Raw genomic sequence first — 54,342 nt, 5'->3', positions numbered from 1 at the left:
GTCGCCGGTCCCAGGGGGACCCTCGACCGGGAACTGCACCCGATGATCACCGTGGAGCAGGAAGGCCAGGAACTCCACGTACGGCGCCCCAACGACACCCGCCAGGCGCGGGCGCTCCACGGGCTGACCCGGGCGCTGGTCAACAACATGGTGGTGGGGGTGAGCGAGGGGTTCCGCAAGAAGCTGCTCGTCAACGGCGTCGGGTTCAAGGTCGAGGAGACCGGCGGCGGCTTGCGGCTTCACCTGGGCTATTCCCATCCCATCGATTTCCCGCTTCCCGAGGGGATCACGGCCAAGGTGGAGCGCCAGAAGGAGATCTCGGTGACCCTGGAGGGCACCGACAAGGAACTGCTCGGCCAGACCGCCGCGCGCATCCGCGCCCTGCGGCCGCCCGAACCCTACAAGGGCAAGGGGGTCCAGTACGCCGACGAGACCATCATCCGCAAGGCCGGAAAGGCCGCCGGGAAATAGACGGGCGCGGTGTGCCGCGGGTGCCCGGGGTGAAGTGAAATGGGAAAGACGAATCCAAAGGTATTGGCACGGGAGAAGCGCCGCCGCCGCATCCGCAAGCGCGTCTTCGGGACCGTGAGCCGGCCGCGGCTGGCGGTGTTCCGGAGCGCTCGGCATATCTATGCCCAGCTCATCGACGACGAGGCGGGGCGGACCCTCGCCGCCGCCTCCTCCTTGAGCCGCGAGCTCCGGGAGGGAGCCCGGCCCGAGGGCGGCAAGACCGCCGTGGCCGCCGAGGTGGGGCGCATGCTCGCCCGCGTGGCCAAGGAGAAGGGGATCACCCGGGTTGCCTTCGACCGGGGCGGTTTCCTCTACCACGGGCGGGTCAAGGCCCTGGCCGACGGGGCCAGGGAGGGCGGCCTGGAGTTTTGAGGCGACGGGGGCGGCCCGGGCGCCCGGCGTCCGTGCCGCCGCAAGGTGCCGCGGCCGGACGCCGGCCGGGGATGAGTCCGACACGACAAGGCGCTGCCGGGGGCCGGCGGCCCGAGGTGCCGGGTTAGGAACCAAGGGGGAGTGCGTTGCAGCCCACTCAGAGCCAGAACGAACAGGAATTCATCGAGAAGATCGTCTTCATCAACCGGGTGGCCAAGGTCGTCAAGGGCGGCCGGCGCTTCAGTTTCAGCGCGCTCACGGTGGTTGGAGACGGGGCCGGGCGCGTGGGTTTCGGCCTCGGCAAGGCCAAGGAGGTGCCCGAGGCGCTCCGGAAGGCCGCCGAGAGGGCCCGCAAGCACATGATCCAGGTGCCGCTGGTCGGTTCCACCCTCCCTCACGAGGTGGTGGGGCATTTCGGCGCCGGGCGGGTGCTCTTGAAGCCGGCCTCGCCGGGGACCGGCGTCATCGCGGGGGCGGCGGTCCGTGCCGTCATGGAGGCGGCGGGCGTCCACGACATCCTGACCAAGTGCCTCGGGACCAACAACCCCCACAACGTGATCCGGGCCACCTTCGCGGGGTTGGCCGCCCTCCAGGACGCGGCCGCCGTGGCGGCCCGGCGCGGGCGGCCGGTGGAAGAGGTCGTGGCGGCGTGAGCCCCGGGCCGGCCGCCGGAGAGTGAGGCAGAGATCCTATGAAGACGCTACAGAACCTGAAGCCCCATCCCGGATCCAAGAAGTCGCCCAAGCGGGTCGGCCGGGGCCCCGGCTCCGGCCACGGCAAGACGGCCTGCCGCGGGCAGAAGGGGCAGGGGGCCCGCTCCGGCGGCGGGGTGCCGGCCGGCTTCGAGGGCGGGCAGATGCCCATCTACCGGCGCCTGCCCAAGCGGGGTTTCAAGAACCCGTTCCGGAAGGTCTACGGCATCCTCAACGTGGGGGATCTTGACAAGATCGCGCACGAAGGCGTGATCGACCTCGAGGTGGCGCAGTCCAAGGGGCCCGTTCGGAAGCGGTTCCACCTGCTCAAGATCCTCGGCGAGGGAGAGATCACCCGGGCCGTCACCGTGCGGGCCCACGCCGCCAGCAAGAGCGCCCGGCAGAAGATCGAGGCCGCCGGCGGCACCCTCGAGATCGTCGAGTAGGCGGGGAGGCCGGGGTGCAAGGCGGAATCCAGGGGTTGGGACGAGTCCCGGAGCTTCGGCGCCGGATCCTCTTCACCCTCTTCATGCTGGCCGTCTACCGGGTCGGCGTCCAGGTGCCGACGCCGGGGATCGACGCCACCGCCCTGGCCGCCTTCTTCGAGCGGACCGCGGGCACCCTCTTCGGGATGTTCAACATGTTCTCCGGGGGCGCCATGCAGCGGATGTCCATCCTCGCCCTCGGCATCATGCCCTACATCAGTGCCTCCATCATCCTGCAGCTTCTGACCGTGGCCGTTCCGCACCTCGAGGCCCTCAAGAAGGAGGGGGAGGCGGGCCGGAAGAAGATCAGCCAGTACACCCGGTACGGCACCGTGGCCCTCAGTCTCTTCCAGGGCTTCGGGATCGCCGTGGGGCTCGAGGGCATGACGTCCCCCGCCGGGGTGCCGGTGGTGCTCTATCCCGGCTGGGGGTTCCGGCTCCTCACCGCGCTCACCCTCATGGCCGGTACGGTCTTCCTCATGTGGCTGGGCGAGCAGATCACGGAGCGCGGGATCGGCAACGGCATCTCGCTCATCATCTTCGCCGGCATCGTGGCCCGGATGCCCGCGGCGGTCACCGACACCTTCCAGCTGATGCGGACGGGGGAGCTCCATGGGGCCACCGTGGCCTTCCTGCTCATCATGATGCCGGCCATCGTGGCCTTCATCTGCTTCATGGAGCGGTCCCACCGGCGGATTCCCATCCAGTACGCCCGCCGGGTGGTGGGGCGCCGGGTCTACGGGGGGCAGTCGTCCCACCTGCCCCTCCGCGTGAACACGGCGGGGGTCATCCCCCCGATCTTCGCCTCGTCCATCATGCTGTTTCCGGCCACCATCGCCAACTTCATCCAGGCGCCGTGGCTCCAGCGGATCTCCCAGGCCATCGTGCCCGGGACCTTCGCCTACGAAAGTATCTACGTGGCCCTCATCGTGTTCTTTTGTTACTTCTACACGGCCATCGTCTTCAACCCGGCGGACATCGCCGACAACCTCAAGAACCACGGGGGCTACATACCGGGCATCCGCCCCGGCCGGCGGACGTCGGAATACATCGACCGGGTCCTCACCCGGATCACCCTGGTGGGCGCCGTCTACGTCTCCGCCATCTGCGTGCTGCCGAGCATCCTCATCTCGAAGTTGCACGTTTCTTTCTTCTTCGGCGGCACATCGCTCCTCATCGTGGTGGGGGTGGCCATGGACACCATGGCCCAGGTGGAATCTCACCTGGTGATGCGGAACTACGAGGGTTTCATGCGGGCCGGCGGGCGCCTCCGGGGCCGGAGGGGATGATCCCCCATGGAGCGACCGGTTGCGGCGGGGCGGCGACGGCCGTTCACGGCGGCAAGGGACCTTGCCAGCCGGGAAAATTGGTGTATGCTTTTCGTTTCGGTCCACGGCGCTCCCCCGCGAGGCGGCGGGTGCCCGGCACCCGGGGCGGTGCCGGCGGCATGAAGGCACCGCACCGCCGCATCGTGCTGAAGGCGCCGTGGGAGATCGAGCGCCTCCGGGCGGCCAACCGGGTGGTGGCCGAGGTTCTGGCCGAACTGGCGGCGGCCGTCGGCCCCGGCCAGACTACGGCGGATCTCGACCGGATGACACGGGAGGGGATCGAACGGCGGGGCGGCAAGCCCGCCTTCCTGGGATACCACGGGTATCCGGCCAGCCTCTGCGTGTCCATCAACGAAGAGGTGGTCCACGGCATCCCGTCGCCCCGCCGGCGCATCGCCGACGGCGATCTGGTGAGCATGGACGTGGGGGCCGTGGTGGACGGCTATTACGGCGACGCCGCCCTCTCGGTGATCGTGGGGGAACACCCTGGGTCCACCGCGGCGCGCCTGGTGGAGGTCACCCGGCGGTGCCTCGATGCGGGAATCGCCGAGGCCCGGCCGGGGCGTCACCTCCAGGACATATCCGCCGCCATCCAGGGCGTGGTGGAGGCGGCGGGCTTCAGCGTGGTTCGGAAGTTCGTGGGGCACGGCATCGGCACGGCGTTGCACGAGCCGCCCGAGGTCCCCAACTTCGGGCGCCCCGGCCAGGGGCCGCGGCTTAGGCCCGGAATGGTGCTCGCCATCGAGCCCATGGTCAACGAGGGCGGCCCGGACGTCCGGGTCCTGGAAGACGGCTGGACGGCCGTCACGGCGGACGGGAAACTCTCCGCCCACTTCGAGCACTCGGTGGCCATCACCGAGGACGGGCCGGTGGTGTTGAGCCGGCTGGACTGATTTTCGGGGGCAACAGACCTGCCGGCCCCGGCGGCCGGCGCGAAGGAAGCAACATGGCCAAAGGCGACGCAATCCAGGTCGAGGGGAAGGTGCTCGAGACGCTTCCCAACGCGATGTTCCGCGTGGAGCTCGAGAACGGGCACAAGGTCCTGGCGCACATCTCCGGAAAGATGCGGATGCACTACATCCGGATCCTGCCCGGTGACACGGTGACCGTGGAACTGTCCCCCTACGACCTGAGCCGCGGGCGCATCGTTTACAGGGCCAGGTAGGCCGAACGGGCCGAGGCGAGGCCCGGGGAGGACGACATGAAGGTCAGGGCATCCGTGAAACCTCGGTGCAAGAACTGCCGGGTGATCCGGCGCAAGGGCATCGTGCGGGTGATTTGCACGAATCCCCGGCACAAGCAGCGCCAGGGCTAGGGGGGAGACGTGGCACGCATCGCAGGAGTGGATCTTCCGAGAAACAAGCGCATGGCCATTGCGCTGACCTACATCTACGGCATCGGGCGGACCACCGCCCGGCAGATCTTGGCCAAGGCCGGCGTGGACGAGAACCTGAAGACCGACGAGCTCACCGATGCCGACATCTCCGCCATCCGGAGGGTCATCGACAGCGAGTACAAGGTCGAGGGTGATCTCCGGCGCGAGGTCACCATGAACATCAAGCGGCTCATGGACCTCGGCTGCTACCGGGGCCTCCGGCACCGGCGGGGGCTGCCCGTCCGCGGCCAGCGCACCAAGACCAACGCCCGCACGCGGAAGGGACCGCGACGGGCCGCCATCAAGAAGAAGAGGTAGCCACCGAAGGGCCCGGCGGGCGCCGCCGGGTGCATCCGAGGACAGGGAGGAACCGTTCACATGGCTGCAGCCCCGAGAAAAGGCGGGCGACGCGAAAAGAAGAACATCCCGGAAGGGATCGTGCATATCCGCGCCACCTTCAACAACACCATCGTGACCATCACGGACAAGCAGGGCAACGCCGTCTCCTGGGCGAGCGCCGGGACCCAGGGGTTCAAGGGCTCGCGCAAGGGGACGCCCTTCGCGGCCCAGGTGGCGGCCGAGAACGCCGCCCGCAGGGCCGCCGATCACGGCATGCGTTCGGTGGAGGTCCACATCAAGGGGCCCGGCTCCGGGCGCGAGGCGGCGCTGCGCGCCCTCCAGGCGGCCGGGTTCCAGGTCACGGTGATTCGGGACGTCACACCGATTCCCCACAACGGTTGCCGGCCGCCGAAGCGGCGGCGAGTCTAGGGACCGGCCGCCCGGCCGGGGACCGGCCCCGGCGGGTGCCGCCCACACGGAGGAAAGACCTTGGCGAGATATACTGGACCACGATGCCGCCTTTGCCGGCGGGAGGGAATGAAGCTCTTCCTCAAGGGAGACCGGTGCTTCTCCGACAAGTGCGCCTATGAACGCCGGAGTTATGTCCCCGGGCAGCACGGGCAGGGCCGTCGGATGAAGGAGTCCGACTACGGCATCCGGCTGCGCGAGAAGCAGCGGCTGCGTCGCATCTACGGCATGCAGGAGGGGCAGTTCCGGGGCTACTTCGGGAAGGCCGACCGCCAGAAGGGAGTCACGGGCGCCAACCTCATCGTGCTCCTGGAGCGCCGGCTCGACAACGCGGTCTACCGGCTCGGCCTGGCCGAGTCCCGCGCCCAGGCCCGGCAGCTGGTGCGCCATGGACACATCACCGTCAACGGCCGCAAGGTGGACATCCCGTCCTACCTGGTAAAGGTCGGTGATGCCATCCAGGTGAAGGAGAAGAGCCGCAAGATGCCGGCCATCCTGCAGGCCCTCGAGGCCGTGGCCCGGCGCGGGGTGCCCGAGTGGCTCGACCTCGACGCCGACAAGATGCTGGGCGTCGTCAAGGCGATGCCGGAGAGAACCCACGTCACGATCCCCATCCAGGAACAGTACATCGTCGAGTTCTACTCCAAGTAACCACGGGGGCGAGCGGCAGGCTCCGCACACACCTGACCACGGAAGGGCATCATGGCGGAACAGACACCATACTATCGGAACTGGCGGGAACTCATCCGGCCGAATCGACTCGAGATCGACAAGGAGACCCGGACGTCTTCCTACGGGAAGTTCGTCTGCGAACCCTTGGAGCGCGGCTTCGGCATGACCCTCGGCACCGCCCTGCGGCGTGTCCTGCTTTCGTCCCTCCAGGGGGCGGCCATCGTCTCGGTCAAGATCGATGGAGTGCTCCACGAGTTGACCAGCGTCCCCGGCGTCATCGAGGACGTGACGGACATCGTCCTGAACCTCAAGGGCGTCCGTCTGAAGCTCTTCCAGGACGAGCCCCGGCCCCTCCGCCTCGAGAAGAAGGGCGAGGGCCCCGTGACCGCCGGTGACATCGTGGCGCCGGAGGGAGGGGTCGAGATCCTGAACAAGGATCACCACATCGCCACCCTCGGGCCCGAGGGGGAACTCCGGATGGAGATGGTGGCTCAGTGGGGCAAGGGGTACGAACCGGCCGAGCGCCACAAGGACCCCGATGCCCCCATCGGCACCCTGGCCATCGACGCCCTCTACTCGCCCATCGAGAAGGTGAACTTCGTGGTCTCCCGGGCCCGCGTGGGCCAGATCACCGACTACGACAAGCTCACCTTGGAGGTTTGGACCGACGAGAGCGTGACTCCCGAGGATGCCGTGGCCTACGCCGCCAAGATTTTGAAGGAGCAGCTCACCGTCTTCATCAACTTCGACGAGGCGGAGGAGCCCGCGGAGGCGGAAGGCCCGGCCGAGGAGGTCCCGGAGGAGTACCTCAACCGGACCGTGGACGAGCTGGAGCTCTCCGTCCGGTCCGCCAACTGCCTGAAAAACGCCAACATCAATTACATCGGCGAGCTCATCCAGAAGACCGAGCAGGAGATGCTCAAGACCAAGAACTTCGGCCGGAAGTCCCTCGCCGAGATCCGGACCATGCTGGACGGGATGGGCCTGCGACTCGGGATGAAGGTCGAGGGATGGACGCCCCCGTCTCCCCCCGAGGGCGAGACGGTGGAGGAGGCCGCTGAGGAAGGATCCGCGTCATGAGACACCGAAGGCGAACACGACGGCTGGGCCGCAGCATGGCCCACCGGGAGGCCATGTTGCGGAACATGGTGACTTCCCTCTTGGAACACGGGCGGGTGGTGACCACGGTCACCCGGGCGAAGGAGCTGCGGCGCGTGGCCGACCGGATGGTGACCTTGGCAAAGGACGGCGGGCTCCATGCCCGGCGCCAGGCCCAGGCGGTGGTCCGGGACAAGGACGTGGTGGCCCGGCTCTTCGGCGAATGGCGGCAGCAGATGGCCGACCGCAGCGGCGGCTACACCCGGGTCATCCGTCTCGGCCCCCGGCGGGGGGATGCCGCCATGACCGCCGTGGTGGAGATGGTCACGGAGCCCCTCGAGAAACCGACGAAAAAGAAGGCCCGTTCCAAGAAGGGCGGGGGCGGACAGCGGGCCCGAAAGGCGGCCGTCGAGGCCGCGGCCCCGGTGGAGGGCGAGTCTTCTTCCCCCGAGGCGGCAGCGCCTGCAGAGGAGGCCACGGCGCCCGAGGCAGAAGCTCCGGCAAAGGAGGACACCCCCCCGGAGGAGCCGGCCGAGTAGGTCCTCGGTCCGTGCCCTTGACACGAGGCCCGGATCGAGATATAAAAAATCTACAATCTGTTCTGTAGGGCCATGATCGCCCTCGGAGGCACGACCTCCGGGGGCGTTTTTCGTTCGGATAAATGGCAGGGGGATGTGGTCGTTTCGGGGCCCCCGGGTGTTCACACCCGGGGGCCCCAACCTTTGATGGCGTCGCCCCAAAAGGTTGCCGAGCGACAACGCTTGGCTGCGTTGCTTCGGATGCCCCCGGCATTGCGGCGTAGCTCAAGTGCGCCTCGTTCCTCGACATCCTCGCGCCTTGCATTTGGCGATCTTCGCCGAGTCTCCACACAGAAGACTTTTTCATCCTCGATGGCGTCGCGAGAATCACCAAGCGGAACGCTTGGCGGTGGTGCAGTCCCTCGGCCCCTCGCAGTCCCCGGCCGTGCGCGGCACTCCGTGCGACGATTCGGCCCCTTGGCGCCGCCGGCGGGGGATCAGAAGGGGGGGGCGGCCTCCTCGCCTTCTTTCGCGGCCGCGTCCTTGATCTGTTGCACCGCCTGGTTGTACAGGGCGATGGCCTCGCGGCGGCTGACCATCCCGAGGAACCGGGTGGGGTCGTCGTCGGCCACCACGGGGATCTGGTCGATGTTGCGCAGGGTGAACTTGCGCAGCAGCGTGTTGATGTCCTCGGAGGGCGTGGTGGTGATGATGTCCCGCCGGGCGATGTCCCGCATGACCACCAGGCCGCCGAGGCCCTCGTCGAAGAGGCTGTGGCGGACGTCGTTGATGGAGAAGATGCCCGTCAACCGGCCGAAGCTGTCCACCACCGGGAAGTAGTGCTGGTCCGTGCGCCCGAAGAAGAGCCGGAACTGGTTGAAGCTCATGTCTTCCGGGATGATGGCCACCACCTTGTCGGGGTTGAAGATGTCCCGGACGCGGATGTCCTCCAGGACGTCGGTGAAGAAATCCCCCCGGTGGGCGGGGGACGAGACCCGGTTCTGGACCTGGGCGCGGTAGAGGTTCCAGGGGCGGCAGAGAAAGTAGCTCAGGCTGCAGACGAGGAGGCTCGGCAACAGCAGGTGGTAAGATCCGGTGATCTCGCTTACCACGATCACCGCGGTGACGGGGACCTTGGAGCTCCCGGCGAAGAATCCCGCCATGCCGACGATGACGAAGGGGGCGGGGTCCGGGACGATGCCGGGCAGGAGGTGGTGGAAGACCTGGCCCACCGCGCCGCCCACGCAGCCGCCGATCACCACGGAAGGGCCGAAGACGCCGCCGCTTCCCCCGGAACCGATGGAGAAGGAGGTGGCGAGGATCTTGGCGAGGCCCACCAGGAGGAAGAGGGCGGCCGGTACCTGGTTGTAGAGGCCCTCCTGGATGAACCCGTAGCTGAAGCCGAGGACCTGGGGGACCGCCAGCGCCAGGGTTCCCGTGAGCAGGCCGCCCACGGCGGGCTTGATCCAGGCGGGCCAGGGCAGGCGCTCGAAGAAGTCGTGGGTTCCCCAGAAGACGCGCACGAAGAGGAAGACGGCCACCGCCACGGCGAGGGAGAGCACGGCGTAGGGCCCGAGGGCCAGGGCGTTGGTGAAGCGGAAGTCCTCGGCCCGGAAGAGCGATCCCCACCCGTAGACGGAGCAGAAGAGGGAATAGGCCACGATGGAGGCGATGGCCGCGGGAATGATGACCTCGGCCTCGAATTCCGGCTCCCGGTAGAGGATCTCGGCGGCGAAGAGGGCGCCGGTCATAGGGGCCCGGAAGATGCTCCCGATCCCGGCGCCCATGCCCGCCGCCATGAGGATCCGGACGGCCCGCCGGGAGAGACCGAGCCGCTGGGCGAGCACCGAGCCGAAACCGGCCCCGATCTGGCAGATGGGGCCCTCGCTGCCGCCGGAGCCCCCGGTGCCGAGGGTCAGGAACGAGGCGAAGGTCTTCACCAGCGGCACCCGGAGGGGGATGACGCCTTCCCGGTGGTGGTAGGCGAAGATGGCGGAATCCGTCCCGTGCCCGGCGGCCTCTGGGCTGAGCACCGCCACCAGGAGGCCCGTGAGCAGGCCGCCCGCCGCCGGAAGCAGCCAGAGGCGGAGCTCGGACAGCGGCGTGTGGCTGTGGCCGAACAGCGGCGGGTCGCCGGCCGGGTGCGAGGGCCGGAACCCCGCCCACCAGTCGAGGAAGAAGTGGTGGCCCACGTGCATCAGCCAGTGGAAGACCACGGCGGCGGCCCCGGCCAAGAGGCCCGTGGCGATGCAGTAGAGGAACCACTTGCCCGCGCGTTTGATCGGGCTGGTGGCGATGTCGGACGCAACAGGCATAACCTGTAACTATTACCCGGGCCACGGATATTTCTCAACAACGCGCTCCGGCCGCTTCGGCCTTCCGACCGGTCGCCAGCGCCCTTGACATCGGCGATTCGGGGATCCCGCTTCGTTGACAAGCGAAAGGTCGGTGGATTAAGTTTCCGCTTTACACCATATAGACGGCAGGAGAAGGAACATGGCAAAGATGACCGGCGCGAAAATGGTCGTGGAGGCCTTGAAGCGGGAGGGCGTGGACGTGGTCTTCGGCTTTCCCGGCGGGGCCATCATCGACGTCTACGACGCCCTGGACCGGGAGCCGTCCATCCGGCACGTCCTGGTGCGGCACGAGCAGGGCGCCACCCATGCCGCCGACGGCTACGCCCGGGCCTCCGGGAAGACCGGCGTCTGCCTCGTGACCTCGGGCCCCGGCGCCACCAACACCGTCACCGGCATCGCCACCGCCTACATGGATTCGGTCCCCATGGTGGTCTTGAGCGGCCAGGTGCCCACCAAGCTCATCGGCAACGACGCCTTCCAGGAGGTGGACATCGTCGGGATCACCCGGCCCTGCACCAAGCACAACTACCTGGTGAAGTCCGTGGAGGAGCTGCCCCGGATCCTGAAGGAGGCCTTCTACATCGCCGCCTCCGGCCGGCCGGGCCCCGTCCTGGTGGATCTCCCCAAGGACGTCCAGAACGCCAAGGCCGAGTTCGACTACCCGGACACCCCGAAGCTGCGCTCCTACAACCCGGTGGTGGAGCCCCACAACCGCCAGATCGAGCGGGCCTACCGCATGATCGAAAAGGCCAAGCGCCCCATCATCTACGTGGGGGGCGGCGTGGTCATCGCCAATGCCCACGAGGAACTCCGGGAGCTGGCCGAGGGCATCCACGCCCCGGTCACCATGACGCTCATGGGGCTGGGCGCCTTTCCCGGCACTCACGAGCTGAGCCTCGGCATGTTGGGCATGCACGGGACCTACTGCGCCAACATGGCCATGGCCAACTCCGACCTCATCGTCGCGGTGGGGGCCCGTTTCGACGACCGGGTGACGGGCAAGGTCGACGCCTTTGCGCCCCTGGCCAAGATCATCCACATCGACATCGACCCCACCTCCATCCAGAAAAACGTGAAGGTGGACGTCCCCATCGTGGGGGACTGCCGCCGGGCGCTCCAGAAGCTGGTGGGCGTCATGAAGAAGGCCGGGCGCCCCGTGGAGGCATGGAAGGACCAGCACGCCGCCTGGTGGGAGCAGATCCGCGCCTGGGAGAAGCGCCATCCCCTCACCTACAAGGAGGAGCCCGGCGTCATCAAGCCCCAGTTCGTCATCGAGAAGCTCTACGAGATGACCCGGGGGCGGGCCATCATCACCACGGAGGTGGGCCAGAACCAGATGTGGACCGCCCAGTTCTACAAGTTCGACCGCCCGCGCAGCCTCCTGAGCTCCGGCGGGCTGGGGACCATGGGCTACGGCCTCCCGGCGGCCATCGGGGCCCAGATGGCCTTCCCGGACCGCCTGGTGGTCGACGTGGCCGGGGACGGGAGCATCCAGATGAACATCCAGGAGCTGGCCACGGCCATGGAGCAGCGGCTGCCGGTGAAGGTGGTGATCCTGAACAACCAGCACCTCGGGATGGTGCGGCAGTGGCAGGAGCTCTTCTACGATCGTCGCTACGCGGCCACCGTCTTCGGCGTGACGCCGGACTTCGTCAAGGTCGCCGAGGCATACGGGGCCGTCGGCCTGCGGGCCACCAAGCCCGAGGAGGTGGAGGGTGTCCTCAAGCAGGGCCTCGAGACCGACAACCTGGTCATCATGGAGTTCATGATCGCCAAGGAAGAGGGCGTCTTCCCCATGGTGCCCGCCGGGAAGGCCACCACGGAGATGCTGTTGGTATAACCGCGCCGTCGGCGCCGAGGGCGCGGCCCGCGCATTCGTGCGACGTCATCAAGAGTTGATGACCTCGTAAAGAGTCCTCTGAGTGGATGGCTCAGCAAGAATCGCCAGGTGCAAGGCGCGCGGATGTCGAGGAGTGAGGCGTACTCGAGCTACGCCGCAATGATGAAGGCATCCGAAGCAACGCAGCAGTTGGCGATTCTTGCGACGCCGTCAAGGAGTTGCGATCCATGAAACATACCCTCTCAGTCCTGGTCGAGAACCGACCCGGCGCCCTGTCCCGGATCACCGGGCTCTTCAGCGGCCGGGGGTTCAACATCGAGAGCCTGGCGGTGGCGGCCACCCTCGACCCCACGCTGTCGCACCTCACCCTGGTCACCACGGGGGACGACTTCATCATCGAGCAGATCATCAAGCAGCTCAACCGCCTGGTGGACGTCTACAAGGTGGTGGACGTCTCGGAGGGGGAGTACGTCTCCCGTGAGATGGCCCTCGTCAAGGTCCGGGCCGAGGACGAGACCCGGGCCGAGGTGCTTCGGATGTGCGACATCTTCCGGTGCAAGGTGGTGGATGTCAGCCCCAAGACCTACACCGTGGAGGTCACCGGGCCCCAGTCCAAGATCCAGGCTGTGATCGAGCTGCTCAAGCCCCTCGGCATCAAGGAGATCGCCCGGACGGGGACCATCGCCATGGTGCGCGAGAAGAAGACGGTCTAGGGCGGAGGGCCGTTCCGTCCCCGGCGTGGGGAGGCGATACGGCCGGAAGAGGAAGGCCGGGCACGAGGCGAGAAGACCTCCGGGCATACGGCCCGCTCAGGGGCGCCATGGACGGGGCCCGGAGGGTCCGACGGCGGTCTCCGGTTTTCCCCGCGACGCTATCCATCATGGAAAGGAGAATGTCGGCATGAAGATCTACTACGAGAAGGACGCGCCCCTCGCCCCCCTCGAGGGACGGACGGTGGCGGTCATCGGCTACGGGAGCCAGGGTCACGCCCACGCCCAGAACCTCCGCGACAGCGGCATCCAGGTGGTGGTGGGCCAGCGGCCCGGCTCGCCCAACTACGATCTTGCAGTGGCCCACGGCTTTCAGCCCGTCAGCGCCGCCGAGGCGGCCGCCCAGGCGGACGCCGTCATGGTGCTGGTGCCGGACCACGTCCAGGGGGCCCTCTACCGCGAGGCGATCGCCCCGAACCTCAAGGCCGGCGACATGCTGCTCTTCTCCCACGGTTTCAACATCCACTTCGGCCAGATCGTGCCCCCGGCCGACGTGGACGTGGCCATGGTGGCGCCGAAGGGCCCGGGCCATCTCGTCCGGCGCGAGTACGAGCGGGGAGCGGGGGTCCCCTGCCTCGTGGCCGTCCACCAGGACGCCACCGGCCAGGCCCTGGCCCGCGCCCTCGCCTACGGCAACGGCATCGGCGGCGCCCGGGCGGGGATCCTCGAGACCACCTTCCGGGAAGAGACCGAGACGGACCTCTTCGGCGAGCAGGCGGTGCTGTGCGGCGGGGTGAGCGCCCTCATCAAGGCGGGCTTCGAGACCCTGGTGGCGGCGGGCTACCAGCCCGAGATCGCCTACTTCGAGTGCTGCCACGAGCTCAAGCTGATCGTGGACCTCATCTACGAGGGGGGGCTCTCCCGCATGCGCTACTCCATCAGCGATACGGCCGAGTACGGGGACCTCACCCGAGGCCGCCGCATCATCACCGAGGAGACGAAGCGCGAGATGCGGCGGATCCTCGACGAGATCCAGACCGGCGCCTTCGCCAAGGAGTGGATGCTCGAGAATCAGGTCAACCGGCCGTCCTTCAACGCCCTGCGCCAGCTCGAGAAGGAGCATCCCATCGAGGAGGTGGGCGGCCGCCTGCGCGGCATGATGAGCTGGCTGAAGAAGGAGCAGGCCTGAGGCAGGGCCGGATGCGTCCGGAACGTGTCCCCGTGGCCCGGGAGGGGGTCCCCTTCGTCGGGGCCGCCGCCCTGGCGGCGGTGGTGCTGGCACAGCTCGGGTGGCAGCTCCCGGCCGTGGCCGCCTTGGTGGTCACGGCCTTCGTCCTCTACTTCTTCCGGGACCCGGAACGGGTCGTTCCGGCGGGCCAGGGCCTCGTGGTGGCCCCGGCCGACGGCCGGGTCATCCAGGCCGGCGTGGAGGCCGCCGATCCCGTGGGCGGGGAACCCGCCCGGCGGGTGAGCATCTTCATGAACGTCTTCGACGTCCACGTGAACCGGGCGCCCGTGGCGGGCGAGGTGGAGGCGGTGGTCTACCGGCCCGGCGCCGTCTGGCCCGCCGACCGGCCCCGGGCCTTGCTTCGCAACGAGTGCTGCGCCCTCCGGCTCCGGACGGCCGAGGGGGATCGGGTCACCGCGGTCCAGGTGGCCGGCCTCGTGGCCCAGCGGATCGTCTGCCGGGCGGAGCCGGGCGACCGGCTGGCCCGGGGCGAACGCTTCGGGCTCATCCGGTTCGGCTCCCGGGTGGACGTTTATCTTCCGCCCGGCTATGCCGTAGAGGTGAAGAAGGGACAGCGGGTCACGGCCGGGCAGAGCGTGCTCGCCCGGCGCGCCGCCGGCTAGGACGGGCCGGCGGGCCCGCCCGAGACCGCCCGCGCGAAGGGAGACAGCAATGAGACGCAGCCAGCACCACGGCCACCGGCATCCCGGCGAACGCCTCCGGGGGATCTACCTCCTGCCCAACCTATTGACCTCCGCCAGCCTGTTTTCCGGCTTCTACGCCCTGGTGGCGGCCATCCACGGCGACTTCCGCCTGGCGGCGGTGGCCATCCTGGCGGCGGCGGTCTTCGACGGCCTGGACGGGCGGGTGGCCCGGTTGACGGGGACCACCTCCCGGTTCGGCATCGAGTACGACTCGCTCTCGGATCTCGTGGCCTTCGGGGTGGCGCCGGGGGTGCTCGCCTTCCTGTGGGGGCTCCAGGGCTTCGGCCGGCCGGGGTGGCTCGCCGCCTTCCTCTATGTCGCCACCACCGCGCTTCGCCTGGCCCGGTTCAACGCCATCAGCATCTCCGGGGTCTCGGGGAGCAAGCGCTACTTCCTGGGGTTGCCCTGCCCCGCGGCGGCGGCCATGGTGGCCACCACCGTGCTCATGGCCCAGTACCTCGGGGTCCAGGGGCCGGTCCGGCACTACGCGGTCCTCGCCCTGGTCTACGGGCTCTCCTTCCTGATGGTGAGCACGGTGCGATTCTTCAGCTTCAAGGAGGTCCCCTGGTTCCAGCGGCATCCCTTTTCGGGTATGGTGGCGCTCATCCTGGCCATGGTGGTGGTGGCCGTGGAGCCCAAGGTGACCCTCTTTTTCCTCATGGCGCTCTACGTGGCCTCCGGGCCCGCCGGGGTCGTGGTGCGGACCCTGCGGCCCGGGCACGAGGCGGCCGGGGAGCGGCGACGGTCCTGAAGCGGCCGGCCGGCGACGGCCGGCGGGGAAGACACGAAAATGGCAGGGGACGCAGACAAGATCCTCATCTTCGATACCACCTTGCGGGACGGGGAGCAGTCCCCGGGGGTCTCCCTCAACATGGAGGAGAAGCTCCAGATCGGCCGCCAGCTCGAAAAACTCGGTGTGGACGTCCTGGAGGCCGGCTTCCCCGTGGCCTCTCCCGGGGACTTCGAGGGAGTCCAGCGCCTGGCCAGGGAGTTGCGCGGGGTCCAGGTGGCGGCGCTGGCGCGGGCCGTGGAGAAGGACATCGACACGGCCTGGGAGGCAGTCCGTGACGGGGAAAACCCCCGTATCCACATCTTCATCGCCACCTCCGACATCCACCTCAAGCACAAGCTGCGGATGAACCGGGAGGAGGTGCTGGAACGGGCGGCGGCCGCCGTGCGCCACGCGGCCCGCTATACCGGGAACGTGGAGTTTTCCGCGGAGGACGCCACCCGGAGCGACCTGGACTTTTTGTGCCGGGTCTTCGAGGCGGTCATCGAGGCCGGGGCCACCACGGTGAACTTCCCGGACACGGTGGGGTACGCGGTCCCGTGGGACTTCGCCCGGATGATCCGCCGCGTCGCGGAACACACGCCCAACATCCACAAGGCGGTGCTGAGCGTGCATTGCCACAACGACCTCGGGCTGGCCACGGCCAACGTCCTCTCCGCCGTTGCAAACGGCGCCCGGCAGGTGGAGTGCACCGTGAACGGCATCGGCGAGCGGGCCGGCAACACCGCCATGGAGGAGGTCGTCATGGCGATCCGGACCCGGAAGGACCTCCTCCCCTTCTCGCTCGGCATCGACACGCGCCACATCCTGGCCACGAGCCGAATGGTGAGCCACCTGACGGGCATGGTGGTCCAGCCCAACAAGGCCATCGTGGGCGCCAACGCCTTCGCCCACGAGTCGGGCATCCACCAGGACGGCGTCCTCAAGGAGCGGACCACCTACGAGATCATGGACCCTCGAGACATCGGGCTCACCGGGGGGGCCATCGTCCTCGGCAAGCACTCCGGCCGCCATGCCTTGAAGGCCAAGCTCGAGGAGATGGGCTACCGGCTGGCCGAGGACGACCTCGACCGGGTCTTCGCCCGGTTCAAGAACCTCGCGGACCGGAAGAAGGACGTCTTCGACGAGGACCTCGAGGCCCTGGTGGCCGAGGTGGTCCTCCGCATCCCGGACCGCTACCGCCTGGTCTACCTCCACGTGGCCGGCGGCAGCGGCATCCGCCCCACGGCCACCGTGGGGGTCGAGGTGGACGGGCGCGAGGCCTTCCGGGCCTGCATGGGCGCCGGCCCCATCGACGCCGCCTACAAGGCGGTGGCGGAGCTGACCGGGACGAAGAGCCGCCTCCTGCGTTTCACCGTGAGTTCCATCACCGGCGGCACCGACGCCCAGGGCGAGGTCACGGTCCGGCTCGAGGAGGACGGCCTCGTGGTGAGCGGGCAAGGGGCCGACCCGGACATCATCACCGCCAGCGTCCGGGCCTACCTGAACGCCTTGAACCGGCTGGAATACAAGAAGAAGAACGCCGCGGCGCCGGGTGTCGGCGCCATGTGCCGCACGGAGAAAGGAAGCGGAAGATGAGCCGTCCCATGACCCTGGCAGAGAAGCTGCTCGCCGCCCACGCCGGCCTGGACGAGGTCGTCCCCGGGCAGCTCGTGGAGGTCACCGTGGACGTGGCCCTCGGCAACGACATCACCGCCCCCATCGCCATCAAGACCTTCCGGGAGGCGGGGGTGCCCACGGTCTTCGACCCGGCCAAGATCGCCCTGGTGGCCGATCACTTCGTCCCCAACAAGGACATCAAGAGCGCCGAGCAGGCCAAGCTCGTGCGGGAGTTCGCCGCCGAGCACGGCATCGTCCACCACTACGACGCCGGCCGGATGGGGGTGGAGCACGTCCTGCTCCCCGAACGAGGGATCGTGCTTCCCGGCGACGTGGTCATCGGCGCCGACAGTCACACCTGCACCTACGGAGCCCTCGGGGCCTTCGCCACCGGGGTGGGGAGCACGGATCTCGCCGCCACCATGATGACGGGCACCACGTGGTTCAAGGTGCCCGAGTCCATGAAGTTCGTCTACAAGGGCGAGCGGCGGCGCTGGGTCATGGGAAAGGACCTCATCCTCTACACCATCGGCGACATCGGGGTGGACGGGGCCCTGTACCGGGCCATGGAGTTCGTGGGGCCGGTCATCGACACCCTGCCCATGGCCGACCGGTTCACCATGGCCAACATGGCCATCGAGGCCGGCGGCAAGGTGGGGCTCATCAACCCCGACGTCGTCACCCTCGACTGGGTGAAGGGACGATCCGACCGGCCCTTCACCGCGCTCCGGAGCGACCCCGAGGCCGAGTACGTGGCGGTGCGCGAGTACGACTGCTCCCGGATCGAGCCCCAGGTGGCCTTCCCGCACCTTCCGGAGAACACCCGGCCCATCTCCCAGGTGGGCCGCGTTCCCATCGACCAGGTGGTGGTGGGTTCCTGCACCAACGGCCGCCTCGAGGACCTGGCCGTGGCGGCCGAGGTCCTCGCCGGCCGCAAGGTGGCCCGCAACGTTCGGATGATCGTGCTCCCGGCCACGCCACGGGTCTGGACAGCGGCCATGGAGAAGGGGTATCTTCGCACCTTCATGGAGGCCGGGGCCGTGGTGGGGCCGCCCACCTGCGGGCCCTGCCTCGGCGGGCACATGGGAATCCTCGCCGCCGGGGAGCGGGCCGTGGCCACCACCAACCGGAACTTCGTGGGCCGAATGGGGCATCCCGAAAGCGAGGTGTACCTCGCCAACCCCGCCGTGGCCGCCGCCAGCGCCGTGCTCGGCCGGATCGCCGGGCCGGACGAGTTGTGAGGACGAGATGAAGATCAAGGGACGCGTCTGGAAGTTCGGGGAAAACGTCGATACCGACGTCATCATCCCGGCCCGATACCTCAACACCTCCGATCCGGCGGAGCTGGCCCGGCACTGCATGGAGGACGGCGACCCGGAGTTCGCCGCCAAGGTTCGGCCCGGCGACGTGGTGGTGGCGGGCAAGAACTTCGGGTGCGGCTCTTCCCGGGAGCACGCGCCCATCGCCTTGAAGGCCGCGGGGGTCGGCTGCGTCATCGCTCCCACCTTCGCCCGCATCTTCTACCGGAACAGCTTCAACATGGGGCTTCCCATCTTCGAGTCGGCGGAGGCCGCGGAGGGGCTGAACGAGGGCGACGAGGTGGAGGTGGACGCGGCCACGGGCACCATCCGCAACCTCACCACCGGGTCGGTCTACCGGGCCCAGCCCATCCCGCCCTTCATGCAGGAGCTCATCGCGGACGGGGGCCTCATCCCCCACGTCCTCAAGAAGCGGGCCGCCGGCGCGGGCCGCGGCTGATATCCACCTAGAGGAGAGAGGAATGAAGAGCTACAAGATCGCCGTGATCCCCGGTGACGGCACCGGCCCCGAGGTGGTGGCCGAGGCCGTCAAGGTGCTGGAGGCCGCCGAGGAGCGGTTCGGGTTTCGTCTCGACAAGACCTGGTACGACTACGGCGGTGACCGGTACCTGCGCACGGGGGAGGTGCTCCCGGAGGGGGCGGCCGAGGACCTCAAGCAGTACAAGGCCATCCTCCTGGGGGCCATCGGGCACCCGGACGTCAAGCCCGGGATTCTCGAGAAGGGCATCCTGCTCCACCTGCGCTTCGCCCTGGACCAGTACATCAACCTCCGGCCCGTGGTGCTCTACCCGGGCGTGGACACCCCGCTCAAGGACAAGGGCCCGGAGGACATCGACTTCGTGGTGGTCCGGGAGAACACCGAGGGGCTCTATGCCGGGGCCGGCGGTGTGCTCAAGAAGGGCACCCCCGACGAGGTGGCGGTGCAGGAGTCCATCAACACCCGGAAGGGCGTGGAACGCTGCATCCGCTTCGCCTTCGAGTACTGCCGGCGCCGCAACAAGGGGAAGAAGGTCACCCTCTGCGGCAAGACCAACGTCCTCACCTACGCCTTCGATCTCTGGGAGCGGACCTTCCACGAGGTGGCCAAGGAGTACCCGGACATCCAGACCGACTACGCCCACGTGGACGCCACCTGCATGTGGATGGTGAAGAACCCCGAGTGGTTCGACGTGATCGTGACGGACAACATGTTCGGGGACATCATCACCGACCTCGGCGCCATGATCCAGGGAGGCATGGGGATCGCCGCCGGCGGCAACCTGAACCCGGAGGGTGTCTCCATGTTCGAGCCCATCGGGGGGTCGGCGCCGAAGTACACCGGCAAGAACGTGATCAACCCCATGGCCGCCATCTGCGCGGGTCAGATGATGTTGGACTACCTCGGCGAGGCCGAGGCCGCCCAGGCCGTGGAGGCCGCGGTGCGGCGGGCCGTGAGCGAGAACCTGAAGAGCCTTTCCGCAGGGCGGATGGGGTATTCCACCACCGAGGTGGGGGACCTCGTGGCGGGCTACGTCCGGGGTTGAGACATCCCCCACATCCTGAAACGAAAAGAGGTCGCGCCATGTCTCGGACATTCAACGTGGCGGTGGCCGGGGCCACCGGGGCCGTCGGCCAGACCATGCTCCGGGTCCTCGAGGAGCGGGAGTTCCCCGTGGGGGAGATCCGCCTCCTTGCCTCCGAGCGTTCCGAGGGCAAGCGGCTCGTCTTCCGGGGCCGCGAGGAGACGGTCCACCGCCTGGACCACGATTCCTTCGACGGGATCGACATCGCCCTCTTCTCCTGCGGCGGGGGGCGGAGCCTCACCTATGCCCCGTCGGCGGCCCGGGCCGGCGCCGTGGTGGTGGACAACTCCAGCGCCTGGCGCATGGACCCGGAGGTCCCCCTGGTGGTCCCCGAGGTGAACCCGGACGATGTCGCCGGGTACAAGACCAAGGGCATCATCGCCAACCCCAACTGTTCCACCATCCAGATGGTGGTGGTGCTCAAGCCCCTCCACGACGCGGCCCGGATCCGGCGGGTCGTGGTCGCCACCTACCAGGCGGTCTCCGGGACGGGCCAGAAGGCCATCCGCGAGCTCGAGGCCCAGGTCCGGGCCTGGGCCGAGGGACGGCCGATGCCCGTGGAGGTCTATCCCCACCGGATCGCCTTCAACTGCCTGCCCCACATCGACGTCTTCGAGGCCAACGGCTACACCAAGGAAGAGATGAAGATGGTGAACGAGACCCGGAAGATCATGGGGGCGCCGGATATCCAGGTCTCGGCCACCACCGTGCGGGTCCCCGTCTTCTACGGCCACTCCGAGGCGGTGAACGTGGAGTTCGAGCGGAAGATCACCGCCGGGGAGGCCCGGGAGATCCTCTCCGCGGCCCCCGGGGTCCGGGTGGTGGACGACCCCGCCGAGGCCCGCTATCCACTGGCCATCGACGCCGAGGGGCAGGACCTCACCCTGGTGGGCCGGATCCGGGAAGACATCTCCCAGACCAACGGGCTGGATCTCTGGATCGTGGCCGACAACATCCGCAAGGGCGCCGCCACCAACGCCGTCCAGATCGCGGAGATCCTGGCGCGCGACTACCTCTGACCTGGCTCCGTGGCGGCTTCCAGGGGCATCGGGCCGCCCCGCCTGGAACTTCAGGGGGTCAGGGGCGGGACACGTTCCTCCACGGCGGACGCCCCCGCCGCCCTTCGGGGCGTCCGATAACGGGCCATCTGCAGCGTTGGCAACCCGTCGATATGCCAGAGTATTATCGACATCGTTGCCGCCTTGCCTCCGGCCCGTTCTTGAACGCCCACGGCTCCAGGTCTGAGGGCTGCGGCCCGCCGGGGCCGCCGTTCCTCCCTCCCGCCTTCCCGGGTTCGTCCGCCTTGCGGTCCGCGCGTGGCTGTGCGAGATTAGGGCTGTGCGGGCCGGCGTTGCCGCTCGCCGAATCTCCGGAGGAAGGAGGCAGGTCATGAGCCGTACGGGAACCCAGTACTCGGCGGATTTCGAAAGGGCCCTCGCCGTCGGCCGGCCGCCCAACGTGGTCCGGCTGTTTCCCAACTCCAAGGCCCTCATCGTGAGCGGCAAGGTCATCGACCGCGCCCTGGCGGCCAAGGGACATGCCATGGCCATCGCCGCCAACGGGCGCAACTACTTCGTGGTCCGGGGGGCGCTCCGGGCCGCCCAGCGTGCCAATGCGGCCATCATCATCGAGATCGCCAAGTCCGAGGGCGGCGCCAACGCCTATTGCGCCGTCAACTATTGGAACCTCGCCCGCCTGGTGGACGCCCTCTGCAACGAGATGGGCATCACCGTGCCCGTGGCCGTCCACGCCGATCACTACGGCATAAAGTCCGAGGCCGACCTCGAGGCCGCGCGGGTGGAGATCCCCTCCATGTTCGACGCGGGCATCACCTCCATCGCCATCGATGCCTCGCACCTGCCGGACGACCAGAACCTTTTGGCCAACCTGGCCCTGAACCCCTACGTCCCCAAGTGGGCCGGGCTCGAGACCGAGGTGGGCGAGATCAAGGGCAAGGAAGGCCTCTCCACCGTGGAGGAGGCCCTCTTCCTCATCCAGGGTCTCAACGCCCACGACATCCACCCCGACTGGATCGCCCTGAACAACGGGACCACCCACGGCATCGAGGCCAGCGACGAGGGGATCCAGGTGGACCTGACCGCGGAGATCCACGCGGCCCTCGAGCCCTACCGGGTCTCCGGCGCTCAGCACGGGACCTCGGGGAACAGCTCGGCCCGGCTCCGGGAGATCGCGGCCCGGACCCGGACCACCAAGGCCAACGTCGCCACCGCCCTCCAGATGATCTCCTGGGGGGTCGAGGTCAACGACTACGGAAACGCCATCCTCGACGACCAGGGCCGTTTCCGGAAGGTCGAGGGCGAGGGGGTGACCGAGGCCCTCTGGGCCGAGATGGTGGCCTACGCCGAGGCGCGGGGCTGGAAGAAGGGCGACTACAAGCGGCTCAACCTGCCCTTCGAGAACAAGCTGCTCGGCCAGCCGGCCGAGGTGCGGGAACGGATGGCGCGCCGGGTGGAAGAGTTCGTCCACCGGCTCATCGTGGACGTCTTCAACGGCGCCGACACCGCCCCCCTGGCCATCCAGGCCATCCTGGACGCCGGCTCCTACGACCTCGGACCCAAGGGCCGGCGCATCGAGGACCCGGCCGAGTGGACCGAGGACCGCATCCGGCAACGGGCGGCCGCCATCCAGTCCGACAAGGGCCCGGCGGGCGACTTCGACGACTAGGCGCGGGGGCGATGCGGATCACCGGGGGCGCGGCGTGCGGGCGGCGCCTGTCCGCGCCCCGGGGCCTGTCCGTCCGCCCCACCGCCGACCGGGTCCGGGAAGCGCTCTTCCAGGTGCTCACCATCCGCCTCCACCGGCCCTGGGCCGAGTGCCGGGTGCTGGACCTCTTCGCCGGAAGCGGTGCCCTGGGCATCGAGGCCCTCTCCCGGGGCGCCCGAGAGGCGGTCTTCGTGGACCGGTCCCCGGCGGCCTTGGGCGCCATACGGCGGAACCTCGACCGGTGCGGCATGGCCGACCGGGGCCGCCTCCTCCGGGGGGACCTCGGGGGGCGGGCCGCGGTGCTGGAACGCGCCTGCCGGGAGGCCCCCTTCGACGTGGTCCTGGCGGACCCCCCCTACGGCCGGGGGTTGGCCCTCTCGGCGCTGCAGCGTGTGGCGGCCGCCGGGTGTCTGGCGCCCGGCGGCTGGATGGTGGTGGAAGAGGCCGCCGGGGCCGAATTCCCCGGGGGCCTCGAGGGCGGGGCCGGCGCCGGGCTCGTCCTCGCCGATACCCGGCGTTACGGGCAGACCGGGCTGTGGTTTTACCGGCGGCCGGTGCCCGGGATGGAAAGGAATCCTGCTCCATGACCCCTGTACCCGAGAAGGTGGCGGTCTACCCCGGCACCTTCGATCCCCTCACCAACGGGCACCTCGACGTGATCCGGCGCGGCCTCCGGCTCTTCGACCGGGTGATCGTGGGCGTCGGGGAGAACCCCGTCAAGCGGCCGCTCTTCACCCTGGAGGAGCGGCTCGACATGATCCGCGAGGCCGTGGGAGCCGATCCCCGGGTGGAGGTCGACAGCTTCGGCGGGCTCCTCGTGGATTTCGCCCGGGAGCGCGGGGCCGTGGCCATCCTCCGGGGCCTGAGGGCGGTCTCGGACTTCGAGTACGAGCTCCAGCGCGCCCTCATGAACCGGAAGCTCGACCGCGGCATCGAGACGGTCTTCCTCATGACCGGGTTCCGATGGATCTACATCAGCTCCACCATCGTGAAGGAGGCCGCGCGGTTCGGCGGCTCTCTCGAGGGCCTGGTTCCGCCCTTCGTGGAGACCCGGCTCCGGGCCAAGTACCAGGGGGGCGGAGCGGAAGGGTAGGGGGCGGCGTGCGCGGGCCGGGAAGCGGGGTTCCACGGGCGGCGGAGGCCGCGGGGAAGGAGGCCAGCCATGCCGGAAGCGAAGGATTTTCTGAGCCCTCATTCCATGTTGACGCCGGGCATCGCCGGCGCCATCACCACGGGCGTCGCCCTGCCCGTGGTCAATGCCTTCGACTTGAAATACAAGTGGGTGGCGCTGGCCGTCGGCTTCCTCCTGGCCCTCCTCATCGTGCTCCGGTTCAAGGACGGCGTCTCTCGCCTCGAGCGGGCCATCTACTGCATCCTGAACACGCTCATCATCTTCTCGGTGAGCGTCGGGGCGGGGGTCAACCTGGACTCGCCGCCCCGGGCCAAGGCGGCGCCCATGCCCCCCGCCGTGGAGAAGATCCTGGAACGCTACCGCGTGGAGACCCCGGTCAGCCGACTCAGGGGGTGGTTCGAACCCCGGGCGGCCCATGTGCAGCCCGCCGGGGGCGAGGGGGCGCCGGGGGCGAATGCCACCGTCGGGCTCGCCGGGGGAAGCGGCCAGCCGCCGCTGTCGCCGGAGGAGATCCGGCAGCTCCAGGACTACGTGCGGCAGCAGAAGGCGCTCGAGGAAGAGCAACGGCGATACAACCAGCGCTGGTCCTGGTGACGCGATCGGCGGTGCCTCGTCCGTGGTGGCCCTCCCGGCCAGGCGGCATGCCCGGGTCTCCCCCGGTGCGGCCCGGGCATCGCGGCCCGGCGTGACCCGGATGGACTCCCGCCGGACCACCGACACCCTCAAGGGGGTCGCCGTCGCCGCGGTGGTGGCCAACCACTACCTGATCCTGCACCTGTCCCCGCGGGCGGCGGGGTTCGCCAACGCCTGGATCGCCGTCTTCTTCTTCCTGAGCGGCTACGGGCTGTACCATTCGTTGGCCCGCCGGGGGGGCGGGCGGTGGCGGGACTTCTACGTCCGGCGCCTCACCCGCATCTACCCGTTGCTGTGGGCGGCCGGCCTCGTGGAACTCGTGCTCCGGCGCGGCCACTTCTCGCTCTGGACCTTCACCGGCATCCATGCGTCCGGCCACTACTGGTTCGTTCCCGCCCTGCTGCAGTGCTACCTCGCCGCCCCCGTGCTCTTCCTGGGGCTCCGGCGGACGGCCGCGGGTACCCTGCTGTGCCTGGCCGCGGCGGCGGCCGCGGCGAACCTCGCCTGCCTCGCCTTTCCGGGGACCGCCGGGCGGGCGGCCGCCTTCCTCCACGCCGCGTGGCGGGGCGTGGTCTTCCTCCATGTCCTGGTCTTCGCCGCCGGCATGTGGACGGCGGCCAGGGGGATGGCGGCTCGGCCGCCCTCCGCCGCCGCCCGCGCCGGGTTCTGGATCCTCGCCGCCGGGATCCTGGCGGTCATGGCGGGGCTCAAGGCGCAGGCGGGGGATCCCGTCGCGGCCCGCCTCTTCGACTGGCTCCCCGTGGCCCTGATCCTGGGATGGACGGTCTATGCCCTGCGCTTCTCCGTGGCCAGCCCGGCCTTTGCCGCCCTCGGCGTCGTCTCGTACCCGGTGTACCTCTTCCACATGCCCTACTACCGGGTGGTGGACATGGTGACCGGGGGCCTTCCGGGTGCCGCCTGGGGGGCCTTCGCCTGCCTGGCCGGGCTTCCGCTCCTCTTCATGGCGTGCCGGCGGCTGGAGGCCTGGGGCGGGGACGTGGGCCGGCGGATGCAGGCACGCCTCGCCGCCGGGGGTTGAATTTCATTCCCGCGTGCCTACCTTTCCGCCGAACCCATACATGGTCATACATGCAGCGGCCGAAGATCCGCCCGGCCCCGTCGGCCGGGGCGGTCGTCACGGTGTCTTTGCCACACCGGAAACATCTTCTTCATTTTCCGGAGGTCGAAGGCGTCATGAAGATCGCGCAGGTCGCCCCCCTCTTCGAGAGTGTCCCCCCCAGGCTCTACGGCGGCACGGAACGGGTCGTCTCCTACCTCACGGAGGAGCTGGTCCGGCTCGGGCACGAGGTCACCCTCTACGCCAGCGGCGACTCCCGGACCTCTGCGCGCCTCGTGCCGCTCTGCCGCGAGGCCCTGCGGCTCGACCCGGGCTGCCGGGATCCCCTCGCCCGCCACGTCTGCCTCCTCGAGCGGGTCTTCCAGGACATGCCCGGCTACGACTGCGTCCACTTCCACGTGGACTACCTCCACTTCCCCTACCTGCGGCGGCATCCCCACCCGCACGTCACCACCCTCCACGGGCGGCTCGACCTCCCGGAGCTGGCGGACCTCTACCGGGAGTTCCGCGAGATGCCCGTGTGCGCCATCTCCGAGAGCCAGAAGCGGCCGATCCCGTGGGCCAACTGGGTGGGGACGGTCCACCACGGGCTGCCGCTGGACCTCCACCGGTTCCGGCCGGGCAGCGGGCGGTACCTCGCCTTCCTGGGTCGCATCTCCCCGGAGAAGCGGGTGGATCGCGCCATCGAGATCGCGGTCCGCGCCGGCCTGGAGCTCAAGATCGCGGCCAAGGTGGACAAGGCCGACGAAGTCTACTTCCGGGAGCGGATCCAGCCGCTCCTCCGCCATCCCCTCGTGGACTTCGTGGGCGAGATCGGGGAAGACCGCAAGGGCGAGTTCCTGGGCGACGCCCTGGCCCTTCTCTTCCCCATCGACTGGCCGGAGCCCTTCGGCCTGGTCATGATCGAGGCCATGGCCTGCGGCACCCCAGTGGTGGCCTACCGGTGCGGTTCGGTGCCGGAGGTGGTGGAGGACGGGGTGACCGGGTTCATCGTGGACGGCGTCGACCAGGCGGTGGCCGCGGTGGAGCGCGTGGGCAGGCTCGACCGCCGGCGGATCCGGCGGGTCTTCGAGGAGCGGTTCAGCGCCCGGCGGATGGCCATGGATTACGTCAAGATCTACGAGTCCCTGGCCTGGTCGGCCCGGCGGCCGCGGCTCGCCGCCTGAGGGGGCCGCGCGTGGCGGGAGGCCGGGATGTCATACGGGTGGACGAGCACTACTACGTGCGCGCCACCTCCACCATGGTGGACGACCGGACCCGGGTCCTGAAGCACGGAAACGGGTTCGCGGTCTTCGACCGCTACGGCGACATCCTGAACATCGGGCGGGGGGAGCAGGGGATCTACCACGAGGACACCCGGCATCTTTCCCGCCTGGAGATCCGCCTCAACGACCGGCGCCCCCTCCTCCTCTATTCCACGGTGAAGTCCGACAACACCCTCCTCACCGTGGACCTCGCCAACCCGGACTTCGAGGTCCCGGGGGAGGGCCGGATCCCGCAGGGGGCCGTCCACGTCTTTCGTTCCAAGGTGCTGCACGGGGGCGCCTGCATCGAGCACATCCGGCTCCACAACTACGCCTGTTGCCCCGTGGCCTTCACCCTCGAGGTCTTTTTCGATGCGGACTTTGCCGACATCTTCGAGGTCCGGGGCACGGAGCGGCGGGCCCGGGGACGGGACCTCGCCCCCCGGGTCCGCCGCGATACCGTGATCTTCGGCTACCGGGGCCGGGACGGCGTGGTGCGGCGGACCTGGGTCACCTCGGACCCGGCGCCCACCGAGGCCTGGGCCGGCGGTTTCCGGTACCGGGTACGGCTGCCGGCCCGGGGCGCCACGGATATCTACCTGCGCGTCGCCTGCCAGGCGGACGAGACCCGTGTGCGGGACCTGGCCGCGGCCTACCGGGACATCTACACCGGGCTCCAGCAGGGCGTGGCCGCTTCGTGGCACCGGCAATGCTACGTCTCCACCTCCAACGAGCAGTTCAACGACTGGCTCAACCGGGCCTACGCCGATCTCCGGATGCTCACCACCCCCACCGGCCACGGCCTCTATCCCTATGCCGGGGTGCCCTGGTTCAGCACGGTCTTCGGCCGGGACGGGATCTGGACCGGGCTGGAGTGCCTCTGGCACAACCCGGACCTGGCACGCGGGGTCTTGCGCTACCTGGCGGCCTTCCAGGCGGACGACGAGGACCCGGCCACCGACGCCCAGCCCGGCAAGATCCTCCACGAGGTCCGCCGCGGGGAGATGGCCCGGACCGGGGAGGTCCCCTTCGGCCGCTACTACGGCAGCGTGGACGCCACCCCGCTCTTCGTGGTCCTGGCCGGGGCCTACTTCGGGCGGACGGGGGACCGGGAGTTCCTCCGGGAACTCTGGCCCCACGTGCAGCGGGCCATCGAGTGGATCGACACCTACGGCGACGTGGACGGGGACGGGTTCGTGGAATACGCCCGGCGGACCCCCAGGGGGCTGGTGAACCAGGGGTGGAAGGACTCCGAGGATGCGGTCTTCCACGCGGACGGCACCCTGGCCCGGGGTCCCGTGGCACTCTGCGAGGTCCAGGGCTACGTCTACGAGGCCAAGCGGGCCGCGGCCCGCTTGGCCCGGGCCTTGGAGGCACCCGGCGCCGCCGAACGCTGGGAGGCGGAGGCGCGCCTCCTGCGCGACCGGGTCGAGGCCGCCTTCTGGTGGCCGGAACGGGGGACCTACGTCCTGGCCCTCGACGGGGAGAAACGACCCTGCCGGGTGGCGGCTTCCAACCCGGGGCACCTCCTCTTTTCCGGCCTTCCCGACCGGCGGCGGGCGGCGGAGTTGGCGCAGACCTTCCTGGCCCCGGCCTTCTTCTCCGGGTGGGGCGTGCGGACCCTGGCCGAGACCGAGTGCCGCTACAACCCGATGTCCTACCACAACGGCTCGGTCTGGCCCCACGACAACGCCATCATCGCCGCCGGCCTGGCGCGCTACGGGCACAAGGTGGAGGCCGCCCGGATCCTCGCGGGTCTCTTCGACGCCAGCATCTTCATGGACCTTCACCGGTTGCCGGAGTTGTTCTGCGGGTTCGCCCGGCGACCTGGGGAAGGTCCCACGCACTACCCCGTGGCTTGTCTCCCGCAGGCCTGGGCCAGCGGTGCGGTCTTCCTGCTGCTCCAGGCCGTCTTGGGGCTCGAATTCCGCCCCGGGGCGCGGGAGATCCGGTTTCGGCACCCGCTCCTGCCGGCCTTCCTGGAAGAGGTCAAGCTCGAGAACCTGCGCCTCGGCGAGGCCAGCGTGGACCTGGTCCTCCGGCGCCATGCCCGGAACGTGAGCGTGGACGTGGCCCGAAAGGATGGGCCCGTGGAGATCGTGGTGGCGGCCTGAGGGCGGCCCCCGGGGCGGCTAGAAGAGTTTGTCGAAGATGGAGGTGCAGGCCGTGGCCTCGTCCATGAGGCGCCGCACGGCGGGGTCGAGCTCCCGGTAGGCGCGCAGTTTTTCCGCCGCCGTCCGGCATTCGCCCTTGGCGATGGCGTCTTTGCCCCAGGCGATGGCGAGTTCCTTGAGCGCCGAGCGCACCTTGGGGTGCGTGCCCGGCAGCTGGGCGAGGAGCCATTCGGCGCTCTCGAACCGCTTCTTCGCCACGAGCCGCCGGCAATGGGTCACGACGAGGCCGATCCGCTCCTCTTCCAGGGCCTTCTTCGTGGCGGCGTCGGCGATGTCCGCGGCTTCCTCCAGGGCGTGGGCGGCCAGGATGAAGTTTTCCGCCGAGGCCAGGGTCTCGGCCCGCCGACGGTAGGTCCGGACCAGCCGCGCCGACAGCGCGGGATCCCCCCTGAAGGAGAGGGCCTTCTTGGCGTACTTGAGCCATTCTTCCTCGAAACCGCTGCGGCGGAACTGGTCGGCGAGGAAGAGGTACTTCTCGAAGAGGTCGGGTTTCCCGAGACAGGAGTCCACCACGGCCAGCCGCTGCTCGAAGAGCCGTTCCGCCTGCCGGGTTTGGCCGTCCGCGACCAGGCGGGGGATCGCCAGGCTCAGGTGCTTCCAGGTGAGCCCGGCGAGGTCGCATTTCTCCGTGAAGTGGAGGGCGAAGTCCAGGGTGGCGGCCGCGTGGTCCAACTCTCCGCCCCGGAGGTCGGTCTGGATCTGGTCCTTCACGATCCGGACGATGCGGCCCTCCACCTTGGCGGAGGCCGGGGAGTACTTCACGGCGAGGCCGAAGAGCTCGCCGGCCACCTCGTTCTGGCCCTGGGAGAGCAGCACCCGGCCCAGGTTCAGGAAGGTCTCGCTGAGGTCCTGGCCGATCTCCTGCCGTATCGAGCAGTCGGCCAGCACCTGGTTCAGGTACTCGTGGCAGGTCTGGTAGTCGCCCCGGTCGAAGGCCCGCTTGGTGAGGGCCACCTTCTCGTTGCAGGCGGCGGCCTCGGAGAAGTTCTTCTGGAAGGCGTCGGCGAAGCGGGGCCGGGCCTCGCGGACCCGGGCGAAGAGCCCGGCCTTGAAGGCGGCCGCCCGGTCCCACGACGACCGGAGCAGTGACTTGTACCGGGGGAGCGCCACCTCGTAGAGGACTTCCAGGAAGAGCCGGTCCGGGATGGCGGGGAAGGTCTCCGCCGGGGTCATGAGGTAGGGAAAGGCGCGCTCCCGGTAGTCCGAACCGGCCACGGCGTAGCTGAGGCCCAGGACCCGGGTCCGGGCGGGTCCCTTGGGGACGGATTTCTCGATCCGCCGGACCAGGTTGAGGTCCTTGAGCGGGCGGCGGGCCTGGTCGGCGGCCCGGGTCACGAAGGCGAGGTAGTCCGACCGGTCCAGGAACAGGGGTTCGGCGGCGAAGAGGAGGGCATCGTCGAGGACGGAGGACCAGCCGCGGCCCTGGGCCAGTTCTTCTTCCAGGTAGGAGAGGACCAGGGTGGCGGGGTGGGGGGTCTTGCCCGGGGCGTACTGGGCCAGGAGATCGTAGCGTTCCTCGATCTCGGGGTCCAGGAACTTGGCGCTCTTCGCGTAGACCATGAACTCACCGAGGAAGCGCCGCTTGTCCGCCGGGCCGAAGCTCCATTCCCGCCCGCCGTGGTCCAGGAAGTAGGTTCGACCCAGCCGGCTCTTCTTGAACCGGAAGACCGGGACGTCGTAGCCCAGGACGTTCACGGAGATGGCCAGGCCTCCCCCGGGCTCGGCCCCGGCGGCGGGGCCGGGGCCGCCGAGGGCGACGGCGAGGCACAGGCACAGGCCGGCGGCCAGGGCGGCCGCGGTCGTCTGGACGGTTTTCGGCCGGGGTTGCATGCCGGGCATCCTTGTCGCGGTGCGGGCGGGGCGCACCTCCGCTCCTTCCAGTCCATGCTATCGGCCGGGGATCGAGAAGGGTTAAACCCGGGCGGCGGATCCGGGAGCGGGGCGCGGCGTCAGCGGCCTCGGCGCCGGCGCGCGGCGGCCATGCGCTTGGCCTCCACCAGCTCGCCCGCCGTCATGAGGGGCTCGAGCCTGGCCAGGGCCCGGGCGGCGGCCTCGGCGCCGGCCTCGGCCGCCAGCTGGAACCACATGTAGGCGGTGCTGTAGTCGCTGGGGACCCCCAGCCCCTTGAAGTAGAGGTAGCCCAGGCTGTAGCGGGCCGCGGCGTGGCCCTTGTCCGCGGCGTTCCGGAACCAGTCCGCCGCGGCCCGGTAGTCCCGCCGGACGCCGTCGCCGAGGTAGTAGAGGCGCCCCACCCGGTAGGCGGCCTCCGGGTCGCCGGCCTCCGCGGCCTTTCGCAGCCAGGCCAGGCCCACGGCCACGTTCTTCGGGACCCCCCGGCCCTCCAGGAAGAGAACGCCCAGGGTGCGCCAGGCCCCCACGTGGCCGTTCCGGGCGGCCTTTTTGAGCCAGGCCGCGGCGCGCGCCGGGGCCTTTTCGGCCCCCCCGGCCCCGTCGAGGAGCAGGAGGGCCAGAGCGAACTGCGCCTCCGCGTGGTCGTGCCGCGCGAGTTCCCGGCACAGGGCCGCGGCGCCCGCCTGGCCGTTCCGGCCCGCCTGGAGGGCCCAGCGGGCGGCCGCGTCGGGGTCGGCGGGGCCGCCGAGGCCGTGGGCCAAAAGATCGGCGAGGTGGAGCTGGGCCCCGGCATGACCCTTCCGGGCCGCCGGGGTGAACCACCGCCGGGCGAGGGCGTCGTCCCGGGGCACGCCGAGGCCCTCGTGGTAAACCACGCCGAGGGCGTCCTGGGCGTCGGGATCACCGGCGCGGGCCGCGGCCTCGAGTTCCATGACCTCGGCCGGCGGGGCCTTGGCGGCCTCTTCCGGGGCCGGGCCGCGGAGGAGGCCGCAGCCGGCGAGGAGGAGCAGGGCGGCGAGGACGGCGGCGGCGCGGGCGGCCGCGGGCGGTTTCGGAATGCCGGTTCCCGGGCTCATGCCTTCCGGCGCGAGAAGAGGCCGTGGGCGATCCACCCGACCAGGAACCCCACGGCGAGCAGCAGGACGACCAGGACGGCCCTCGAGACGGCCAGGCTCCAGAACAGGAACCGGATCTCCACCACGGCGGCGTTCTGCACCGCGAAGAGAAGGCCGAGAACGGCCGCCGCGAGACCCCCGAGGGCCTTCCAGCCCAGGGGCGGGCGGAACCGGGCAGAGATCTTTGCCGGGGCGCCGGTCACGGCTGCGCCTCCACGTCGTCGTCCTCCAGCCAGCGGGAGAGGACGTCCACGATCTTCCGGGCCTGGTCGCGGCTCGAGATGTTGAACTTGGCCTGCTGCCGGTATTCCCCGCGGATCTTCCGGTAGCGGCGGATGGTGAACCGGTCGTCGCCGTAGCCGTCCTTGCTTCGCTCCCATTGACGGTAGCGGTAGAGGACGGTGGCCCAGGCCCCCTTGGAGAGGATGGCCTTGTCCAGCTCCTGGACGACGGTGACGCCGTCCTCCTCGTATTCGATGGTGAGGTCTTCCACGTGCGAGCTCATTTCGTGTCCTTTCCCGGCGGTGTCCCCCCGGCCGCCCCCCGGGGGTCGATCTCGGCCCGGAAGCGCGGCAGGCATTCGGGGTGGTGCCTTTTCACGAAGTCTACCAGCTTTTCGCGGACGTCACACCGGAGGTCCCAGGCGGTGGGGGAGTCGGCCGCGCTCATCAGTGCCCGGAGCTCCAGGCACTGCTCCCGGGCGGCGGTCACCTGGAGGACGCAGACCTTGCCGTCCCAGCGGGGATCCGCCTCGAGGACGCGCCGGAGTTCCCCCCGGAGCTCTTCCACGGGGAAGGTGTAGTCCACGTAGAGGAAGACGGTCGCCAGGATGTCCGCCGAGGTGCGGGTCCAGTTCTGGAAGGGCCGTTCCGTGAAGTAGGTGATGGGGACCACGAGGCGCCGGAGGTCCCAGATCCGGACCACCACGTAGGTGAGGGTGATCTCCTCGATCCAGCCCCATTCCCCCTCCACGATGACCACGTCGTCGAGCCGGATGGGCTGGGTGACGGCGATCTGGATGCCCGCCAGCAGCATGGCGATGCTGCGCTGGGCGGCAAACCCCAGGATGATCCCGGCCACGCCCGCCGAGGCGAGAAGACTCACCCCGAGCTGGCGGACGGTGTCGAAGGTCATGAGCACGGCGGCCAGGGAGAGGAGGGCCACCACGAAGATGACGACGTTGCGGAAGACCTTGACCTGGGTGTGCACCGCCCGGGCGCGCAGGTTGTCCCGCACGCCGACGTCGAACCGGGCCAGGATGAGCCCCTCCGCCACGGCCGTGGCCTTGACCAGGGTCCAGGCCACGGCCAGGATGAAGAGGACCCCGTGCAGGTGGCGCAGCTGGCGAAGGGCCTCGGCCGGCAGCGCCAGGAAGGGGAGCGAAAGACCTAGGAAGGCCAGGGGGAAGAGGGCCAGGAGGGGCGCCGGGGCGTGGCGGGCCACCGCCTCGTGGGCCCCGGCCCCGCCCCGCCTCGCCCACGCCCGGAGGAAGCGCAGGGCCAGGAAGGCGGCGGCGAGGCCGGCCAGGATGGCCCCGGCCATCACCGCCAGGGAACAGGCCGCTCCCTGGCAGGCCGTGGAGGCGGGCCCGCCGGCCGCGGCCGCGCCGCCCCCTCCGAAGATGCCGTCCAAGGTGAGCGCCGAGGGGAGTGACGTCGAATCCATGTGCATGCGGGGAGACCTCCGGCGGCTCGCCCGAGGGACGCGGGCGCCGCGCCCCCGGTGGGGGAGATTATACAACAGATCCGTCCCCCCTTCTGCCGCCGGGCGGCGGGGGCTATAGTGCCGGGCCGGGGCCGGCGCCGGGAAAGGGGATCGCATGCAGGCACGCGGGGAGCGAGGAGAAACGACGGGGAGGGCTGCTTCCGGGACCGTCCACCGGCTCTTCGCCGTGGCCCCGCCGGGCCTCGAGGCGGTGACCGCCCGCGAGGTCGAGACCCTCGGCACCCCGGGGCGGGTGCGGCCCGGCGGCGTCGAGTTCCGGGGGGATCTCCGGGGCCTCTACCGGGCCAACCTCCACCTCCGGACGGCCCACCGCGTGCTCGTGCGGGTGGCGGCGTTCGCCGCCCCGGGCCTCGCCGCCGTCGCCCGGGAGACCGCCCGCTACCCCTGGGAGATCTACGTCCCGGCCGGGTGCCCGGTCCGGGTCCGGGTCACCGCGCACCGCTCCCGGCTCTACCACACCGGCGCGGTGGCCGAGCGGGTCTTGCGGGGCATCGCAGACCGGCTGGGGAGGAGCGTGGAACCCGCGTCCGGCCCCTCGGGGGCGGGGGAGGTCCTCCTGGTGGTCCGGGTCGCGGGGTCGCACCTCCAGGTGAGCGTGGACAGCTCCGGGGCGCACCTCCACCGGCGGGGCTGGCGGCGGGCACACGCCGCCGCCTCGCTCCGGGAGACCCTGGCCGCGGGGATGCTTCTTGCGGCCGGCTGGGACGGCACCGCGCCCCTCCTCGATCCCTTCTGCGGGGCGGGCACCATCGCCGTGGAGGCGGCGTTCATCGCCGCAGGCCGGGCCCCGGGGATCGCGCGCTCGTTCGCCTTCGAGGCCTGGCGGAACTTCGACCCGGCGCTGTTCGACGAGCTGCGCGAGCTCGCCCGCCGACAGGAACGGCCGGTGACGGCCGCCATCCGGGGCGCCGACCTCGATCCCCGGGCGGTGCGGGCCGCCCGGGCCAACGCGGCCCGGGCGGGTGTGGCGGAGGCGGTCACCTTCCTCCGGGCCCCCGTCGAGGCCCTGGAACCCGTCGGCGACGCGCCCGGCTGGATCGTGAGCGATCCGCCCTACGGGCGCCGCTCCCGGGTCCCGGGCGGGGCGGAGCGGGCATGGGCCGCGCTGGGCCGCCGCCTCCGGCGGCGTTTCTCCGGCTGGCGGGTGGTGGTGCTCGGGCCGGACCGGCTGGCCCCCGCCCTGGGACTTCCCCTCGAGCCCTTGGCCCTCCTCGACAACGGCGGGCTCAAGGTGCGGCTCCTCCGGGGCCGGGTGCCCGGGCGGTGAGGGGCGGCGGGGGAGATCTTGGCCTTCACGGCCTTTCCCAAGGCCATGTGGCGGCAGATATGAACGATCCCCGCAAGCGCTTGAGCCGCAAGGCCGGGCGGCGCACCGGCGTGGCGGGTATCTTCCCCGATCGGGCTGCCGCCATCGGGCTGGTGGGGGCGGTGCCGGTCGAGCGGAATGACGCATGGGCCTTCCTCGCGATGGTCGCGCCTTGTTCTTGGTGATTCCCGCGACGCCATCAAAAAAAGGGGGCCCATGAGGGCCCCCGGGGGTTCTCGGGGAGGCAAGGGGATCTATTCGCCGACACCGCCCATGACCAGGGGCTTGACGATGGCGAAGGCGAACTCGCAGAGCAGGATGAGGAGCAGGACCCGGGCCGGCCCCTTGGCCTTCACGGCCGCCGCCGTGATGCTGAAGAGGGGGACGAGGCCCAGGATGGCCACCCCCCCGATGCACAGCATGTCCATGGCGGTGAGATGGGAGAGGAACCAGGAGTAGCCGTGGATGGTCATGCCGCCGACACCCTCCCAGAACTTGCTGGCGGGCTCCCCCCAGTGGGCGGCGACCACGTGGACGTCCAGGAAGGGATGGACGCCGAAGAGGTAGAGGACGCCGGGGATCAGCATGGCCGCCAGGCCCACGTAGGTCAGAAGCTCCATGGACTTGGCGAAGGCCAGCCCGCTCGGGTCCACCGTGACGTTGTTGTTCTTTTCCATTTCCATGTCGTCTCTCCTCCCTAGAGCAGCTTCGGGATGACGCCCAGGCCGCCGAGGCCCTTGATCACGTCGATGACACCCGCGGCCAGCAGGATGAACATGACCAGGTAGCGCACGAAGACCGGCTTGGCCCGCTCCGCGATCTTGGCCCCGATCTTGGCCCCGATGTAGATCCCGATGATGGCCGGAATGAGGATGAGGGCCAGCAGCGCCCCCTTGGAGAGGTAGATCCAGCACGCGGCGGCGTCGTTGATGGTGATGATCGCCATGCTGGTGGAGGTCGCCACCTTGATGGGGGCCCCCATGACCATGTTCAGGACGGGAACGTTGGCCCAGCCCGCGCCCAGGCCGAACATCCCGGCCACGAAGCCCACCGCCGCGAAGGCGAGCGCCCCCAGGGGCAGCTTCGTGGTCCGGTACTCGACGACTTTCCCGAGGTTCGGCTCGAACCAGGAGCCGGTGATGTCCAGGGCCGCCGAGAGGGAATCGACCCGGTCGACCTCGGGGAACTCGAGCTTCTTGGCCGTGCTCATCACCACGAAGATCACGAAGAGCACCGCGCCGAGGGCGATGGTGAGGTAGTACTTCCCGGTGGGGAAGGCGTTGGTGATCCAGAGGCCCACGACGCCGCCGATGATGGAGGTGATCGTGGAGACGATGAGCAGGGGCGTCATGAGCTTGATGTTGGCCAGGCCCTTGCGCATCAGGTGGGGGGTGGAGGAAAAGGCGCTCATCATGGCCATGATGAGCCCGGTGCCCCGGATGAAGTCCATGCTGAAGGGGAAGAAGGCGGTGGCGATGGGGACGAACAGGACGCCGCCGCCCACCCCGGAGACCGGGGCGATAAGGCCGATGGTGAAGGTGAAGAAGAACAGGCAGGTCGGCCAGAACCACCAGGCATGCCCGCCTCCGGGGGTGGCGCTCGTGCCGGCCGCCAGGGCGATGCCGCCTACCGAGAGCACGAGCAACGCCGCCAGGATACCGATTTGGAGTCGCAACGTGGGTCGTTTCATGGGTCTCTTCGTGTCCTCCTCTTCGTTGTGGAGTGCCGGGGCGAGACGACTTCGGGCCCTTCGGCGTTCCCCGGCCGGGCCCGGCCCCCTCGGCGGCCCGCGGCCCCGGGTTTGAGGCCAGCTTGCCGGTCCCGGGCCCCGAAAATGAATCCCTCTTCATCCAAATTGGACAGGTTTATAGCACCATTGGGGGGGGTGGTCAAATGGGGCCGCGCACGGAAGAGCCGCCCGAGCGGGCGGGTTGCAACCGCGCCCCGGCGGCGTTTAGATCCCGGTAACCGGCGGCCTTTCGCCGGCCGTGGAAAGGAGCAGGACGCAGGTGAGGGACGCACCGGAGACCGCGCGGGGGCTGGAGGGGGCGCCCCGGCCGTTTCCATCCCGGGCCGAGGCCGGGGCGCGCTGGGACGACTGGCGCTGGCAGATGGCTCACCGCCTCCGGCGTCCCGGGGACCTCGGCCGCCTGCCGGGGGTCTCCCCGGCCGCAGCGGCCGTCCTCCGGGTCTATCCCTTCGCGGTGACCCCGTACTACCTCTCCCTGGCGGACTGGTCCGACCCGGCCGATCCCATCCGCCGCCAGGCTCTCCCCGACCCCCGGGAGATCGCCGTCCGGCATCCCGGCTCGAACCCCGATCCCCTGGCCGAGGCCGAGCACATGCCGGTCCCGGGTCTCATCCACCGCTACCCGGACCGGGTGCTCGTCCTCGCCGCGGCCACTTGCGGCGTCCTCTGCCGCCACTGCAACCGGAAGCGCTTCTGGCGCGGCGGCGGCCGCCACCTCCGGGGGGCCCGGCTCGAGCGCATGGCCGCCTACGTGGCGGCCCACCCGGAGGTACGCGAGGTGATCCTCTCCGGCGGGGATCCGCTCACCCTCTCCGATGCCCGGCTCGAGGCCTACCTCTCCCGGTTCCGGGCCATCCGGCACGTGGAGGTGCTGCGGGTGGGGACGCGGGCCCCCGTGGTGCTCCCCATGCGGATCACCGGGGCGCTCTGCCGCCTGCTCGCCCGCCACCGCCCGCTCTGGCTGAACACCCACTTCAACCACCCCCGGGAGCTGACGGCCGAGGCCGCGCGGGCCTGCGACCGGCTCTCCCGGGCCGGCATCGCCGTCTCGAACCAGACGGTGCTGCTCCGGGGCGTCAACGACCGCCTCGAGGTCCTCCGGGCCCTCTTCCACGGCCTCCAGCGGATGATGGTCCGCCCCTACTATCTCTTCCACTGCGACGCGGCCGCCGGGACGGACCACTTCCGGACCAGTGTCCGCCAGGGGCTGGCCATCATGGAGGGACTCTGGGGGCGGAGCGGGGGGCTCACGCTGCCCGCCTACGTGGTGGATCTCCCCGGCGGGGGCGGCAAGGCCGCGGCCGGGCCGGTGCACCTGGTGGGGTTCGAGGGCGGGGAGGCGGTCTTCCGGACCTTCGAGGGCCGCGTGGTCCGCGTCCGCGAGGCCGGGGGTGACAGGGCGGGCGGAGGGGTATAAGGAAAAAGAAGGAAAGGAGGAGAAACCGATGAACGTCCGCTCCGCCCGGCGCCTGCTCTCGTCGCTCCTGCCGCCCCGGGCCGAGCCCGGCTGGCGCGTCCGCCTCTGGGACGGCACGGAGCTGGCCTCCGAGACCGCCCCGGCCTTCACCCTCCACGTGCGGCACCCCTCGGCCCTCGAACGGGTGGCCGGGGATCCCTCCATGGGCTTCGGCGAGGCCTACGTCGCGGGGCACCTCGATGTGGAGGGCGACCTCGGCGCGCTCCTCGGCCTGGCCTACCGGGAGGACCTCTTCGCGCGGCTTTCCCCCCTCAAGAAGGCGCGCCTGTGCTGGTGGCACCTCCGGGGCCGGAGCGGCCTCCGCCGCGCCCGGCGCGAGATCAGCCACCACTACGACCGGGGCAACGAGTTCTACCGGCTCTGGCTCGACGAGGGGCTCAACTACTCCTGCGCCTACTTCGAGACCCCCGAAACCGACCTCGAGACCGCCCAGCGGGCGAAGAACGCCCTGGTGCTCCGGAAGGCGGGCCTGAGGCCCGGACACCGGCTCCTGGACGTCGGCTGCGGGTGGGGGAGCCTGCTCCTGGCCGCGGCGGAGACGCCGGGCGTCCGCGCCCTGGGGATCACGCTCTCGGAGCGGCAGCTGGAGCTGGCCAGGGAGCGGATCCGGCGGGCCGGGGCGGCCGACCGGGTGGAGGTGCGGCTGGCGGACTACCGGGAGCTGGACCCCGGGCGCGACGGGCCCTTCGACCGGGTGGTCTCGGTGGGGATGTTCGAGCACGTGGGCCGGCGCAACATCCCGGTCTTCTTCGAGCGGGTCCGGCGGCTCTTGAAGCCCCGGGGACTCTTCCTGCTCCACACCATCGGGCGCATCCTGCCCAGGGAGACGGATCCCTGGATCCGGGCCCACATCTTCCCGGGCGGCTACATTCCGGCCCTGGTGGAGATCCTGCCGGCGGCGGAGCGCGCGGGCTTCGACTTCCTGGACCTCGAGAACCTCCGCCGCCACTACCACCGGACCCTCGGGCACTGGATCGAGCGCTTCGAGGCCCGGAGCGGGGAGATCGCCGGGCGGATGGGCGAGGCCTTCGTCCGGATGTGGCGCCTCTACCTCCACGGCTCCCGGGCGGCCTTCGGCGAGGGCGACCTCCACCTCTTCCAGCTGCTCTACAGCCGGGGGCGGCGGGAGGATCTGCCGCTCACCCGGCGGCACTTCTACGAGGCGGCGGAGGGCGGCTTCCCGCCCCACCCGGCCGCCGCTAGCCCTTGAGGCAGGCCATGGGCCGCACCCGCGCCACCTTCCGGGCCAGGCCCGCCGCGTCGGTGGCGTCCACCACGGCGGTCACGTCCTTGTAGGCGCCGGGGGCCTCTTCCGCGGCTCCGCGGTAGCTGGCCGCGCGGACGAGGATGCCCCGGTGGGCGAGCTCGGCCACCACCTTCCGGCCGGTCCAGCGCTTGAGGGCCGCCTTGCGGCTCATGGCGCGCCCCGCCCCGTGGCAGGCCGAGCCCCAGGCGAGCCGCTCCCCGGATTCGAGGCCCACCAGGATGTAGGAGCAGGTGCCCATGGTGCCGCCGATGAGGCAGGGCTGGCCCACGCGGCGGAAGGCGGCGGGGATCTCCGGCCGGCCCGGGCCGAAGGCCCGGGTGGCGCCCTTTCGGTGGACGTAGAGGCGCCGGGGCGTGCCGTCCACCACGTGGGTCTCCACCTTGCAGGTGTTGTGGCTGACATCGTAGAGGGTCCGGACCTCGGCGCGGGGCAGGATCTCCGCGAAGACCTCCCGGACGAGGTGGGTGAGGACCTGGCGGTTGGCGAGGGCGCAGTTGATGCCGCAGGCCATGGCCTTGAAGTAGCGTTCGCCCTCCGGGGAGCGGATGGGGGCGCAGACCAGCTCGCGCTCGCGGATGGGGATGGCGTACTTCTTGGCGGCCCGGCCGAGGACCTGGAGGTAGTCGGTGCCGATCTGGTGCCCGAGGGCCCGGGAGCCGCAGTGGATGGCCACCACCACGTCGTCTTCCCGGAGCCCGAGGGCCTCGGCGGACGGCCGGTGCCAGATCTCGTCCACGTACTGGATCTCGAGGTAGTGGTTGCCCGAGCCGAGGGTGCCCACCTGGCGGTGCTGGCGGCGCTTGGCGGTGTCGGAGACGCAGGCGGGGTCGGCGCCCTCGATGCGCCCCCCTTCTTCCACGTGGGCCAGGTCGTCCGGGGTCCCGTAGCCCCTTTCCACCGCCCAGCGGGCGCCGTCCACGAGGACCTCGTCGAGGCGGTCCGGGGCGAGGCGGATCTTCCCCTCCGAGCCCACGCCGCAGGGGACCACCTCGAAGAGCCGGTCGATGAGGGCCTCGAGGCGGGGTTGCACCTCCGCCCGGGTCAGCCCGGTGAGCAGGGTCCGGACCCCGCAGGAGATGTCGTAGCCGACGCCGCCCACGGAGATGACCCCGCCGGCCTCGGGGTCGAAGGCCGCCACCCCGCCGATGGGGAACCCGTAGCCCCAGTGGGCGTCCGGCATGGCCAGGGCCGCACCCACGAGGCCGGGGAGGCAGGCCACGTTGATGAGTTGCTCCCGGACCTTCTCGTCCATGGCCCGGACGAGGTCCTCGGTGGCGAAGATGCGCGCGGGGACCCGCATCTCGCCCTGCCGTGGGATCTCCCACTGGGTCTCGCCGATCCTTTCCAGGTTGGAGATGTCCATGGCGGGGTCCTCCTCTCTTTGACCTGGATCCGCGGGCGTTCAAGAACAGGCCAGGTGCGAGGCGGCGACGATAATGAACGCCGCCACGGATCCAGGTCTCAGACGTCCACCACACACTGGGCGATCCACCCCGGGCCGGTCTCCCGGACCGCCAGTTCCGTGTAGGTGGCCCCCTTCACCTCCACGCCCGGCTCGTGGCGGGCGGGGTCGAAGGGTTCGCCCCGGGCCGTCCCGGAGAGCCCGAGCCCGCGGATGGAGACCTCGAAGCCGGAGAAGACGAAGCCGCGGATGTCGGCCTCGGCCAGCAGCGTGTTCAGCCAGGCCACGAAGAGTCCCTCGAGGTCGTCCCCGGTGCATCGGACCGGGACGGCCTCCACGGGCCGGACCGCGTCCAGGTTGGTGACCACCAGGGAGAAGAGGGCCCGGGCGGCGTCGGCGAAGGCGGCCTCCAAGGTGGGCCCCCGGCCGCGGATACCGATGTCGGCGCCGTGCTCGAAGGTCTCCATGGCGGTATCCCCTCCGGGGGGCTCAGGGCACGGGCGGCACCCCGGCCCCCTTCCAGCCCTTGCGGCCCCACTCGATCCACCCCCACGAGGACAGCCCCGTGAAGACCACGAAGAGGGCGGCCTGGGCGTAGATCCCGTGGTAGACGTCCACGACGACCCAGCCCACGTTGGCCACGGTGTAGAAGGCAAAGCCCGACCGCCGCTTCTTGATGTTCAGGACCGCGCCGATAATACTGAGACCGGCCAGGGTCCAGGTGACGACGGCGTCGATGAGTTGGGGCGTCTCCATGGTCATGATGGATGCAGGCGTCTCCTGTCGATGGAGTCTCCGTCGAAGATGGGGCCGCACCGCGCCCGGGAAGGGATGGCCCGGGCACCCGTCACCGGGAGGCGGCGCCGCCGTTTCCATGGCCCTACCACCCATAGTCTAGTCATTGGGCTGGCCGGAGGCCAGCCGCGGGAGACATCCATGAGCGCACGGACCATTCGCATCGGAAGGGCCAACGTGGGGCTCATCGGCCTCGAGCGGGCCATGGCCGAGGTGGCGGCCGAGGCCGGTCCCGGGGGGCTGCCGCCCCGGGAGGCGGCCCGGCGGCTCCTCGACCGGCTCACCGCCCGGAACTACGTCCCGGACACCGCCCGCGAAGAGTACCTCGCGGCGCTGGCGGACCTCTGGCGCCGGGAGCACGGGGAGCCGGCGCCCGAACCCGCCTCCGCCCTCACCATCCGCATCCTGGGCAAGGACTGCGTCAGCTGCAACCGGCTCGAGGAGATGGTGCGCCTCGTCCTGGACCGCTGGGGTGTCGCCGCGGACCTCGACCACGTCCGGGACCTGGACGAGATCTGGCGCTACGGGGTCTTCAAGACCCCGGCCCTGGTGGTGGATGGAAAGGTGGTCTGCGCCGGGCGGCTGCCGCCCCAGGCAGAGGTGGAGGGCTGGCTGCGCGAGGCCGTGGCGGCCGCGCGGGGCGGGCCGGCCTCTACTTGACAGGGAGGGGGGCCGGCCAGTAAATGTACTCCACTCCGGCGTGTGGCATGGTCCACGTGCGGCGCGTCGGTCCTGTGGTGGGCGTAGCTCAGTTGGTTAGAGCGTCGGGTTGTGGCCCCGGAGGTCGTGGGTTCGAATCCCACCGCTCACCCCACCGGCATCCGGCGGACCGGCCCATCGGCCGGTCCGTTTTTTTTGTGTGGCGCCGCCGAAGCGGCGCCGGTCGCGGCGGTGCATCGGGCGGCCTCGTCCTCGGCGCTCTCCCCGCCTCCACGAGCAACGTTTCCCCACACCTCCACCTGGGCCGTCTCGGGGCTGGATCCTGTTCCGTTCGGGTCTGGGGGCCGGATGCCCAGGGCCACGCGGGACGGCGAGGCGCCCGTTTCGGCGGGATCAGCCGTCCGCCCGCGGCGGGGCGTCCTCGCGGAGGATCCCCTCCAGGAAGAACTGGCTGATCTGGCGGGCCGCGGTCCCGACGCTGTATTTCTTCTTGGGTGAGAGCACCCAGAACCGCGACATCTCGTCGAGGGCGCCGAAGAAGGCCCGCTTGAAGACGCCGGGGAGGACCTCCTTGCGGAAGATCCCCTCGGCCTAGCCCTCGCGGACGATATGAGAGATGATGTTGAGGTATTCCGCGAACTTCTTGTTGCGGTAGTCCTTCATGAACTTGCTGCTCTGGCGGAGTTCCACCTGGATCACCTCCGCCAGGTCGCGGTTCTCCTCCACGAGGCTCAGGTGGAGCTGGGCGAAGCGCTCGAGCTTTTCCCGGGGGTCGGCGGCGGTGTTGACCTCCTGGCGCACCCGGGCGATGATCTTGCCGATCTCCTCCTCGAAGATGGTGATGAGGATGTCGTACTTATTGTTGAAGTAGAGGTAGATGGTCCCGTCCGCCACGTTGGCTTCCTTGGCGATCTCGGCGATCCGGGAATTGAAGAACCCGTTCCGGGCGAAGATGCGGATGGCCGCCTGGACGATCTTGTCGTGTTTGTCGGAGATCTTCATGCGGGCGGAGGGCGGGGGTGCGCCACATTCAATAAATGTGAATGCAGATTCATTCATTTATATTGTCCTGGCCGCCGCGTCAAGAGAAAATGGAAATTGTCAGCAAAACGGCATGTTGTGGGCTTCCCGAAGCGGTGCCGTTCCTTGACACCTGCTTTCGGGCTGGCTAGGCTGGCGGCCGAGCCAGCCCGGCCGGGGCCGGGCGTGAGCAGGGAGGGGCCATGGATCGGAAGCGCAAGGTGCTCGTCGTGGGATCGGGGGGGCGCGAACACGCCCTCTGCTGGAAGCTCGCCGCCAGCCCGAGGGTCGGGGAGGTCCTCTGCGCCCCGGGCAACGCCGGTATTCAGCGGCATGCCCGCTGCGTCCCGGTTGGGGCCACCGACCTCGACGGCCTCGTGGCCCTGGCCCGGTCGGAGGGCGTGGATCTCACCGTGGTGGGGCCGGAGGCCCCCCTGGCGGCGGGGCTGGTGGACCGCTTCCAGGCCGAGGGCCTCCGGGCCTTCGGCCCGGCCCGGGCGGCGGCCCGGCTCGAGGCCAGCAAGGTCTTCACCAAGGACCTCATGGCCCGGGCGGGGATCCCCTCGGCCGGTTACCGGGTCTTCGAGGACCTGGGGGCGGCGCTCGCCCACATCGCCGGCATCGAGACCTTCCCGGTGGTGCTCAAGGCCGACGGGCTCGCCGCCGGCAAGGGCGTGATCGTGGCCCGCGACCGCGGGGAGGCCGAGGACGCCGCCCGGCTCATCCTCGAGGCGCGCGCCTTCGGGGAGGCCGGCCGCCGCCTCGTGGTGGAGGACTTCCTCGCCGGGGAGGAGGCTTCCTTCATGGCGGTCACCGATGGGCGGACGGTGTTGCCGCTGGCCACGTCGCAGGACCACAAGCCGGTCTTCGACGGCGACCGGGGGCCCAACACGGGCGGCATGGGGGCCTATTCCCCGGCCCCGGTGGTGACGCCGGCGGTCTTCGACGCCGTCATGGAACGGATCATGCGGCCCACGGTGGCCTTCATGGACCGGGAGGGGTGCCCCTACCGGGGCGTCCTCTACGGCGGCCTCATGATCCAGGAGGGCGAGCCCCGGGTGTTGGAGTTCAACTGCCGCTTCGGCGACCCGGAGGCCCAGCCCATCCTCATGAGGCTCCGGTCCGACCTCATGGAGCTGTTCGAGGCCGCGGAGGCGGGGCGGTTGGACGAGGTACGGCTCGAGTGGGATCCCCGGGCCGCCGTCTGCGTGGTGCTGGCCTCCAAGGGCTATCCCGGCGGCTACGAGAAGGGCAAGGTGATCCACGGGCTGGAGGAGGCGGCGGCCATGGAGGACGTCATGGTCTTCCACGCCGGGACGGCCATGGAGGACGGGCGCTACGTCACCGCCGGGGGGCGGGTGCTCGGGGTGACCGCCCTCGGCGACGACATCCAGGAGGCCATCCACCGGGCCTACCAGGCGGTGGAGCGGATCTCCTGGGAGGGCATGCACTACCGCACGGACATCGGGGCCAAGGCCGCCCGCCACCTGGGCGGGTAGGCGGCCGGGGAGGCGATATGGCGGATTCGACACCCGTGGTGGGGATCGTGCTCGGCAGCGGGAGCGACCGGGAGGTCATGGAGGCGGCCCGGTCGGTGCTCGAGGAGTTCGGTGTCCCCTGCGAGATGACCGTGGCCTCGGCCCACCGCTCGCCGGAACGGGCCGCTGCCTACGCCCGCGGGGCGGCCGGCCGGGGCCTCAAGGTGCTCATCGCGGGGGCGGGGATGGCTGCGCACCTCGCCGGGGTGCTCGCAGCCCACACGACGCTTCCCGTGGTGGGGGTGCCGCTGGCCGGCTCCCCGCTCCAGGGCCTCGACGCCCTGCTCTCCACCGTCCAGATGCCCCCCGGCGTCCCGGTGGCCACCGTGGCGCTGGGCGCGGCCGGGGCGCGTAACGCCGCCATCCTCGCCGTCCAGATCCTGGCCTTGTCGGATCCCCGGCTGGCCGAACGCCTCGAGGCGCACAAGGCGGCCATGGCGGCCGCCGTGGAACGGCAGGCCGAAGAGTTGGCCTCCTGACCGTTGACCGCGGCGGATCCGGCGGGCCGCCGCCGGGGGAGCGAGGGCCGCCGGATGGACCGGACAATCCTTGGGACCTCCGTCGAGGCGGCCGCCGGCGTCCTGGCCGGGGGCGGGGTGGTGGCCTACCCCACCGAGACGACCTACGGGCTGGGGGCCCGCCTCGACCGGCCGGCGGCCCTGGACCGCGTCTTCCGCCTCAAGCGCCGCCCCCTGGACAAGCCCCTGCTCGTGCTGGTGGCCTCGCGGGCGGACCTCGAACGCCTCGTCGTCGAGATCCCGCCCGCGGCCGAGGACCTCATGCACCGCTTCTGGCCCGGTCCCCTCACCCTCCTCCTGCCCGCGCGGGCGGACCTTCCCCGGGCGGTGACCGCCGACACGGGCAAGGTGGGGGTCCGGATCTCGAGCCATCCCGTGGCGGCGGCCCTGGCGGCGGCCGCCGGGGTGCCCGTCACGGCCACCAGCGCCAATCGGTCGGGCGAACCTCCCGCCCTCACGGCCGGGGAGGTCGTCGAGCGGTTTGGCGTGGAGGGGGAGACTCTCGCCTACGTCCTGGACGGCGGGCGCACCCCCGGAGGCCTGCCGTCCACCATCGTGGACGTGGGGCCGGGCGGCCCCAGGCTGGTGCGCCCGGGGGCCGTCCCGGAAGGGGAGCTGGGCATCTAGCGGACGGCGGCCCCGGAGAGGACCTGCACCGGCCGGAGGACGTCGGCGGTGGAGCCGTTGCCGACCTGGCCGTAGTTGTTCCGGCCCCAGGCCCAGACGGTGCCGTCCCGTTTCACCACCAGGGTGTGTCCCCAGCCGGGGGCGGTGGCCACGGCGGCCACGCCCTCCATGAGTTTCTTGGGGGAGTGTCGGTCCTTGGTGTCGCCGAAGCCCAACTGGGCGTTGTTGTTGTGTCCCCAGGCCCAGAGGGTCCCGTCGTCCCGGATGGCGAAGGAATGTTCGTCGCCCGCGGCGATGGCCACCACGTTGTAGATGGCCTTGGCGGGCCAGGGCTTGTCGGCGGTGGAGCCGTTGCCGAACTGGCCGAAGTTGTTCCGGCCCCAGGCCAGCACCACGCGGTCGCGGGTGAGGGCGAGGGTGTGGTAGTTGCCCGTGGCGACGTCCACCACGCCCTGGGTGATCCGGCGCGGGGTGGGTCTCCCCGCCCGGGAGCCGTCGCCGAGCTGGCCGTAGTCGTTGTCACCCCACCCGAGGAGCCAGCCGTCCGCCTTGACCGCGAAGCTCCGGGCCTTCTCCGTCCCGAAGTAATAGTAGGACCGGGTGTCCACCCGGCTGATGCCGGCCAGGATCTGGACGGGGCGGGCGCGGTCCTTCCGGGAGCCGTCGCCGAGCTGGCCGAGGCTGTTGCCGCCCCAGGCCCAGAGGGAGCCGTCCTTCTTGACGGCGAAGGAATACTCGGCCCCGGCCGCCACGTCCACCACGCCGGTCATGACCCGGACGGGCCGGGTACGGCCGGCGGTGGTGCCGTCGCCGAGCTGGCTGGCGTCGTTTCGGCCCCAGGCCCAGAGGGAGCCGTCCTTCTTGACGGCGAAGGAATGGTAGGCCCCGGCCGCCACGCCCGCCACGCCGGTCATGACCCGGACGGGCCGGGTCCGGTTGGTGGTGGTGCCGTCGCCGAGTTGGCCGTAGTCGTTTCGGCCCCAGGCCCAGAGGGAGCCGTCCTTCTTGACGAGGAGAGAATGGTGGAGCCCGACGGCCACCACCTGGAGGGCGGAGGGCGCGGCCGGCGGGGGCGGCTGCTCCTCGGACACGGTGACGGCGGCGGGCAGGGCCACGAAGTTGGCCGAGACCTGGCCGCCGGCCTTGGCCCGGACCTGGAGGTCACCGAGGGTGACCTTGCCGGCGGCCTTGGCCGGCGCCTGGAGGACGAGTTGGCCGCCGGCGATGGAGAGCCCGAGGCCCTTGACGGCGGGAGTGGTCTCCCGGCCGCTCCGGTCGGTGAAGACGAAGGAGATGTCCCTCGAGTCCACGTCGGTGGCCTTGAGGGGGTAGCGCTTGACCTCGCCCGGCTTCAAGGCGGCGGCCACCCGGACGGGGGCGATCACCGGCGGGTCGTCCACCGGGACCACGGTGACGGAGACCCGCCGTTGGACCATCCGGCCCTTGGGATCCTTGAAGTTCAGGGCGAAGGCGTCCGTGCCGCTGAAGTCCTTGGCGGGTACGTAGGTGAAGGTGGTCGCCGTGAGCACGAGTTTCCCGTGGGCGGGCGGCGAGGCCACGGAGGGGGACACGGGCTTCCCAGTGGAGGTCTTGGCGCTGAAGGACTTCGTGGCGCTGGTGTCCTCCTTGAGGGTCAGGCGGTCTTCGAGGCTCACCGAGAGGTCGGCCACGTTGGAGTAGCTCAGCACGGGCCGCGGCTTCGGCCCGCCGGCGCCGCCCCCCGTGCCGAGCTGGCCCGCCTCGTTGAGCCCCCAGGCCGCCACCGTCCCGTCCTTGAGGAGGGCCACGGTGTGGCCCGCTCCACCGGTGGCGGCCACCACGCCGGTAGCCACGCGGGCGGGCTTGAGCACCTTGGCGGCACCGGTCCCCACTTGCCCGAATCGGTTCCAGCCCCAGGCCCAGAGAGAGCCGTCCTTCCGGACCGCCAGGGAGTGGTAGTCGCCGGCGGCGATCCAGACGGCCCCGTCCAGGACCTTGACGGGCTGGAGGCGGCGCTCGTCGGTGCCGTCCCCGACCTGCCCGTAGTTGCCGAGTCCCCACGCCCAGACGGAGCCGTCGGTCTTGAGAGCCAGGGTGTGGTACTGGCCGGTGGCCACGGCGGCCACGCGGAGGAGGACCCGAACGGGCTTGTTCTTCTTGGAGCGGGAGCCGTCGCCGAGCTGCCCGTCGTAGTTCTTGCCCCAGGCCCAGAGGGTGTCGTCCTTCTTGATGGCGAAGGAATGGTCCGGCCCGGCGGCCACGGCCCGGACCCGGGTCATGACCTCCACCGGGCGGAGCCGGGAGGTGAAGCTGCCGTCGCCGAGCTGCCCGTAGTCGTTGGCGCCCCAGGCGTAGAGCTTCCCGTCCCGGGTGACGGCCAGGGAATGGCGTTCACCCGCCGCCACGGCGGCCACCTTGTCCAAGACCTTGACGGGGGCCGGCCGGTCGGTCTTGGTGCCGTCGCCGAGCTGCCCGAACCGGTTCTCTCCCCAGGCCCAGAGGGAGCCGTCCTGGCGGATGGCCAGGGTGTGCCGGGGGCCCGCCGCCACGGCGGCCACCTTGTCCAGGACCTTGACGGGGGCCGGCCGGTCGGTCTTGGTGCCGTCGCCGAGTTGCCCGAACCGGTTCTCTCCCCAGGCCCAGAGGGAGCCGTCCTGGCGGATGGCGAAGGAATGGCCGCCCCCTGCGGCGATGATGTGGCCGGCCCCATGCTTGAGGTCGGGCGGGCCGGCGGCGAAGGAAGAGGCGGAAAGGCAGAGAAAGGAGAGGAAAAGGAGGGAGAGGGGCCGGATCGGAGATTTTTTCATCTTGCGCCTTCTTTCCGGGACCAAGGCTGCTGCATGAGATACCAGAGGCTCATTTAAAGGTTTACATCCCGGGCGTCAAGCCCGGCGGCGGCTCCCGCCCGGGCGTCTCGGGCCTGGGGGCCGGCCCGCTCTCTTTTTCGGCATCGGTCCCGGAAACCTTGACTCCCCCAGGTCGGCCCGGCGGGTGCCGCGGGGGTGCCTTCCGGAAGGCGTCTCGGTGGCGCGGCGGGCGGCGGTTCAGCCGGTCTCCGGCCCGGCGGCGAGGCCCGCCAGGCCGGTGCGCTGCGTGGCCGCCTTGGCGCCGGCCAGGGCGAGTTTCGCCGTCCGGCCGCCGGGGGTCTCCCCGAGGGCGTAGTCGGAGCCCAGGACGAGTTCCACGATCTCCTCCATGGAGATCTCGTCGGCCGGGGCGGTGGGGACGAAGCGTTCCCCGCGGCCTTCCACCTGTTCCACCAGCCCGGCCCGGAGGAGGTCCGCCAGGGCCGTGCCGATGAGGGCCTCGGTCTGCCAGAGCTGGCGGGAGAGGTCATCGAGGTGGGTCACCGTCCGCGTCCGGAAATTCCGGAGCAGCACCACCAGTACGTCCAGCACCAGGGCCAGCCGCGCGATGGGCCGAAGCTCCATGGCCCCGGGCTTGTACCGGCGCCAGACCTGGACGGCGAAGGCGGTCTCGGCCCCCAGGAGGAAGACCACCCACGCGAGGTAGATCCAGCCGAGGAAGAGGGGGACCGTGGCGAAGGAGCCGTAGATGGCGTTGTAGCGTGTCACCCCCACCTGGAGTGCCACGTAGAGGGACTGGGCCCAGAGCCACAGGAGGCCCCCGGCCAGCCCCCCGGCCAGGGCCGGGCCCCATCGCACGGTGGTGTTGGGGAGGTAGCGGTAGAACATGGTGAAGACCAGCACCACCAGGAAGAGCGGGAATATCTCCAGGAAGACCGGGGTCACGAGATGCATCGGGAGCACGGCCTGGAACCGGGCCATGAAGGCCGGGCTTCGGAGGGCCGCCTCCGTGGCGAGTCCCACCATGGCGGCCACGGGGAACCAGATCATGAGGGCGAGGTAGTCCGTGAACTTCCGGCTGAGGGGTCGGCTCTTCCGGGCCTGCCAGATGGCGTTCATGGAGGCCTCGATGTTGCCGAGCAGGGAGACCACCGTGAGGAGGAGACCGATCACGCCCACCACGCCCAGGGTGGTGAACCGGGTGCGGTCCACGTAGGAGAAGAGCTTGTCCACGGCGAGGCGCAGGTGCGCGGTGTAGCCGGGGGGCCGGGGGGCGGCCGCCGGGGCCTTGCCCGGTTCGGCCGCCGGCGCGGCGGGCCGGCCGGCCTCGATCTCGTCGATCATCCGGTAGGCCAGGGTCCGGAGCTGGTCCCCGGCGCCGAGACCCTTCGAGACGGCGGTCCCCAGGGCCAGCAGCGGCACCAGGGAGAGCACCATGGTGAAGGTGAGGGCGCTGGCCCGCAAGAGGATGGCGTCCCGCCGGAATTCCTGGGCCACGATGAAGGGGACCCGGGCCGCGCCCCGGAGGGGCTTGTGCCAGGCGGGGTCCGAGGTGTCGGGCTCCCGCCAGACCCACTCGGTGAAGGCGGCGGCCATCCCGAGGATCGGGGCGAGCGGCCCGGTCGGGGCGCGGCCCGGGCCTCCCGGTTCCCCCTTACGTTCCCCTGCCTTCTTGGCGTAGAATTTGTCGAAGCGCATGGTGCCTCCTGGTGGTGACGGCGGCGGTGGGCCCGGCCGAAGGCCCGCGGGTCGCGGCCCGCCCCCGCCGGGCCCCCGTCCGCTGGAGTCTCGATGCCGCCGCGGCGTGCGGGCCGTTGCGCCGTGCACGGGGCCGCCGGCCACGGACGGGAGCGATTCCGGGGTCGGCTCGCCGGCCCGGCGGCGTCATCTCTATTTATCGTCCGATCCGGCCCGGAGCACAATCCCGGGGCCCGCCGGAGGCGGCGGGCGGGGAACAGCGGAGGTGGTGAGCGATGCACCTGGAGACCTTCACCTTTCACGTCGAAACGGCCGCCGGTCCCGACATCCGGGACATCACCGGGGAATGCGCCCGGTGCGCGGCGGAGAGCGGGGTCCGGCAGGGGGTGCTCCTGGTCACCTCGGTGGGGTCCACCGGCTCCGTCACCACCATCGAGTTCGAGCCGGGGGCGGTGGCGGACTTCGCCCGGGCGCTCGAACGGCTGGCACCGCCGGGGGCGGACTACGCCCACGAGGCGGCCTGGCACGACGGCAACGGGCACAGCCACGTCCAGGCGGCACTGGTGGGGCCGAGCCTCTCGGTCCCGGTGCGGGACGGGCGGCTGGTGCTCGGCACCTGGCAGCAGGTGGTGTTGGTGAACCACGACGTCCGCCCCCGCCGGCGCCGGGTGGCGGTCACGGTTCTGGGCACGGCGGGGTAGGGCCGGGCCGGGATCGGCCGTTTCACCATGCCGGGGCCTGCGAAATGGCCAATCGGGCGGGCCCGCCTCGGGCCCCAAAAATCATAACATCTTAATATCAATAATAAAAATTTATTCCTCCTCTGCGGCACACCGGGTGCAAAGCCTTCCTCTGGGCGACACCTGGGGCTCGGGGCCACGCCGGAGGCCCGGGCCGGAAGGGAGGTGCAGAACGTTCGGTACCGGGCCGGCGGTCGCCGGCCTTGCAGACCCGGTGAACTCCCCAAAAAGGAAAAGAGGAGGTTTGGTTGCATGAAACGTCTTTTCGTCTCGTTCCTGATCCTCATGGGCGTGGCCGCCGCCGCGTCCCTGGCCGTGGCGGGCGGGGGCATCGACCCCGCCCACGAACTCGACACGACGTGCAAGAAGTGTCACGGTGACCGCCGCGACAAGGTCTCGTGCAGCAACGCGAAGTGGCTGGGCCACGACGGTTCGAAGGTGAGCCACGAGGTGTTCGCGGCGGTGAGCCAGTACCTGCTCGGCTCGGACTGTTCCGGCGGGAGCGCCGGGACCGGGGGCGCCAACCGCGACGTCGTGGTGATCGCCACCAACGACCTCGGCATGCACTGTTCCTGCCCCGGGGCCGAGACCTTCGTGGTGCTGCCGCCCTTCAACACCCTCAGGGCGCAGGTCTTCGAGAGGAATGGCGACAATCCCAGCATCCTCTCCAACCCGGCGGACATTCGGGTGGAATACGCCCTCGTGGAGAACACCGACCAGTCCCTCAAGAACGACCCCTACTTCCAGAACTGGATCACCTACGGGCCGAAGCTCTTCCCGGGTTTCAGCTTCGTGAGGGGTGACGGGCGCATCCAGGGCCTCACCGGGGCCACCTTGAGCGGCGAGATGGAGGCCAAGGACGGCTGGTGGGAGGTGACCGGCATCCCGGCCTTCCCGGCCCTCGACCCGAACGGGGTGGAGATCGATCCCTTCGATCCCGCCAACCCCAAGCGCAATCCCTACCTCACCGCCGAGATCAAGGTCTACGACCGGGCGACGGACCAGCTCCTGGCCCGGACCACCACGGTCGTCCCGGTGGCCTTCGGCGGCTGCTGTAACTGCCACCTCGACGTGGCCCAAGACTACGGCCGCCCCCGTACCCCCCGGGGCTCCTTCGAGGTGATGGGCATGCTCCACGAGCAGAACGGTTCCGGGATCGACATCTCCAAGATCGACCCGGACGGTGACGGCGTCGGCGGGCCGATCCGGTGTTCCCAGTGCCACCTGGACCCGGCCATGGGTGAGACCTCGCCCCCGGGGATTCCCGGCTACCCGACCTCGAGCAAGACCTTCTCCGAGGTGGTGCACAAGTTCCATGCGGAGAGCCCGGCGGTCCAGGCGTACGACCCGGACATCGCCAGCAACTGCTATGACTGCCATCCCGGAAATGGTGTCAACTGCTTCCGTGGCCACCACAAGGCCAAGGGCCTCTGGTGCACCGACTGCCACGGGGACCTCAATCGTCGCGTGGCCGAGGGTCAGCTCAAGGACCCCTGGTCGCCCAGCACCCTGCCGAAGTGCGAGGGGTGCCACTACAACACCGGCGAGGGGCGCGGATTCCAGAACGTCTTCGGCGGGAACTTCCTGAACAGCAAGGGCCACAAGGGGGACTCCGTGCTGTGTTCCACCTGCCACGGTGCGCCGCACGCCCTCTATCCCTCTTCGCTCACCAAGGACAACGCCCAGCCGAACGCGCTCCAGGGCAGCGACATGGCCATCGGGACGTGCGACGTGTGCCACTCCGGGAAGAGCAACTCCTGGGGCGTGCCGCCGCACCAGGGGACACCCGGTTATGCCGGCGGCAGTGGCGGCGGCACGGTGGACGCGGCGAAGGAGCTGGGGACCACGTGTGTGAGCTGTCACGGTGACCGCCGCGACAAGGTGTCGTGCAGCAACACGAAGTGGCTGGGGCACGACGGTTCGAAGGTGAGTCACGAGGTGTTCGCGGCGGTGAGCCAGTACCTGACGGGTTCGGACTGTTCCGGTGGCGGCGGCACGGTGGACGCGGCGAAGGAGCTGGGGACCACGTGTGTGAGCTGTCACGGTGACCGCCGCGACAAGGTGTCGTGCAGCAACGCGAAGTGGCTGGGGCACGACGGTTCGAAGGTGAGCCACGAGGTGTTCGCGGCGGTGAGCCAGTACCTGACGGGTTCGGACTGTTCCGGCGGCGGCGGTGACGGCGGTGGTGCCGACCAGGTGACCATCACCAAGGCCGAGTGGAACGGCGACAAGCACAAGCTCGACCTCAAGGCCACGAATCTGCTGGACGACCAGGCGCGTCTCACCGCGACCTACCGGGGCCACACCTACGAGATGACCTACAAGGCCGACAAGGACCGGTGGGAACTCAAGGTGGACCATGTGGACTACTCCGACACGGTGGAGGTCTGCTCCAGCCTGGACGGCTGCACCACCCACTCGGTCAACAAGAAGTAGCGGGGCCTTTCCCGGCCTCTCCCGGACCGCGAGCCCTTTCCGGGCCCGCGGTCCTTTTTCTTTTGTCCCGCCGGCGCCGGGTGGCGGCCGCGGTCCCGGGCACGACGGGGTAGGCCGAGATTGGCCATTTCACCACCCTGGGGTTGGTGAAATGGCCGACTTCGGCGGCGGGCCGGGGGGGGCGCCGGGGACCATGCTGATTTTATTGGACCTTTGGAGGCGCCCGCCATGGCACTTAAAATGCAAATATTTTTACCTCACACGTTTTGGACAATCATGTTCTGTCCCGGGATGCATCTGCCGGGACCGGGAGGGGGGTGAGACGCCGCGGCGGGGTCGGCCGCCGGAAGATCCAGATCCGTTGTGTTTCGTGTTGGGAGTGGATTTCGGCAACATTAAATCACAGTGAGGAGGTATTTGGATGAAACGTCTTTTTGTCTCGATCGCGGTCTTCGCGGGCGTGGCCGCCACCGCGTCCCTGGCCCTGGCGGATGATAATCATCCCAATGGCGGTATCGCCCCCACCGGCCCCTACGTGGTGATGGCCACCAACGACCTCGGCATGCACTGCGCCTGCCCCGGGGCCGAGACCTTCCTGCTGCTGCCGCCCTTCAACACCCTGAGGGCCCAGGTGATCCAGCGTGACAAGGATCCCAAGGTCATCGCCGACCCGTCCAAGG

General features: G+C 70.2%; 54 protein-coding genes, 1 tRNA gene and 2 pseudogenes (1 of these 57 only partly in view). 42 read left to right on the top strand and 15 right to left on the bottom strand.

Features of this window, described 5'->3' with window-relative positions; genetic code table 11:
- From rplF to rplQ, 13 genes are all read left to right on the top strand, one after another.
- Positions 1 to 471, top strand: the 3' portion of a protein-coding gene (gene rplF / locus HCU62_RS05010) for a 50S ribosomal protein L6 (RefSeq protein ID WP_163297483.1). Its footprint begins 75 nt before the window's first position; 471 of the gene's 546 nt are visible here — the last part of the coding sequence; its start codon lies off the left edge, out of view; its stop codon occupies positions 469 to 471.
- 39 nt (positions 472 to 510) lie between these two features.
- On the top strand, positions 511 to 882 hold the full coding sequence (gene rplR / locus HCU62_RS05005; protein WP_163297484.1) for a 50S ribosomal protein L18: 372 nt from the start codon (positions 511 to 513) through the stop codon (positions 880 to 882).
- A gap of 146 nt (positions 883 to 1,028) precedes the next feature.
- Complete coding sequence (gene rpsE, locus HCU62_RS05000; RefSeq protein ID WP_163297485.1) at positions 1,029 to 1,535, top strand: 30S ribosomal protein S5; 507 nt, start codon at positions 1,029 to 1,031, stop codon at positions 1,533 to 1,535.
- Positions 1,536 to 1,573: 38 nt separating this feature from the next.
- Positions 1,574 to 2,020, top strand: coding sequence for a 50S ribosomal protein L15 (gene rplO, locus HCU62_RS04995; protein WP_163297486.1), 447 nt, complete (start codon positions 1,574 to 1,576; stop codon positions 2,018 to 2,020).
- A gap of 14 nt (positions 2,021 to 2,034) precedes the next feature.
- Positions 2,035 to 3,348, top strand: a complete 1,314-nt coding sequence (secY, locus tag HCU62_RS04990; protein WP_163297487.1) for a preprotein translocase subunit SecY — start codon at positions 2,035 to 2,037, stop codon at positions 3,346 to 3,348.
- 158 nt (positions 3,349 to 3,506) lie between these two features.
- Positions 3,507 to 4,280, top strand: a complete 774-nt coding sequence (map, locus tag HCU62_RS04985; protein WP_163297488.1) for a type I methionyl aminopeptidase — start codon at positions 3,507 to 3,509, stop codon at positions 4,278 to 4,280.
- Positions 4,281 to 4,333: 53 nt separating this feature from the next.
- Positions 4,334 to 4,552, top strand: coding sequence for a translation initiation factor IF-1 (infA, locus tag HCU62_RS04980; RefSeq protein ID WP_163297489.1), 219 nt, complete (start codon positions 4,334 to 4,336; stop codon positions 4,550 to 4,552).
- A gap of 36 nt (positions 4,553 to 4,588) precedes the next feature.
- Positions 4,589 to 4,702: a 50S ribosomal protein L36 gene (gene rpmJ, locus HCU62_RS04975; protein ID WP_163297490.1), complete on the top strand. Its 114-nt coding sequence runs from the start codon at positions 4,589 to 4,591 to the stop codon at positions 4,700 to 4,702.
- A 9-nt stretch (positions 4,703 to 4,711) separates the two neighbouring features.
- A complete protein-coding gene (rpsM, locus tag HCU62_RS04970) occupies positions 4,712 to 5,080 on the top strand; it encodes a 30S ribosomal protein S13 (protein ID WP_163297491.1) in 369 nt (122 codons plus the stop codon).
- A 60-nt stretch (positions 5,081 to 5,140) separates the two neighbouring features.
- Positions 5,141 to 5,530, top strand: coding sequence for a 30S ribosomal protein S11 (gene rpsK, locus HCU62_RS04965; protein WP_163297492.1), 390 nt, complete (start codon positions 5,141 to 5,143; stop codon positions 5,528 to 5,530).
- Between the two features lie 60 nt (positions 5,531 to 5,590).
- Positions 5,591 to 6,220 (top strand): 30S ribosomal protein S4, encoded by a 630-nt coding sequence (gene rpsD / locus HCU62_RS04960; RefSeq protein WP_163297493.1) that lies wholly within the window; start codon positions 5,591 to 5,593, stop codon positions 6,218 to 6,220.
- A gap of 51 nt (positions 6,221 to 6,271) precedes the next feature.
- Complete coding sequence (locus HCU62_RS04955) at positions 6,272 to 7,321, top strand: DNA-directed RNA polymerase subunit alpha (protein ID WP_163297494.1); 1,050 nt, start codon at positions 6,272 to 6,274, stop codon at positions 7,319 to 7,321.
- Positions 7,318 to 7,878 carry a 50S ribosomal protein L17 gene (rplQ, locus tag HCU62_RS04950; protein WP_163297495.1) on the top strand — a complete coding sequence of 187 codons (561 nt, stop codon included), beginning with the start codon at positions 7,318 to 7,320 and terminating at the stop codon, positions 7,876 to 7,878. The genes HCU62_RS04955 and rplQ overlap by 4 nt, the downstream gene beginning before the upstream one ends.
- Positions 7,879 to 8,354: 476 nt before the next feature.
- Here rplQ and HCU62_RS04945 read toward each other — a convergent pair whose 3' ends face one another.
- The gene (locus HCU62_RS04945) at positions 8,355 to 10,172 is read right to left on the bottom strand and encodes a chloride channel protein (RefSeq protein ID WP_163297496.1); all 1,818 of its coding nucleotides are present in this window, start codon (positions 10,170 to 10,172) and stop codon (positions 8,355 to 8,357) included.
- A gap of 181 nt (positions 10,173 to 10,353) precedes the next feature.
- Here HCU62_RS04945 and ilvB point away from each other — a divergent pair, with 181 nt between their 5' ends.
- The 17 genes from ilvB (at position 10,354) to HCU62_RS04860 (ending at position 28,891) form a co-directional block, all read left to right on the top strand.
- Positions 10,354 to 12,054 (top strand): biosynthetic-type acetolactate synthase large subunit, encoded by a 1,701-nt coding sequence (gene ilvB, locus HCU62_RS04940; protein WP_163297497.1) that lies wholly within the window; start codon positions 10,354 to 10,356, stop codon positions 12,052 to 12,054.
- Positions 12,055 to 12,281: 227 nt separating this feature from the next.
- On the top strand, positions 12,282 to 12,767 hold the full coding sequence (ilvN, locus tag HCU62_RS04935) for an acetolactate synthase small subunit (RefSeq protein WP_163297498.1): 486 nt from the start codon (positions 12,282 to 12,284) through the stop codon (positions 12,765 to 12,767).
- 187 nt (positions 12,768 to 12,954) lie between these two features.
- Complete coding sequence (gene ilvC / locus HCU62_RS04930; RefSeq protein WP_163297499.1) at positions 12,955 to 13,953, top strand: ketol-acid reductoisomerase; 999 nt, start codon at positions 12,955 to 12,957, stop codon at positions 13,951 to 13,953.
- An 11-nt stretch (positions 13,954 to 13,964) separates the two neighbouring features.
- The gene (locus tag HCU62_RS04925) at positions 13,965 to 14,615 is read left to right on the top strand and encodes a phosphatidylserine decarboxylase family protein (RefSeq protein ID WP_163297500.1); all 651 of its coding nucleotides are present in this window, start codon (positions 13,965 to 13,967) and stop codon (positions 14,613 to 14,615) included.
- A 49-nt stretch (positions 14,616 to 14,664) separates the two neighbouring features.
- Complete coding sequence (pssA, locus tag HCU62_RS04920; protein ID WP_163297501.1) at positions 14,665 to 15,447, top strand: CDP-diacylglycerol--serine O-phosphatidyltransferase; 783 nt, start codon at positions 14,665 to 14,667, stop codon at positions 15,445 to 15,447.
- A 39-nt stretch (positions 15,448 to 15,486) separates the two neighbouring features.
- Positions 15,487 to 17,064, top strand: coding sequence for a 2-isopropylmalate synthase (locus HCU62_RS04915; RefSeq protein WP_163297502.1), 1,578 nt, complete (start codon positions 15,487 to 15,489; stop codon positions 17,062 to 17,064).
- Complete coding sequence (leuC, locus tag HCU62_RS04910; RefSeq protein ID WP_163297503.1) at positions 17,061 to 18,326, top strand: 3-isopropylmalate dehydratase large subunit; 1,266 nt, start codon at positions 17,061 to 17,063, stop codon at positions 18,324 to 18,326. Before HCU62_RS04915 ends, leuC begins: the two co-directional genes overlap by 4 nt.
- Positions 18,327 to 18,333: 7 nt before the next feature.
- Positions 18,334 to 18,843, top strand: a complete 510-nt coding sequence (locus HCU62_RS04905; protein ID WP_163297504.1) for a 3-isopropylmalate dehydratase small subunit — start codon at positions 18,334 to 18,336, stop codon at positions 18,841 to 18,843.
- Between the two features lie 22 nt (positions 18,844 to 18,865).
- The gene (locus tag HCU62_RS04900) at positions 18,866 to 19,927 is read left to right on the top strand and encodes a 3-isopropylmalate dehydrogenase (RefSeq protein WP_163297505.1); all 1,062 of its coding nucleotides are present in this window, start codon (positions 18,866 to 18,868) and stop codon (positions 19,925 to 19,927) included.
- A gap of 38 nt (positions 19,928 to 19,965) precedes the next feature.
- The gene (locus HCU62_RS04895; protein WP_163297506.1) at positions 19,966 to 20,985 is read left to right on the top strand and encodes an aspartate-semialdehyde dehydrogenase; all 1,020 of its coding nucleotides are present in this window, start codon (positions 19,966 to 19,968) and stop codon (positions 20,983 to 20,985) included.
- A 370-nt stretch (positions 20,986 to 21,355) separates the two neighbouring features.
- Positions 21,356 to 22,651 (top strand): class II fructose-bisphosphate aldolase, encoded by a 1,296-nt coding sequence (locus HCU62_RS04890; RefSeq protein ID WP_163297507.1) that lies wholly within the window; start codon positions 21,356 to 21,358, stop codon positions 22,649 to 22,651.
- 11 nt (positions 22,652 to 22,662) lie between these two features.
- A complete protein-coding gene (gene rsmD / locus HCU62_RS04885) occupies positions 22,663 to 23,277 on the top strand; it encodes a 16S rRNA (guanine(966)-N(2))-methyltransferase RsmD (protein ID WP_163297508.1) in 615 nt (204 codons plus the stop codon).
- Complete coding sequence (coaD, locus tag HCU62_RS04880) at positions 23,274 to 23,783, top strand: pantetheine-phosphate adenylyltransferase (RefSeq protein ID WP_163297509.1); 510 nt, start codon at positions 23,274 to 23,276, stop codon at positions 23,781 to 23,783. The genes rsmD and coaD overlap by 4 nt, the downstream gene beginning before the upstream one ends.
- 69 nt (positions 23,784 to 23,852) lie before the next feature.
- Positions 23,853 to 24,416 carry a hypothetical protein gene (locus tag HCU62_RS04875; protein ID WP_163297510.1) on the top strand — a complete coding sequence of 188 codons (564 nt, stop codon included), beginning with the start codon at positions 23,853 to 23,855 and terminating at the stop codon, positions 24,414 to 24,416.
- Between the two features lie 100 nt (positions 24,417 to 24,516).
- Complete coding sequence (locus tag HCU62_RS04870; protein ID WP_163297511.1) at positions 24,517 to 25,494, top strand: acyltransferase family protein; 978 nt, start codon at positions 24,517 to 24,519, stop codon at positions 25,492 to 25,494.
- Between the two features lie 155 nt (positions 25,495 to 25,649).
- A complete protein-coding gene (locus HCU62_RS04865) occupies positions 25,650 to 26,699 on the top strand; it encodes a glycosyltransferase family 4 protein (protein ID WP_163297512.1) in 1,050 nt (349 codons plus the stop codon).
- Positions 26,700 to 26,710: 11 nt separating this feature from the next.
- A complete protein-coding gene (locus HCU62_RS04860; protein WP_309474749.1) occupies positions 26,711 to 28,891 on the top strand; it encodes an amylo-alpha-1,6-glucosidase in 2,181 nt (726 codons plus the stop codon).
- Positions 28,892 to 28,909: 18 nt separating this feature from the next.
- Here the strand turns inward: HCU62_RS04860 and HCU62_RS04855 are convergent, their stop codons facing one another.
- The 5 genes from HCU62_RS04855 to HCU62_RS04835 form a co-directional block, all read right to left on the bottom strand.
- Positions 28,910 to 30,781: a tetratricopeptide repeat protein gene (locus HCU62_RS04855; protein WP_163297513.1), complete on the bottom strand. Its 1,872-nt coding sequence runs from the start codon at positions 30,779 to 30,781 to the stop codon at positions 28,910 to 28,912.
- Between the two features lie 119 nt (positions 30,782 to 30,900).
- Complete coding sequence (locus tag HCU62_RS04850) at positions 30,901 to 31,878, bottom strand: tetratricopeptide repeat protein (protein ID WP_163297514.1); 978 nt, start codon at positions 31,876 to 31,878, stop codon at positions 30,901 to 30,903.
- Complete coding sequence (locus tag HCU62_RS04845; RefSeq protein WP_309474750.1) at positions 31,875 to 32,120, bottom strand: lipopolysaccharide assembly protein LapA domain-containing protein; 246 nt, start codon at positions 32,118 to 32,120, stop codon at positions 31,875 to 31,877. Before HCU62_RS04845 ends, HCU62_RS04850 begins: the two co-directional genes overlap by 4 nt.
- A complete protein-coding gene (locus HCU62_RS04840) occupies positions 32,117 to 32,422 on the bottom strand; it encodes a hypothetical protein (RefSeq protein ID WP_163297515.1) in 306 nt (101 codons plus the stop codon). Before HCU62_RS04840 ends, HCU62_RS04845 begins: the two co-directional genes overlap by 4 nt.
- Entirely contained in the window at positions 32,419 to 33,582 is a 1,164-nt protein-coding gene (locus HCU62_RS04835; protein ID WP_246325296.1) for a mechanosensitive ion channel family protein, read from the bottom strand. Before HCU62_RS04835 ends, HCU62_RS04840 begins: the two co-directional genes overlap by 4 nt.
- 154 nt (positions 33,583 to 33,736) lie before the next feature.
- On the opposite strand from HCU62_RS04835, the gene HCU62_RS04830 reads away from it, so the two are divergent.
- Both HCU62_RS04830 and HCU62_RS04825 read left to right on the top strand, forming a co-directional pair.
- Positions 33,737 to 34,909, top strand: a complete 1,173-nt coding sequence (locus tag HCU62_RS04830) for a THUMP domain-containing class I SAM-dependent RNA methyltransferase (RefSeq protein WP_163297516.1) — start codon at positions 33,737 to 33,739, stop codon at positions 34,907 to 34,909.
- Positions 34,910 to 34,912: 3 nt separating this feature from the next.
- Positions 34,913 to 35,097 (top strand): annotated as a pseudogene (locus HCU62_RS04825) (transposase); the annotation flags it as partial.
- Between the two features lie 105 nt (positions 35,098 to 35,202).
- On the opposite strand, the gene HCU62_RS04820 reads toward HCU62_RS04825, so the two are convergent.
- Positions 35,203 to 35,631, bottom strand: coding sequence for a hypothetical protein (locus tag HCU62_RS04820; protein ID WP_163297518.1), 429 nt, complete (start codon positions 35,629 to 35,631; stop codon positions 35,203 to 35,205).
- A gap of 14 nt (positions 35,632 to 35,645) precedes the next feature.
- Positions 35,646 to 36,638 carry a sulfite exporter TauE/SafE family protein gene (locus HCU62_RS04815; RefSeq protein WP_163297519.1) on the bottom strand — a complete coding sequence of 331 codons (993 nt, stop codon included), beginning with the start codon at positions 36,636 to 36,638 and terminating at the stop codon, positions 35,646 to 35,648.
- Between the two features lie 319 nt (positions 36,639 to 36,957).
- Here HCU62_RS04815 and HCU62_RS04810 point away from each other — a divergent pair, with 319 nt between their 5' ends.
- Both HCU62_RS04810 and HCU62_RS04805 read left to right on the top strand, forming a co-directional pair.
- Entirely contained in the window at positions 36,958 to 38,115 is a 1,158-nt protein-coding gene (locus HCU62_RS04810; protein WP_181448351.1) for a KamA family radical SAM protein, read from the top strand.
- A 28-nt stretch (positions 38,116 to 38,143) separates the two neighbouring features.
- Complete coding sequence (locus HCU62_RS04805; RefSeq protein ID WP_163299544.1) at positions 38,144 to 39,385, top strand: SAM-dependent methyltransferase; 1,242 nt, start codon at positions 38,144 to 38,146, stop codon at positions 39,383 to 39,385.
- Here the strand turns inward: HCU62_RS04805 and HCU62_RS04800 are convergent.
- The 3 genes from HCU62_RS04800 to HCU62_RS04790 form a co-directional block, all read right to left on the bottom strand.
- The gene (locus tag HCU62_RS04800; RefSeq protein ID WP_163299546.1) at positions 39,375 to 40,805 is read right to left on the bottom strand and encodes an RtcB family protein; all 1,431 of its coding nucleotides are present in this window, start codon (positions 40,803 to 40,805) and stop codon (positions 39,375 to 39,377) included. The genes HCU62_RS04805 and HCU62_RS04800 overlap by 11 nt on opposite strands.
- 98 nt (positions 40,806 to 40,903) lie before the next feature.
- The gene (locus HCU62_RS04795) at positions 40,904 to 41,311 is read right to left on the bottom strand and encodes an archease (RefSeq protein ID WP_163299548.1); all 408 of its coding nucleotides are present in this window, start codon (positions 41,309 to 41,311) and stop codon (positions 40,904 to 40,906) included.
- Positions 41,312 to 41,333: 22 nt separating this feature from the next.
- Positions 41,334 to 41,606, bottom strand: coding sequence for a nicotinamide mononucleotide transporter (locus HCU62_RS04790; protein ID WP_163299550.1), 273 nt, complete (start codon positions 41,604 to 41,606; stop codon positions 41,334 to 41,336).
- A gap of 174 nt (positions 41,607 to 41,780) precedes the next feature.
- Between HCU62_RS04790 and HCU62_RS04785 the strand changes: the two genes are divergently transcribed.
- Both HCU62_RS04785 and HCU62_RS04780 read left to right on the top strand, forming a co-directional pair.
- On the top strand, positions 41,781 to 42,299 hold the full coding sequence (locus tag HCU62_RS04785) for a thioredoxin family protein (protein ID WP_163299552.1): 519 nt from the start codon (positions 41,781 to 41,783) through the stop codon (positions 42,297 to 42,299).
- A 77-nt stretch (positions 42,300 to 42,376) separates the two neighbouring features.
- Positions 42,377 to 42,453: transfer RNA gene (locus HCU62_RS04780), tRNA-His, on the top strand.
- Between the two features lie 239 nt (positions 42,454 to 42,692).
- Here HCU62_RS04780 and HCU62_RS12550 read toward each other — a convergent pair.
- Entirely contained in the window at positions 42,693 to 42,818 is a 126-nt protein-coding gene (locus HCU62_RS12550) for a hypothetical protein (RefSeq protein ID WP_281382965.1), read from the bottom strand.
- A gap of 72 nt (positions 42,819 to 42,890) precedes the next feature.
- Entirely contained in the window at positions 42,891 to 43,301 is a 411-nt protein-coding gene (locus HCU62_RS04775) for a TetR/AcrR family transcriptional regulator (protein ID WP_246325295.1), read from the bottom strand.
- A gap of 221 nt (positions 43,302 to 43,522) precedes the next feature.
- On the opposite strand from HCU62_RS04775, the gene purD reads away from it, so the two are divergent.
- From purD to HCU62_RS04760, 3 genes are read left to right on the top strand one after another with little or no spacing between them, the layout of a single operon-like run.
- Positions 43,523 to 44,818, top strand: a complete 1,296-nt coding sequence (gene purD / locus HCU62_RS04770; protein WP_163298979.1) for a phosphoribosylamine--glycine ligase — start codon at positions 43,523 to 43,525, stop codon at positions 44,816 to 44,818.
- A 17-nt stretch (positions 44,819 to 44,835) separates the two neighbouring features.
- Positions 44,836 to 45,336 carry a 5-(carboxyamino)imidazole ribonucleotide mutase gene (gene purE / locus HCU62_RS04765; protein ID WP_163298978.1) on the top strand — a complete coding sequence of 167 codons (501 nt, stop codon included), beginning with the start codon at positions 44,836 to 44,838 and terminating at the stop codon, positions 45,334 to 45,336.
- Between the two features lie 54 nt (positions 45,337 to 45,390).
- Entirely contained in the window at positions 45,391 to 46,002 is a 612-nt protein-coding gene (locus HCU62_RS04760; protein WP_163298977.1) for an L-threonylcarbamoyladenylate synthase, read from the top strand.
- Here the strand turns inward: HCU62_RS04760 and HCU62_RS04755 are convergent.
- Complete coding sequence (locus HCU62_RS04755) at positions 45,999 to 48,788, bottom strand: RCC1 domain-containing protein (RefSeq protein ID WP_169755469.1); 2,790 nt, start codon at positions 48,786 to 48,788, stop codon at positions 45,999 to 46,001. The two genes, HCU62_RS04760 and HCU62_RS04755, sit on opposite strands and share 4 nt — an antisense overlap.
- A 237-nt stretch (positions 48,789 to 49,025) precedes the next feature.
- The gene (locus tag HCU62_RS04750; RefSeq protein WP_163298975.1) at positions 49,026 to 50,486 is read right to left on the bottom strand and encodes a YihY/virulence factor BrkB family protein; all 1,461 of its coding nucleotides are present in this window, start codon (positions 50,484 to 50,486) and stop codon (positions 49,026 to 49,028) included.
- A 275-nt stretch (positions 50,487 to 50,761) separates the two neighbouring features.
- Here HCU62_RS04750 and HCU62_RS04745 point away from each other — a divergent pair, with 275 nt between their 5' ends.
- The 3 genes and pseudogenes from HCU62_RS04745 to HCU62_RS04735 all read left to right on the top strand — a co-directional run.
- Positions 50,762 to 51,187: a secondary thiamine-phosphate synthase enzyme YjbQ gene (locus HCU62_RS04745; protein ID WP_163298974.1), complete on the top strand. Its 426-nt coding sequence runs from the start codon at positions 50,762 to 50,764 to the stop codon at positions 51,185 to 51,187.
- A gap of 291 nt (positions 51,188 to 51,478) precedes the next feature.
- Entirely contained in the window at positions 51,479 to 53,662 is a 2,184-nt protein-coding gene (locus tag HCU62_RS04740) for a hypothetical protein (protein ID WP_169755468.1), read from the top strand.
- Positions 53,663 to 54,083: 421 nt separating this feature from the next.
- A pseudogene (locus HCU62_RS04735) lies at positions 54,084 to 54,342 on the top strand (hypothetical protein); the annotation flags it as partial.

The organism is Dissulfurirhabdus thermomarina (genome assembly GCF_012979235.1).
Lineage (GTDB): Bacteria > Desulfobacterota > Dissulfuribacteria > Dissulfuribacterales > Dissulfurirhabdaceae > Dissulfurirhabdus > Dissulfurirhabdus thermomarina.
The sequence above is the reverse complement of the archived record's forward strand: the minus strand, read 5'-3'. Positions and strand labels throughout refer to the sequence as shown.

Bases quoted from the DNA above. Each gene is read 5' to 3' on its own strand.
- HCU62_RS04750 (WP_163298975.1), bottom strand. From the start codon at position 50,486: ATGCGCTTCGACAAATTCTACGCCAAGAAGGCAGGGGAACGTAAGGGG.
- coaD (WP_163297509.1), top strand. From the start codon at position 23,274: ATGACCCCTGTACCCGAGAAGGTGGCGGTCTACCCCGGCACCTTCGAT.
- pssA (WP_163297501.1), top strand. From the start codon at position 14,665: ATGAGACGCAGCCAGCACCACGGCCACCGGCATCCCGGCGAACGCCTC.
- ilvC (WP_163297499.1), top strand. From the start codon at position 12,955: ATGAAGATCTACTACGAGAAGGACGCGCCCCTCGCCCCCCTCGAGGGA.
- rplR (WP_163297484.1), top strand. From the start codon at position 511: ATGGGAAAGACGAATCCAAAGGTATTGGCACGGGAGAAGCGCCGCCGC.
- HCU62_RS04795 (WP_163299548.1), bottom strand. From the start codon at position 41,311: ATGGAGACCTTCGAGCACGGCGCCGACATCGGTATCCGCGGCCGGGGG.
- HCU62_RS04870 (WP_163297511.1), top strand. From the start codon at position 24,517: ATGGACTCCCGCCGGACCACCGACACCCTCAAGGGGGTCGCCGTCGCC.
- HCU62_RS12550 (WP_281382965.1), bottom strand. From the start codon at position 42,818: ATGTCGCGGTTCTGGGTGCTCTCACCCAAGAAGAAATACAGCGTCGGG.
- HCU62_RS04850 (WP_163297514.1), bottom strand. From the start codon at position 31,878: ATGAGCCCGGGAACCGGCATTCCGAAACCGCCCGCGGCCGCCCGCGCC.
- HCU62_RS04775 (WP_246325295.1), bottom strand. From the start codon at position 43,301: ATGAAGATCTCCGACAAACACGACAAGATCGTCCAGGCGGCCATCCGC.
- ilvB (WP_163297497.1), top strand. From the start codon at position 10,354: ATGGCAAAGATGACCGGCGCGAAAATGGTCGTGGAGGCCTTGAAGCGG.
- leuC (WP_163297503.1), top strand. From the start codon at position 17,061: ATGAGCCGTCCCATGACCCTGGCAGAGAAGCTGCTCGCCGCCCACGCC.
- HCU62_RS04900 (WP_163297505.1), top strand. From the start codon at position 18,866: ATGAAGAGCTACAAGATCGCCGTGATCCCCGGTGACGGCACCGGCCCC.
- rpsK (WP_163297492.1), top strand. From the start codon at position 5,141: ATGGCTGCAGCCCCGAGAAAAGGCGGGCGACGCGAAAAGAAGAACATC.
- purD (WP_163298979.1), top strand. From the start codon at position 43,523: ATGGATCGGAAGCGCAAGGTGCTCGTCGTGGGATCGGGGGGGCGCGAA.
- HCU62_RS04890 (WP_163297507.1), top strand. From the start codon at position 21,356: ATGAGCCGTACGGGAACCCAGTACTCGGCGGATTTCGAAAGGGCCCTC.
- HCU62_RS04830 (WP_163297516.1), top strand. From the start codon at position 33,737: ATGCAGGCACGCGGGGAGCGAGGAGAAACGACGGGGAGGGCTGCTTCC.
- HCU62_RS04760 (WP_163298977.1), top strand. From the start codon at position 45,391: ATGGACCGGACAATCCTTGGGACCTCCGTCGAGGCGGCCGCCGGCGTC.
- HCU62_RS04945 (WP_163297496.1), bottom strand. From the start codon at position 10,172: ATGCCTGTTGCGTCCGACATCGCCACCAGCCCGATCAAACGCGCGGGC.
- rpmJ (WP_163297490.1), top strand. From the start codon at position 4,589: ATGAAGGTCAGGGCATCCGTGAAACCTCGGTGCAAGAACTGCCGGGTG.
- infA (WP_163297489.1), top strand. From the start codon at position 4,334: ATGGCCAAAGGCGACGCAATCCAGGTCGAGGGGAAGGTGCTCGAGACG.
- HCU62_RS04955 (WP_163297494.1), top strand. From the start codon at position 6,272: ATGGCGGAACAGACACCATACTATCGGAACTGGCGGGAACTCATCCGG.
- HCU62_RS04925 (WP_163297500.1), top strand. From the start codon at position 13,965: ATGCGTCCGGAACGTGTCCCCGTGGCCCGGGAGGGGGTCCCCTTCGTC.
- map (WP_163297488.1), top strand. From the start codon at position 3,507: ATGAAGGCACCGCACCGCCGCATCGTGCTGAAGGCGCCGTGGGAGATC.
- HCU62_RS04745 (WP_163298974.1), top strand. From the start codon at position 50,762: ATGCACCTGGAGACCTTCACCTTTCACGTCGAAACGGCCGCCGGTCCC.
- HCU62_RS04895 (WP_163297506.1), top strand. From the start codon at position 19,966: ATGTCTCGGACATTCAACGTGGCGGTGGCCGGGGCCACCGGGGCCGTC.
- HCU62_RS04800 (WP_163299546.1), bottom strand. From the start codon at position 40,805: ATGGACATCTCCAACCTGGAAAGGATCGGCGAGACCCAGTGGGAGATC.
- HCU62_RS04820 (WP_163297518.1), bottom strand. From the start codon at position 35,631: ATGGAAATGGAAAAGAACAACAACGTCACGGTGGACCCGAGCGGGCTG.
- HCU62_RS04855 (WP_163297513.1), bottom strand. From the start codon at position 30,781: ATGCAACCCCGGCCGAAAACCGTCCAGACGACCGCGGCCGCCCTGGCC.
- HCU62_RS04790 (WP_163299550.1), bottom strand. From the start codon at position 41,606: ATGACCATGGAGACGCCCCAACTCATCGACGCCGTCGTCACCTGGACC.
- HCU62_RS04905 (WP_163297504.1), top strand. From the start codon at position 18,334: ATGAAGATCAAGGGACGCGTCTGGAAGTTCGGGGAAAACGTCGATACC.
- HCU62_RS04915 (WP_163297502.1), top strand. From the start codon at position 15,487: ATGGCAGGGGACGCAGACAAGATCCTCATCTTCGATACCACCTTGCGG.
- rsmD (WP_163297508.1), top strand. From the start codon at position 22,663: ATGCGGATCACCGGGGGCGCGGCGTGCGGGCGGCGCCTGTCCGCGCCC.
- HCU62_RS04815 (WP_163297519.1), bottom strand. From the start codon at position 36,638: ATGAAACGACCCACGTTGCGACTCCAAATCGGTATCCTGGCGGCGTTG.
- HCU62_RS04805 (WP_163299544.1), top strand. From the start codon at position 38,144: ATGAACGTCCGCTCCGCCCGGCGCCTGCTCTCGTCGCTCCTGCCGCCC.
- HCU62_RS04835 (WP_246325296.1), bottom strand. From the start codon at position 33,582: ATGGATTCGACGTCACTCCCCTCGGCGCTCACCTTGGACGGCATCTTC.
- HCU62_RS04785 (WP_163299552.1), top strand. From the start codon at position 41,781: ATGAGCGCACGGACCATTCGCATCGGAAGGGCCAACGTGGGGCTCATC.
- HCU62_RS04865 (WP_163297512.1), top strand. From the start codon at position 25,650: ATGAAGATCGCGCAGGTCGCCCCCCTCTTCGAGAGTGTCCCCCCCAGG.
- rplO (WP_163297486.1), top strand. From the start codon at position 1,574: ATGAAGACGCTACAGAACCTGAAGCCCCATCCCGGATCCAAGAAGTCG.
- purE (WP_163298978.1), top strand. From the start codon at position 44,836: ATGGCGGATTCGACACCCGTGGTGGGGATCGTGCTCGGCAGCGGGAGC.
- HCU62_RS04840 (WP_163297515.1), bottom strand. From the start codon at position 32,422: ATGAGCTCGCACGTGGAAGACCTCACCATCGAATACGAGGAGGACGGC.
- rplQ (WP_163297495.1), top strand. From the start codon at position 7,318: ATGAGACACCGAAGGCGAACACGACGGCTGGGCCGCAGCATGGCCCAC.
- HCU62_RS04875 (WP_163297510.1), top strand. From the start codon at position 23,853: ATGCCGGAAGCGAAGGATTTTCTGAGCCCTCATTCCATGTTGACGCCG.
- ilvN (WP_163297498.1), top strand. From the start codon at position 12,282: ATGAAACATACCCTCTCAGTCCTGGTCGAGAACCGACCCGGCGCCCTG.
- HCU62_RS04740 (WP_169755468.1), top strand. From the start codon at position 51,479: ATGAAACGTCTTTTCGTCTCGTTCCTGATCCTCATGGGCGTGGCCGCC.
- HCU62_RS04755 (WP_169755469.1), bottom strand. From the start codon at position 48,788: ATGAAAAAATCTCCGATCCGGCCCCTCTCCCTCCTTTTCCTCTCCTTT.